Source organism: Mycolicibacterium psychrotolerans, from assembly GCF_010729305.1.
Taxonomy (GTDB): domain Bacteria; phylum Actinomycetota; class Actinomycetes; order Mycobacteriales; family Mycobacteriaceae; genus Mycobacterium; species Mycobacterium psychrotolerans.
In genome coordinates, this window is the sequence record NZ_AP022574.1 from 505,684 (window position 1) to 561,923 (window position 56,240).

Below are 56,240 nucleotides of genomic sequence, written 5' to 3' on the forward strand. Positions count from 1 at the left end.
GGCGTCGCCGCGCTGTTTCTCCGCGACGAAGGTGCGCTCAACCACAGCGCGGAAGCGGCCGGGTTCTCAGGGGTACTGCCGAAGGACTTCGTCCTGACAGGACATTCCGCCGGCGGCGGCTTGGCCGCCGCAGCCGGCGGTTACTACGCGGTCGACCCGGGCACCGGCGGCAACCTGCGCGGCGTGGTGATGTTCGACGGCTTCACCTTCGGCGGCGTCGTGCCCGACGCTCTGGACCGGCTCGACAAGCCCTACATCCCCGTCTACCAGATCGCTGCGCCTCCCCAGCTGGGGAACTTCTTCGGGGCCACCACCAGCGAGCTGGTCAGGGAACGCCCGAACCGGTTCGTCGGGGTGACGCTGGCCAACGGTTCGCATGTCGACTCGCTGATCGGCGGCAACTTCCTCGTCGACTTCTTCTCGCAGCTGGTGACGCGGCGATCCCCGCCCGGCAACACCGAAGCGGTCTACACGCTGGCCGACGGCTGGATCAACGACCTGTTCGCCGGGCGGGGCCCGGTCGACGGCACCGGCATCTACGGCGCCCCCGACCAGTACATCGTCATGGGCGACACCGCCGCCGTCGTACTGTCGCCCGCGCCCGTCGTCGACCTGGACTCGTACCTCGGCACCTGGTTCGAGGTGGGAAGCGTCAAGCAGTTCTTCTCGATCGGGCTGGTCAACACGAAGGCCGTCTACAGCCCCAATCTCGACGGATCGATCAAAGTGGAGAACTCCGGCAACTATTTCTTCGACAACGGACCGGAATCGACCATCGAGGGGGCGGCGCTGCCCGTCGATCCGTCGAACAACAAACTGAACGTCACGTTCTTCGGCAAGCCGAAGGCCAACCCGCCGGGCAACTACTGGATCGTCGACCTCGATCCGAACTACCAGTGGGCGATCGTCAGCGACCGCAGCGGGCTGACCGGCTTCCTGCTCACCCGCGAGCAGACCGTGAGCGACGCGTTCTATCAGGAGCTGCTCGACCGCGCGTCGGTCTACGGAGTGCGGGGCCGGATCACCCCGACCCGTCAGCCGAGCGCGGAGTAGACCACGGTCTGAAGCGTTTGAAGTAGCGCACCAGGCGGTACGGCGGCACCCGGCTAGGCCAGTCGTCGGAGCGGAAGTACGCGTCCGTTCCGCCGTCGACGACCATGACACTGCCGCAGAGGAATTCTGCCGCATCGGAGAGCATGAAGACGGCCCAGTCCGCGAGCTGTCCTGCGGCGCCGAACCCGCCGGTCGGGACGGGGAACGACCGCACGTACTTCGCCCGGTCCGGCGACGACAGCTGTTCCTCCAGTAGTGGGGTCATGATCGCTCCCGGCGCCAACACGTTCATCCGGACACCAGCGCCGGCCCAATCCGCGGTCACCGCGTGCCGTCGCACCCAGCGGCTCACGGCGATCTTCGACGCGGCGTACAGCAGCACCGAGGCGTTCCGCCCGAAGACGCGGACCGACCGGATCGCCTTGTCGGGCTCGGAGGCGAGCAGTGCCCGCACCGTGCGGGCCGGGACCAGCGGTGTGGTGGTTGCCGAATTGCTGCCGAAGACAACGACTTTCGCATGGCCGGCCGCGGCCAGTGCGGGGCGCCAGGCGTCGAGCAGGTCGACGACGCCGAAGACGTTGACCTCCGTGATCGACCTCAGCCGGGCGGGTCCCGGGCCGGGTCCGACGCCGGCGGCCAGCACGGCGCCGGTCAACCGACCGCCGCTCGCAGCGAGGACACCGTCGGCGGCCGCCTGGCGGCCCGCAGCGGTCGACAGGTCGGCCACGATGTCGGCGTCATGGAGGTCCACTCCGATCACGGTGTGGCCGGCGGCGCGCAGCCTGACGGCAGTCTCGAGGCCCATCCCCGAGGCCGAACCGGTGATGGCGTAGACACCCATTCACGTCTCCTCTGCAGTTGTGCCCAGCGCCGTCTCCAACTCAGCGAGAGCTTGTTCGGTCAGCGGGATCAGCGACCCCACATCCGGTATCACACGACGACCCGAGACGTAGCCGAACGTCACCCGATCGGCGTAGGAACACATGGTCACGTTCAGTGCCTGACCGTTGATCGCCGTCGACACCGGATAGATCTCCTCGAGAATCGCTCCGTTCCAGTACAACTGACTCCGCGGACCGGGAACGTGGGAGATGGACACGTTGTACCCGCGACGCACCCGCGGCGCGAAGGGCATGATCGGCGGCAGCACCGTGGCCGCGATGCTGGGTGCCGCCAGCAGCATGGTAGCGGCGGGACCGCCCTGCGCGACCTGGCGCTTGGCTCGCGCCATCGCGCGATGAACGTGGGTCAGCCGCTCGGCAGGATCAGCAAGGTCGGTGCCCAGTGGGCACAACTGCAGACCGAACAGGTTCGCCTGCCGGTCCTCATCGGTCACGTGGTCACGAGCCCGGACGGTCACCGGGCAGATCGCCACCAGCGTGTCGGCGGGCAGTTCGCCGCGCGCGGCCAGCCACTCACGGAGCACACCGGCCACCACGGCCATCAGCACGTCGTTGTCCGTCACGTCGGCCGTATGGGCGAGGGCGCGGATCCGGGATTTCGGGAAGTCGACTCCGGCGAATGTGCGGTGTCGGCCGAGACGTCCGTTGAACCGGGTGTAGGGGGCGTCGAGCGGCAGCGCCGCGGTGCCGTCGGCGAAGTGCCCGACCGTCATGGCCAGACCGCCGAGAGCGACCCGGCGCGCCAAGCCCACGCCCGATGTGACGCCGGTGAGCGACGCGCGCACCAGCGACGGCGGGCGGCGGGCGGAGGGCACGGCGGCCGGCTGGGCAGCCGGGGACGTGGTCGCGAAGAGGGACCGGACCGACCGGTTCGCGGGATCAGTGGTGAGCGCATCGGCGATCATCTTCAACCCTGCGACACCGTCGACCACGGTGTGGTGCACCTTGATGTAGAAAGCGAACCTGCCGTCGGTCAGTCCGTCGATCACATACGCCATCCACATCGGCCGCGACCGGTCCAGCGGTTCGCTGTGCAGCGAGCTGACCAGTTCCCACAACGCCTTCCGGTCTGCGGGCGGTGGGAGCGTCGTGCGTCGAACATGCTCGCGCATGTCGACGGTGTCGTCGTGCCGCCACATCCACAACCCCGCGGTGTCCACGCCGATGTGTGGGTGCCGCCGGAAGCGCCGGTCCAGCTCTGCCGTCGCGGTCACCGCATCCCGATAGAGCGCGTCGACGAAATCCGGGCCGGCCTCCTCGGGCGGCGACAAGATCAGCAGCGCGGCGGTGTGCAGCGGGTCGGAGAGCAACTCCGCGGTCATCATCGCCGCATCCAAGGGCGCCAACGGATCCATCTGCCGAACCCCACTCCCCGGTCGGTTTCCCCCATCGTCGCCGGGGGCCCGGTGCCGTGGCCAGTGCCCTGCAGACGTTTCGGGGAGGACCTAAGGCCTCAGAGCCGGCCCTTGAGGATGCGGTGCCAGTACAGCGCGGGCAGTGCGTAGCGGTCGAACGCCCACGCCGAGCGACGCGGCTTGGTGGTGTCGACGAAAGACGGCAGAGAGGACGTGATCGCACCCGTACGGTCGAATTCGCCGGCGATCAGCAGATGCCTCTCGGTGGCGATCGGCGCGACGGTGTATCCGTCGTAGGCCGTCATCGGGGCGCCGCGGCGCGCCGCGGCGAGGTTGTCGACCAGGATCGCGATCTGGCGGCGCAACGCCCCGCCGGACGGGTCCGTGTCGACGGCGGCGCCGTCGCCGGCGGCCCAGATGTTCGGATGCTCGCGGTGGGCGAAGGTCGCGGGATCGATGTCGACAAGACCGTGCGGCTGGCCGCCGGTCAGACCCGAGGCCTGCAGCCACCGCGGACCCCGGTACGGCGGAACCAGGTGCAGCAGGTCGTAGCTCAGCTTCTCGCCGGTCCCGACGGTGATCGACCGTGACTCCGGCTCCAGGGACGTCACCCGAGTGCCGTGCAGAACACGAACGTCCAGCTCCTGCAGACATTCTGAGAGGCGAGCATCGATGTCGGGCACACCGAGCAGGTGCGGCCGGTCGACGACGAGGGTGATGCTCACCCCGGGCAGCAGGCCGGCGCGCCGCCAATGGCCGGCGGCCAGGAACAGCGGTTTGATCGTGGTGCCGGTACAGCTCACCGGCGGGCGGGGCACCGTGAAGACGGCGTGTCCGCCCGGCCGCATCGAACTGATTAGATCCCAGGTCTTCTCGGCGTGGTCGAGGTAGTTGCTCGCCACCGCCGGCGTCCGCAGCGCCGCGTCGATGCCGGGCAGTTCGTCGTCGTCGGGGACCAGACCCGTACCGATCACGAGGTCGTCGTAGCCGTACCGGCGCCCGGAGGCGCACTCCACCGTGGCCGCCGCCGCGTCGACGGCGACCACCGTGTCACGGATCCATGTGCAGCCGCGCGGGGTCACCGACCGTTGCGTCCGTTCCGCATCACGCAGGCTCGCCTCGCCGCCCCCGACATAGGACAGCAGCGGACGGTAGGTGTGCACCGTCTGCGGTTCGATGACCGCGACGCGTCCGAATCCCTTGCGGAGCAGCCGGGCCGCGGCGCTCAGCCCGGCGTTACCGCCGCCGATGACGAGGACGTCGAAGTGCTGGTCCCCGTCGCGGCTCATCCCCGCGTCGTACCCCGGTTCCGCAGCCGGAAACCCGGGTATGCGTGCACTCGTGTCGGTCATCACGGACTGGTTCCTCACCGGACAGGAGCGCGGCAACGCCGCGTCGTCGATCGCCGACTGGCGCGACGGCAACCGGGTGGAGCCGCTGATTCACGGCGCCACCTACTTCGACCGGCTCGCCACCGAGGTGGACAGCCTCGGCCCCGGCGACCACCTGTTCTTCACCGACTGGCGCGGCGACCCGGACGAGCGGGTGCGCGACGGCGGCCCCACGATCGCCGAACTGTTCTGCCGCGCCGCCGAGCGCGGCGTCGTGGTGAAGGGACTGGTGTGGCGCTCGCACCTGGACAAGTTCGCCTACAGCGAGGAGGAGAACCGGCACCTCGGTGAGGCCATCGAAGCGGCAGGCGGGGAGGTGCTGCTCGATCAGCGGGTTCGGTTCGGCGGCTCCCACCACCAGAAGCTGGTGGTGCTGCGGCGGCCCGGTCAGCCTGAGCGCGACGTCGCGTTCGCCGGCGGCATCGATCTCTGCCACTCCCGCCGCGACGACGCCGACCACGACGGCGATCCACAGGCGGTGCAGATGGCCCGCCAGTACGGCGACCGACCACCCTGGCACGACGTGCAGCTTCGAATCCAGGGTCCGATCGTCGGCGCGCTGGATCACGCGTTCCGGGAACGGTGGACCGATCCCGCGCCGCTGGACATGCTCAACCCGGTCGCGTGGGTGGTCGACAAGCTGCGCCGGGCGGACCTGAGCGCCGGCGAGTTACCGCCGCAGCCGCCCGATCCGCCGCCGTGCGGTCCGCACGCCGTGCAGGTGCTGCGCACCTACCCCGACGCCCACTTCTCCTACGCGTTCGCGCCGCAGGGCGAGCGCAGCATCGCGCGCGGCTACACCAAGGCGATCCGACGGGCGCGGCGGCTGATCTATCTGGAAGACCAGTACCTGTGGTCCAAGCAGGTCTCGCATCTGCTCGCCGAAGCGCTGGCGGCCAACCCCGAGCTGCACCTGATCGCCGTGGTTCCACGGCATCCCGACGTCGACGGTCGGCTGTCGCTGCCGCCCAACCAGGTCGGTCGCCAGCAGGCCATCGAGACGTGCCGAAGCGCCGACCCGAGCCGGGTGCACATCTTCGATCTCGAAAACCGCACTGGCACGCCGGTGTACGTGCACGCCAAGGTGTGCGTCATCGACGACGTCTGGGCGTGTGTGGGCAGCGACAACTTCAACCGACGGTCGTGGACGCACGACAGCGAGCTGTCCTGCGCCGTGCTCGACGACACCCGCGACGACCGCGAGCCGCACGATCCGGCCGGCCGCGGCGACGGGGCCCGGGTGTACGCCCGCGACCTCCGATTGCGTTTGCTGCGTGAACATCTCGACCGTGCCGCCGACGGAAGCGAGGACGACGGGCTGCTCGACCCGGCGGCGGCGGTGGACGCGGTCACGGCGTCGGCGAAGGCCCTGCAGGCGTGGCACGACGGGGGCCGGCGTGGTGCGCGGCCACCGGGCAGGCTGCGGCCACACGAACCCGAGCGGCTCGGCAGGCTGACGCGGCTGTGGGCCGAACCGTTGTACCGCGCCGTCTACGATCCGGACGGCCGGTCCTACCGCGACCGCCTGCGCCGGCGGTGGTGACCAGTGCTTGAGGCGGCACACCTGCGGGTACCGTGCCCGCATGGCCGACATCATCGATCTCATCTACGCCGACCACGACTGGCTGCGCCGCCAGTTCTTCCGGCTCGACGACGCCAGGAACCCTGACGAGCTCGCGGCGATCTGGAAGGTGCTCGGCACCCGGCTCGACGCGCACGCCGACGCCGAGGAGACGGTGTTCTATCCGGCGCTGCTGGCCCACGGCGGCCACGACGATCCCGGCAATCCCGAGGGCGACCCCGAAGACGAGACCGAGGACGCGATCACCGACCACAACGCGATCCGCGACGCGGTGCGGCAGTCGCGCCTGCACGAGCCGGGCAGCGAGGAGTGGTTCGAGGCGGTGAACACGGCGCGCAAGGAAAACGGTTCGCACCTCGACGAGGAGGAGCGCGAGGCGATGCCGGACTTCATCAAGAGCGCCACCCACGAGTTACGCCACGAACTGGGGGTGAAGTGGCTGCAGTTCTATGCCGAGCGGGAGTCCGTCACGGATATCGACACGTCCGACAAGGACGCCGACGAGTACATCGAGGAACACACCTAGGCCGCTACCGCTGATCCGATCCGTAGTATCCGCGTCGCAGCAGTTCGGTGATCTCGCTGACCAGCGGCATCCGCGGGTTGGTCCGGTTGCTCAGGTCCTCGAACGCCGTCATCGCCAATGCCGGTAGCGCCGCGAGGAATTCGTCCTCGTCGACCCCGGCGACCTTCAGCGATCGCGGCATCTGGACCCGGCGCAGTAGATCCTCGACACCGGCGAGCAGTCGGGCCCGGCTGTCGTCGGGTTCGTGGCCGCCGAAGATGAGCCGGCCGATCTGGGCGTACTTGTCGGGCGCGATGTAGGCCGAATACCCCGGGGCGGGCATGAACTTGCTCGGCAGTTCGGCGTTGTAGCGCAGCACATGCGGCAGGAAGATCGCGTTCGCCCTGCCGTGGGCGATGCCGAACCGGGCGCCGACGGCGTGCGCGAGCGCGTGATTGGTCCCGACGAACGCGTTCGAGAAGGCGAGCCCGGCCAGCGTCGCCGCATTCGACATGTCGGTGCGCGCCTCCAGATCGTCGGGATCGCGATAGGCCCGCGGCAGCGCCTCGAAGATCAGTCGTGCCGCCTGCGCGCACAACGCGTCGGTGTACGGCGACGCGAAGATCGACACGGCCGCCTCCAGCGCGTGGGTGAGCGCATCGATGCCGGTGTCTGCGGTCAGCACCGACGGCATCGACGACGTCAGCACGGGATCGACGATGGCGAGGTCGGGCACCAGGCTGTAGTCGACCAGCGTCTCCTTCTTGCCGTGCACGGTCAGCACCGCGGCCGGCGACACCTCCGAACCGGTCCCCGACGTCGTCGGGACGGCCACCAATTGCAGCCGATGCCGGTCCGTCGGATAGTCGGCCACCCGCTTGCGGGGGTCGAGGAACGGCATGGTGAGCTCGTCGAGCGACTTCTCGGGATGCTCGTAGAACAGCCGCATCGCCTTGCCGGCGTCGAGCACCGACCCGCCCCCGACCGCGATCAGCGCGTCGGGCTGCACGCGCTGCAGCAGCTCGACACCGCGGCGGATGGTCTCCTCGTCCGGCTCCGGCGTCACCTCGCTGAACACCTGCACGTGCCGGGCCCGCAGCTTGCCGCGGACGAGGTCGACCACGCCGCGCGCGTCGGTCAGCGCGTCCGTGACCACCACCACGGTCCCGCAGTCGAGGTCGCGCAGATTCTCCAGCGCGCCCGCGTTGAAATAGGTGTTGGCCGGAACGCGGAACCACTGCGGCGGGGTGCGCCGCTGCGCCACGGTCTTGATGTTCAGGAGCTGGCGGTAGTTGACGTTCTCGGTCGTGCTCGACCCGCCCCAGGTACCGCAGCCCAGCGAGAACGTGGGCGTCAGATTGTTGTAGACACCGCCGAGCGCGCCGACGGCGGTCGGCGCGTTGACGAGGATGCGTCCGGTGCGCACCGCGGCGCTGTACGCGTCGACCACAGCCTGGTCATGGGCGTACACCGCCGACGTGTGGCCCAGCCCGCCGTGCTCGGTGACCAGCACGGCGACGTCGATCGCGTGGCGGACATCGCGGGCGCGCACCACCCCCAGGACGGGCATCAGCTTCTCGGCGACCAGCGGGTGCGCGGCCAGCTCGTCCAGATCCGCAGGCAGCGCAGCCAGCAACACCTTGACCGTCGGCGGTATCGAGAAACCGGCTCGCGCAGCGAGTTCCGGCGCCTTCTGGCCGAGGGCGTCGAGAGAGATCTTGTCGCCGCAGCCGAATGCGAACTGGGTGATCGCCGCGGCTTCGTCGTCGGTGAGCAGCCGGGCACCCATCCGCTCGAATTCGGCGATCATGGCGTCGTAGATCTCGTCGTCGATCACGCAGGTCTGCTCGGCGGGGCAGATCACCGACGAGTCGAAGGTCTTGGAGATCAGGATGTCGACCACCGCGCCCTTGATGTCGGCGGTCTTGTGGATGTAGATCGGCGCGTTCCCCGGCCCGACGCACAGCCCCGGCTTGCCCGAGGCGCTCGCCAGCGCCACGATCTTCGGTCCGCCCGTCACCCAGATGAAGTCGACCCCGGGATGCCTGAACAGATAGTGGGTGACCTCGTGGGCCTCGTCGGGAATCACCTGCAGCGCCCCGGCGGGCATGCCTGCCGCCTCGGCGGCGGCACGCAGGATCTCGACGCTGCGCTGACAGGATCGCACCGCATACGGCGAAGGTCGGAACACGATGGCGTTGCGGGTCTTCGCCGCGACGATGGCCTTGAAGAGCACCGTCGAGGTCGGATTGGTGACCGGGGTGATGGCCAGCACCACGCCGATCGGTTCGGCGACGTGGACGATGTTGTGCTCGACGTCGGTGTCGATGACGCCGACCGACTTCTTGTCGCGGAGGTAGTCGTGCAGGAACTCGGTGGCGACGTAGTTCTTGACCACCTTGTCCTCGAAGACCCCGAATCCGGTCTCCTCGATCGCCACACCGGCGAGTTCGGCGGCGGCCCGCACCCCCGCGCGGACCATCGCCTCGACGATCCGGTCGACCTGCTCCTGATCGAGGGTGCGGAACTCGGCCGCGGCGGTCGCCGCGGTGGCCACCACCGCATCGATCTCGGCGGTGCGGGAACCGTCGATCTCCAGCTCGTGGACAGCGGTGCTCGGCGGCATCGGCGGACCTCCTCGGTGCGGGGCGCGCGCAGCTCAGTGCGCCGGTGTCATCGTCGGCCGCCCGCGGGGCGGGTGACTAGAGGCTTAAGTCCGTGCCGTAGGGCCCGGTGTGGTTTGGGTCACGCAATGTCGGGTAGAGGTCCGGTCATGCTGCAGAAACACTGGACGCTTGCCCCCGCCGTCGCCGCCTGCACCGCGGCAGCGGCACTCGCTCTGGCCCCGCTCGCAGCCGCTGGCGGTCCGGCCGGGTGCGTCGACCCCTACGGCACGGGCTGTGCTGCCCCTCCGCCGCCGCCTCCTGCACCCGGCTACTGGGCGCCGCCTCCGCCGCCGGTCGGGTATGCGCCGGGCTACGGCGTGGCTGGACCGGGCGGCGCCGCGGGCGCCATCCCCGGCGGACCCGGTGGCGTGGCCGGACCGGGCGGCGCCGCGGGCGCCATCCCCGGCGGACCCGGTGGCGTGGCCGGACCGGCCGGTGCGGCCGGCGTGATCCCGGGTGGACCGGGCGGCGTGGCCGGACCGGGCGGCGCCTCGGGCGCCATCCCGGGCGGCCCGAGCGGTACAGCGGGACCGGGCGGCGCCGCGGGATGCATCCCGGGCGTCGGCTGCGGCAGCGTCCCCGCGCCGTAGTCGTTCACGGCTCGTGTGATTGAGCCTCGTGTGATTGAGCGGGGTGCACTGGCGGCCCGCTGATCGCACAGTGCCGGCATTCGCCGATCCGGATCCGGTCGTCGTCATCGACCGGATCCGGGCGCCGGCGCATCCCGGTCGCCGCGATCACCGCGGCGACCACCATCAGTGCCGCCGCGATGGTGACGGCCAACCGGAATCCCCTGTCGAACGCGACCGGGTCGGCGTAGTCCGCGCCGCTGATCCCCGCGATGCCCGGAAGGACGGCCACCGCCAACAGGCCGCCGATCCGGGCCACGGCGTTGTTCACTCCCGAGGCCGATCCCGCCATGCTCTGCGGTGCGGAGTCGAGCACAGCGGTGGTCAGCGGCGCGACCACCAGCACCATGCCCGCGCCGAACACGAGCGCGGCGGGCAGTACGTCGGTCAGCCAGGAGGCACCGGGGCCGATGCGGCTCATCAGCAGCAGCCCTGCCCCGGCGATCAGCGGTCCCAGCGTCATCGGCACCCGCGGTCCGACCCGCGCAGACCATGCACCGGCCCGCGCCGAGAACACCAGCATCACCAGCGTGAACGGCAGGAGGGCCGTGCCCGCAGCCACCGGGCTGAAACCGGCGACGGTCTGGAGCTGGAGCACCAGTAGCAGAAACGCCGCGCCGAGAGCCCCGTAGATCAGCAGCGTGATGATGTTCGCGATCCGAAACGTGTTGTGCGAGAACAGTCGCGGCGGGATCAGCGGGTGTGGGGAACGTCGTTCGACGACGACGAAGGCCGACAGTGCCAGCACTCCCGCGCACACGGCCACCGCGGTGACCGTGTCCGCACCGTCGTTGCCCCACCGGGTCAATCCGTAGGTGAGCGTTCCGAGTCCGGCGGCGGTCAGCACCGCCCCGGTCACGTCCAGACCCGGTGGCGAGTCGTCGTCGCGGCTTTCCGGGACGTGCAGAACGGTCACCGCGATCACCACCGCCGCCAGCGGCACGTTGATGAGAAATACTGCGCGCCAGCTCCATTCGACGAGAAAGCCGCCGACGAACGGTCCGATCGCGCCCGCGATCCCGCCCAGCCCGGACCACGCACCGATCGCGGCGGCCCGGTCGGCGCCGCGGAAGGACGCCGAGATCAACGCGAGACTGCCCGGGGTGAGCAGCGCACCGCCGACGCCCTGCAGGGCGCGGGACGCGATCAGCGCCTCGGTGCTCGGGGCGAGTCCGCACGCCACTGATGCGACCGCGAACCACACCACCCCGATGAGGAAGACCCGGCGCCGGCCGAAGTGGTCACCGAACGAACCGCCGAGCAGGATGAGCGACGCCAGCGACAGGGTGTAGGCGTTGATGGTCCACTGCAGGCCGGCGAAACCGGACCCGAGGTCGGCCCCGATGTGGGGAAGCGCGACGTTGACCACCGTGCCGTCGATCATCACCATCGCCGACCCCAGCACCGTGGCCAGCAGCACCCAGCGGCCGGAGACGGGACCGCTGCGGGGCACGTCTCAGGACAGTACGCGGCGCAGCGCCCCCTTGGCGACCTCCTCGGGCCGGTACTGCTCGCTGGCGTAAGCGCCGATCAGAACCAGCGCGCCGGTGGTGGCCGGCACCACCCACTGCAGCACCGTCAGCTGTTTCTGCGCCGACGCGACGTCCGGGGGTGTCGCCGGCGTCGGCGTCGTGGCATCAGCGGCCGGGACGGCATGGTGCTGCGAGACCTTGGCACCCAGGGCGCGACTGTAGGCGGTGACGCCGAGCGCCAGGGCGGTCAGCCCCGTCTTCACCAAAGCCATGGAAGGCACCCCCTTTTGGGCCTTCATCCGGCCGGCGTCGTGCTTGACCAGACCTACCGCGCCGATCAGATGCGCCCCGATGGCGGCGGCGTTGACCGGGGTCCAGCGGTCCCAGCCCTCGTTGGCGACGGCACCGACGTTTCGGGCCGAGCCGGCAGAGGACGACGCGGGGTTCAGCGTGACGGCGTTGGCGAGCGTGCCGCCGAACCATGCGGCAAGACCGACATCGTGAAGTTGGTGGAACAGTGTTGCGCGAGCCATGATCTCTCCTTCGACTGTGGGCGGTCGTCGGCCGTCGTACCCCGCGGAAGTCGCGGTAAACACGCACCACGGGCGCGGCGGAATGTGTCGTATCCGTAAGAATTTCGCTGCCTGCGTGCGTGTTTCAGACCCTCACCACGGTGTATGCCCCGCCCATGGACGAGCGGCGGCGCATCCTCATCACCGGGGCCTCCGGCAATGTCGGCGCGGGCGTACTGCGCGAACTCGCGCGCCAGGAGCCGGACGCCGACCTCATCGGCGTCTGCCGCCGACCGCCTACGCACGGGCGGATCTACGAGGCGGTGCAGTGGTGCCCGGTGGACCTGTCGGCACCCGACGCGGCCACCCGGTTGACCGCGGCCATGCGCGGCGTCGACGTCGTCATCCATCTCGCACTGGCCGTCCAGCCCGTCGACGACGAGGACTATCTCTACCGGGCGAATGTCGTTGGGACGCAGGCCGTTCTGGAAGCGATGGCGGTCACCGGGGTGCGCCATCTGGTGTACGCGTCGAGCCTGGGCATCTATGCGCCGAGCGGATCGGCCGTGCCGGTGCCCGAGTCGTGGTCGACGTCCGGGCAGTCCACGTCGACCTACAGCAGGCACAAGGTCATCGTCGAGGCGTTGCTCGACGCGTTCGAACGCGACCAACCCGACACGGTGGTCTCCCGTTTCCGCCCGACGGTGGTGGTCCAGCGGCACGCCGCCTTCGAGATTCGCGCCCTCTACCTCGGCCCGCTCATCCCGCGCGCCGCGCTGGAGCTGCTGCGCCGACGGGCGTTGCCGCTCCTCCCCCTGCCGGACGGCCTGGCCCTGCAGTTCGTCCACGCCGACGACGTCGGCGACGCGGTGGTCCGGCTGATGCGTCGACGTGCGCGGGGCTCCTTCAACATCGCCGCCGACGCGCTGCACGGCGCGGCGCTGGCCGGGCTCGTCGGGGCGCGCCCGGTCCGGGTGGCGCCCCGCCGGATGAGGTCGGCCGTCGTGGCGCTGCACCGGCTGCGCGTCGTGGCGGTGACGCCCGGCTGGTACGACGTCGCCACCCGCTCACCGGTGATGGACACGTCGAAGGCGCGCGACGAGCTGGGCTGGCAGCCGGGACGGACCTCGACCGATGCCGCACGCGAACTCATCGAGGGTCTCGCCGACGGCGCGACAGGCACCAGCCCGGCACTCGGCGCGTCCGACGGCGCGCCGTCCGGCGGCCGGACACCGGTGGAGAGAGTGCACGACACGTCCCTGCTCCTGTGGTGCGTGATGGCCGCGGCCGCCGCGCGGCGCCGGCGGCGTCCCGGTCTGCTGTACGGCAGCGTCGTTGCCGCCAACCTCGTTTCGGGGACTCCGGCAGCCCTCGAGCGGGTGCGTGAGCGCCGCCGCGACCCCGTCGCCGTGCTCGCCCCCCTCGCCGTCGGCGCCGCGGTGCTGTCCAGCGCACGCGGCGGCTGGCCATCGGCGGCGGCCGCCGCCGTTCTCGGTGCCCTCGGGGTGGCCGAGCGCAGACGGACCACGGGAAGGTTGCGGTCATGACAGACATCGACAGCAGGAACGACGCACGGGTGGTGGCGATCACCGGCGCCTCCAGCGGCATCGGCCGGGAAACGGCACTGCGCTACAGCGCCCGGCGCGCGCGCCTGGTGCTCGCGGCCCGTTCCGAGGGAGCGCTGCGTGACGTCGCCGACGAGTGCCGCGCGGCGGGCGCCGATGCCGTCGTGGTGGCACCGACCGACATCAGCGACGCCGCGCAGGTCCGTGACATGTTCGACCTGGCGATCGAGATGTTCGGCCACGTCGACGTGGCAGCACAGTGCGCGGCGATCACGGCGTTCGGCCGCTTCGAGGATGTGCCGCCCGAGGTCTTCGACGCGATCATCGCCACCAATCTTCTCGGCGCGGCCAATGTCGCGCGCACAGCGCTCCAGCATTTCCAGGAACGCGGTGCCGGGCAGCTGGTCCTCGTCGGCTCTCTGCTCGGCGTCACCGCGGTTCCCTATCAATCCGCCTATGTGGCAAGCAAATTCGCGATCTGCGGACTGGTTCGGGCGCTACGCCAGGAGAATCGGCACCTGCCCGGGGTCCGCGTGCACGGCATCTATCCGGGCCCCGTCGACACGCCCGTCTACGCCTCGGCCGGCAATTACCTCGACCAGCAGACGCCGCGGGTGCCACCGACCTCGGAGTCCCCCGGCGCCATCGCCGCGGCGATCGTGCGCGCCGCCGAGAAGACCAGGTCGACCGAGCGTCAGGTCGGTTGGGTCAACCTGCCGGCGATCGCCACCTACCGCCTCGTTCCGGCGGTGTTCGACGCTGTGATCGGGCCGCTGATCCGGCGCGTGATGTTCACCTCCGAGTCGAGCGCCGACTCGGCGGGAAACGTTTTCGAGCCGCCCGCGGCTCGTCGCGTCTGAATCAGCGAACTCCGGCCCGTCGCCAGAGTCGGATAACCGACCGCCAGCGAAAGAACGCTAACCATTCTCATCTTTGACTGATCAAGATCAAATCCGCTCGCAGGTGGAGAGTCTGGCGGGCGGATGCCCTCGCGCGCAAGATATGGCCATCCAGTTCAGCCAAGTGCTAGGAGCAATCATGAAATATGCCATGACCTGGACGTCCCGTCTCGGCGCATCAGGAAAAGACAACGAGGAATCCCTGCGTCGGTCCCTCGCGCTCTTCTCGAAGTGGCAGCCGCCCGCAGGCACCACGTTCCATCAGTTCGTCGGCCGGGTGGACGCCGGCGGCGGGTACGCCATCGTGGAAACCGACGACCCGGCGGAACTGCTGAACGGCACCGCAAAGTTCGCGCCGTTCAACGAGTTCCAGATCCATCCGGTCGTCGACATGGCCGAGTGGGCGCAGGCGGGCCAGGAGGGGATCGACTTCCGGGACTCGGTCAGCTGACACGCGGCCACGAAAGTGCACGGTCACTGACCGTGCTCACAACTAAATTCGTACTTGAACTGCGCTTCGGCAACGAGATTCCTAGGATGCCTGCATGCCATCCGGAACGGCCGTGTCGACGCGAGGCGCGGGCGCAGACGACGACGCCGCCGTTGCGCAGATCGAACTGATCGGCGTCCGGAAAGAGTTCGGCGATTCCCGGCACCCCGTGGTGGCGGTCGAGGGCGCCGACCTGGCGATCGCCGACGGTGAGTTGTTCGCGATCCTGGGTCCGTCCGGATCGGGCAAGACCACCCTGCTGCGGATGATCGCCGGATTCGAGCAGCCCACCGCCGGCACCATCAAGTTGGCAGGCCGCGACGTCACCGCTCTGCCGCCCGCCCGCCGCGACACCAACACGGTGTTCCAGCAGTACGCACTGTTTCCCCACATGACCGTCGCGCAGAACGTCGAGTACGGGTTGCGGGTGCGCGGCGTCGGCAAGGCGGAACGGCGCCACCGCGCCGGCGAAGCCCTGGAGATGGTCCGGCTCACCGGGCACGCGGGCCGCAAGCCCGCCGAACTGTCGGGTGGCCAGCAGCAGCGCGTCGCGCTGGCGCGCGCGCTGGTCGGGCGTCCCCGGGTGCTGCTGCTGGACGAACCGTTGGGAGCGCTGGACCTGAAACTTCGCGAGCAGATGCAGGTCGAACTCAAGGCCATCCAGCGCGAGGTCGGCATCACGTTCGTGATCGTCACCCATGATCAGGACGAAGCGCTGACCCTGTGTGACCGGCTGGTCGTGCTCAACGAGGGACGCATCGAGCAGATCGGCGGGGCCCGCGAGGTCTACGAGCATCCGGCGAACCGGTTCGTCGCGGACTTCGTCGGCACCTCCAACGTGCTCGACGGCGACAGTGCGCAGGCCGTTCTCGGCAGGCAGGGCACCTTCGCGATCCGGCCCGAGCGCATCACGGTGCTCGACTCCGCCGCCCCGCCTCCCGCCGGTCAGCGCACCGTCACCGCCGAGGTGGCCGAGGTGGTCTACGCCGGGCCGATCACCCGTGTCGCCGCGACGGTCACCGACCCCGACGGCCGTCCCGGTCCTGTCAGGCTGACCGCGACCCTGCTCTCCGCGGAAGCGTCCACCGCTCTGACCCACGGCACCCGCGTCGTCCTGGCGTGGCCCGACACCGCCGTCCGCGATCTGACCGACCTGTCGACCGACAACGAGGAGAACTGATGAAGGATCCGATCCGCCGCCTGGGCGCCGTGCTGGCCACCGGCGCCCTGTTGCTCGCCGGGTGTTCGAGTTCGAGCGACTCCGGCGGATCGTCGGAGGGGCCTCCCTCGATGGAGCCCGCGAGCGCGGTCGGTGACGGCGAAGGTCAGCTCAACCTGATCGCGTGGCCGGGCTACGCGGAGAACGGCTCCAACGACCCGGCGGTCAACTGGGTGACGCCGTTCGAACAGCAGACCGGCTGCAAGGTCAACGTGAAGATCGGCAACACCTCCGACGAGATGGTGCAGCTGATGCGCACGGGTCAGTACGACGGGGTGTCGGCCTCGGGCGACGCCACGCTGCGGCTGATCTACGCGGGCGACGTGGCCCCGGTCAACACGGATCTGGTGCCCAACTACGCGACCGTGGTGCCGTTCCTCAAGGACAAACCATGGAACTCGGTGAACGGGCAGATGTACGGCATTCCCCACGGCTGGGGAGCGAATCTGCTGATGTACAACACCGACATCGTGAAGGACGCGCCGGACAGCTGGGGCGCGGTGTTCCCCGGCGCACCGGAGCTCAAAGGCAAGGTCACCGCCTACGACTCGCCGATCTACATCGCCGACGCGGCGCTGTACCTGTCGAAGACCAAACCCGATCTGGGCATCAAGGACCCGTACGCGCTGACCAGCGAACAACTCGACGCCGCAGTCGATCTGCTCAAGCAGCAGAAGGAGAACATCGGCGAGTACTGGTCGGATTACACCAAGGAGGTGCAGGGCTTCGAGTCCGGCACCACGGCGATCGGCACCAGCTGGCAGGTCATCGCGAACACGATCCAGGCCGACAACAAGGTGCCGATCGCGACCGTCCTGCCGAAGGAGGGCGCCACCGGCTGGTCGGACACGTGGATGCTCGCGGCCAAGGCCGCTCATCCGAACTGCATGTACAAGTGGATGGACTACATCGTCTCGCCCGAAGCCAACGCCCAGGTCGCCGAGTACTTCGGCGAGGCGCCCGCCCAGACGAAGTCGTGTGACCTGACCTCCGACAAGGCGCACTGCGCGACGTACCACGCGACCGACGAGCAGTACGCCGCCCAGATCCACTACTGGACCACCCCGCAGACCAAGTGTGTCGACGGCAGCGGCGACAACTGCACCAGCTACGACCAGTGGGTCGACAAGTGGCAGGAGATCAAAGGCTGATGCCCGCTGCGCCGCGTCTGCGGCACCGGGTGACGCTGGCCTTCCTGCTGGTTCCGCCACTGGCGTGGCTGATCGTCGCCTATCTGGGATCCCTTGCGGTCCTGATGGTCTCGGCGTTCTGGAGCAGGAGCAGCTTCACCGGCGCGGTGGTGCGCACCTTCACCACAGACAACCTGGTCCGGGTGGTCACCGAGGAGGTGTTCCGCACCACCACGCTGCGCACCGTGGGGGTGGCGCTGACGGTCACCGTGATGTGCGCGGTGTTGGCCGTACCGCTGGCGCTCTACATGGCCAAGATGGCGTCGCCGGCGGTGCGCATCGCGCTGGTGGTCGCGGTGACGACGCCGCTGTGGGCGAGCTACCTGGTGAAGGCGTACGCGTGGCGGATGCTGCTGTCGCCCGAGGGTCCGATGCATTGGGCGATCGGGTATTCACCGGGCTACGGGCTGACGGCGACGGTGATCACGCTGACCTATCTGTGGTTGCCGTACATGGTGATTCCGGTGTTCGCGGCGTTCCAGCGGGTGCCCGACTCCCTGGTGGACGCCAGCTCGGATCTGGGCGCCTCGGATCTGACGACGCTGCGGCTGGTGGTGGCGCCGATGGTGTTCCCCGGCGTGGCGGCCGGGTCGATCTTCACGTTCTCCCTGTCGCTCGGTGACTACATCGCGGTGACGATCGTCGGCGGCAAGACGCAGTTGCTGGGCAACATCATCTACGGCCAGCTCGTCACGGCGAACAATCAGCCGATGGCCGCGGCGCTGTCGCTGATCCCGTTGACGGCGATCCTGCTGTATCTGTTCGCGATGCGGCGCACCGGAGCATTGGAGAACGTGTAGATGCTCTCGTCACGGATGCGCGGAACCGCCCGGGTGTGGACGGTGCTGGTGCTGATCTTCATCTATGCGCCGCTGACCCTGGTGGTGGTGAACGCGTTCAACGCGTCGAAGACCTTCGCGTTCCCGCCCAGCGGGTTCACGCTGCAGTGGTGGCGCACCGCGTGGGCCAGCGAAGGCATGTGGACATCGTTGGGCAACTCGGTGGTGGTGGGGCTGGCCGCCACGGCCGTCGCGCTGGTCCTGGGAACCATGGCCGCGTTCGCGGTGCAACGCTACGAGTTCTTCGGCAAGCAGACCGTCAATCTGCTTGTGGTGCTTCCGATCACGCTGCCCGGCATCGTCACCGGTATCGCGTTGAACGCGACGTTCACCTCCGCGCTCGGCGTCACGCTCGGGTTGGCGACCGTGATCGTCGGGCATGCCACCTTCTGTATCGTCATCGTGTTCAACAACACTCAGGCGCGATTGCGGCGTCTGGGAACCAGCATGGAGGACGCCTCGGCCGATCTGGGGGCCTCGGCGTGGCAGACGTTCCGGTTCGTGACGCTGCCGATGATGCGCGGCGCGCTGGTCGCCGGCGCCATCCTGGCGTTCGCGCTGAGCTTCGACGAGGTCGTGGTCACGACGTTCACCGCGGGCCCCACCGTGCAGACGCTGCCGATCTGGATCTTCGGCAATCTGTTCCGGCCCAACCAGGCTCCGGTGATCAACGTGGTCGCCGCCGCGCTGACCCTGATCGCGATCGTGCCGGTGTGGCTCACCCAGCGGATCGGCGGCGACCCTGCGGGGACGCGGATCTGAGCCCTCCGGCGCTCACCACGTTAGGTCGCACGGTGACCCCCAACCCTTTCGATCTCACCGGTCATGTCAGCGTCGTCACCGGCGGCGGCTCGGGCATCGGACTTGGGATCGCCCACGGCCTTGCCCGCGCCGGCGCGTCGGTGGCGATCCTCGGCCGCAGCCCCGAACGCCTCGAGACGGCCGCGGCCTCGCTGCGCGCGCGGGGCCGGCCGGTGCTCGCGATCCCGTGCGACGTCACCGACGAGCCGACCGTGACGGCGACCATGGCACGCATTCGCGACGATTGGGGTTCGCTCGATTCGTGTTTCGCGAACGCCGGGGTGCGAGGCACCTTCACCCCGACGCTGGACACCTCGCTGGCCGAGTTCCGGTCGGTCACCGCGGTCGACCTCGACGGCGTGTTCGTCACGCTGCGCGAGGCGGCGCGGCAGATGATCGCCGGCGGACGGGGCGGCAGCCTGGTCGGGGTCTCGAGTCTCGGCGCCTTCCAGGGCATGCCCCGCCAACCGGCGTACGCCGCCTCGAAGGCGGGCGTCACCGCGCTGATGGACAGCCTGGCCGTCGAACTGGCCCGGCACGGCATCCGCGCGAACACCGTCGCTCCCGGGTGGTTCGACACCGAGATGACCTCGGAGGGCCTGGCCGACGAGCGCTTCCGGTCCCGCGTGCTGCCCCGCGTTCCCGCGCGTCGTTGGGGTAGCGGCGACGACGTCGCCGGTGTGGCGGTGTACCTGGCCGGCCCTGCGAGCAGCTACCACACGGCCGACGTGCTGCGCATCGACGGCGGCTACCTGAAGTTCTGACAACTGCCGACCGGGCCGTGGTGAAGCGCCTACCCTGACGCCATGAGCGAGCGGACCAGCTGCGCGGTCGTCGGCGGCGGGCCGGCCGGGATGGTGCTCGGCCTGCTGCTCGCCCGCGCCGGGGTGGAGGTCACCGTCTTCGAGAAGCACGGCGACTTCTTGCGTGACTTCCGCGGCGACACAGTGCATCCCGCCACACTGCGGCTCCTCGACGAGCTCGGGTTGTGGCCGGCGTTCGACGCGCTGCCGCAGAGCCGGCTGCGGCAGTTCACCATCGACGCGGCTCCGGGGCACCCCGTCACGATGGTCGACTTCGAACGCTTACGTCTGCCCCATCGGTACGTGGCGATGGTGCCGCAATGGGATCTGCTCAACCTGCTGGCCGAGGCCGGCGCCGCCGAGCCCACGTTCACACTGCGGCTGGACACCGAGGTCACCGGACTGCTGCGCGAGCAGGGCCGTATCACCGGTGTGCGATATCGAAATGCGCTCGGCGACGGCGAACTTCGCGCCGACGTGACCGTCGGGTGCGACGGCCGCGGGTCGCTGGTCCGGCACGCCGCGGGGCTCTCGGTGCGGGAGTTCCCGGTGAGCTTCGACGCGTGGTGGTTCCGGTTGCCGCGGAACTCCGACGAGGCCGGCTTCAGCCTGTTCCCCCGCATCGCCCCCGGCAAGGCCATGGTCGTCATTCCGCGGGAGGGTTACCTGCAGATCGCGCTGCTGATCCCGAAGGGGTCCGATGCCCGGCTGCGGGCGCGCGGGCTGGCCGCCTTCCGTGCCGACGTGCTCGAGCTGCTGCCCGAAGCCGGTAACACCGTCGAGTCGATCACCACCCTCGACGACGTCAAGCACCTCGACGTGAAGCTGAACCGCCTGCGCCGCTGGCACACTGACGGACTCCTGTGCATCGGCGACGCGGCCCACGCGATGTCACCCGCCGGCGGGGTCGGCATCAACGTCGCCGTGCAGGACGGCGTGGCGACGGCGCGGCTGCTCGCCGACAAGCTGCGCCGCGGGTCGGTGGCGAGCCGGGACCTCGCCGCGGTGCGCCGGCGGCGCATCGTGGCGACCGTGCTGACCCAAGCCCTGCAGCGGCAACTGGACGCCCGCCTGCTCGGTCCCGTCGTCCGCGGCGAGGATGTGACGGGACCGCCGGCAGGGCTGATCCGGCTCATGGAACGGGTGCCGTGGCTGTCGGCGATACCGGCCTATCTGGTCGGGGTGGGGATACGCCCCGAACGCGCACCGCAGTTCGCGCGGCGCACAGCACGTCAGCGGTAGTACACCTCGCCGCCGGTGGGATAGCCGCCGCCCTTGGTGGTGATGTGCACGTGGTCGTAGTGTCCGTAGCCCCCGCCGTGCGCGCCGCCGGGCGTGTAGTAGACGCCGCGCCAGATGCAGTCCTGCAGCCCGAACCGCTCGGCGTTCTTCAGCGCGAACGCGACGATCTGGTTACCCAGCGCAATGCCCTCGGCAGTGCCGGGATTCGGGATCATCACGTCGATCGCCAGCCCGTCGGGGTGCCAGCGCAGCGCATCGGGGCGCATGCCGCCGATGCTGCGGATCTCCGGGAAGATCGCGCTCACTGCACGGGCGACGAGAATCGTCTTCACCTGCAGGCCCCGCTCGGGTGCGACGCCTGCGGGCAACGCCCGCACTTCGCGGACCGACCCGCGGGAGCTCGCCACCCATTGGACGCGACCGCCGGCGGCATCGCCGGACGAGACGGCAACGGGTGCGGGGGCCACCAGCTCCATGCAGCAGGGCGGCGCCTCGGCCACCACGGTCGCGGCCGGCATCTCGACGGGACGCTGAGCGTCCGCACCGGCGACCAGCAACACCGCCGCGGGCACACCCACGGCGGTCAGCACGACTGACGGCGATCGCCGCCGTCGAACCTGTGAGTGCCTGCCCACGCACAGCACCCTACGAGGACACATCACGAAATCACACCCGGACGGGAAACTTTCGGCAACAAATCGCACCACTGGCCCCAGCAGTCTCAGGGGTTACACGCCAAGCGTCGCCTGCACCTCGCGAAGCGTCGCGGCCGACCTCTGCAGGCCCAGCAGTTCCGTCACCGCCAGCGGCACCTCGAGGACCTGCCCGGCCCCGTGCGCGGAGACCACCGTGGGCAGCGACAGCGCCACGCCCTCGATGCCGTATGCGCCGCGCTGCACCGTCGACACCGGCAGGACGCGGTGCTGGTCGCCGAGCACCGCCTCGACGATGCGCGCGGTGGACAACCCGATCGCTAGGTTGGTCGCACCCTTGCCCGCGATGATCTCGTACGCGGCGTTGATCACCTCCGAGGAGATGCTTCCGCGCGTCCGCTCGTCGAACACCGCCACGCCGTCACGGCGGAACTGCTCGGCCGGCACTCCCCCGACGGACACGCTCGACCACAGCGAAATCTCGGAGTCCCCGTGCTCGCCGATGATGAGCCCGTGCACGTTGCCCACCGCCAGGTCGGCCTGTTCGGCGATCAGATACCGAAACCGGCTGGAGTCCAACACCGTTCCCGATCCGAAGACATGTCCCGGTGCGGCGGCCACCGCCTTCGTCGCCGCGAAGGTGACGATGTCGACCGGGTTCGTCACGAACAGGATGACCGCGTCCGGCGAATGCTCGAGCAGCTGCGGCGTGAGACTCTGTGCCATCGCGACATTCGCGGCCGCCAGATCAAGGCGGCTCTGGCCCGGCTTCTGCTTCGCCCCCGCGGTGACGATGACGACCGCCGATCCGGCGGTCACCGCGATGTCGTCGGAGCCCGAGATCCTGCAGTGCGGGACGAACTGGCTGCCATGGTTGAGGTCGAGCACCTCGGCGCGGACCTTGGCGGCGTTGACGTCGAACAGCGCCAGAGCGCCGGCGGATCCGCGGATCAGGCACGCGTACGCGATCGCCGTTCCGACGCTGCCCATCCCGACGATTGCGACTTTCGTGTTCCGTTCGACTGGCACCGCACTATTGTGACTCCAGCACCACGGTCGGCATAGTTTCTGTGAACCCGAGTTGCCGAACGGAAAAATTTCTGAAAAATGCTTTGGGGCCCGGACAAAGTGCATCGCCGTGTGGGCCTCGCCGTCCGATCACAGTAGAGGGGAACATCGTGGGCACCCTGCGCACGGCTCGACACACACTCGCGATCGTCTGCATCACCGCGCTGGCCGCCTTCGGGCTGGCAGCGTGCGGCAAGGACAGCGGATCCGGCGGCTCGAGCGGAGGCGGAGGCGGCGGCGGTGACATCACCGTGGCGGCGACGTCGTTCCCCGACTACGTCGACCCGCAGCTCTCCTACACGGTGGAGGGCTGGGAGGTGCTGTGGAACGTGTACACCCCGCTGCTGACTTACAAGCACGCGAAGGGCAAGGACGGCACCGAGGTGGTGCCGGGTCTCGCCGAGGCGATGCCCGAGATCTCCCCGGACGGGCTGACCTACAAGCTCAAGCTGCGGCCCGACATGAAGTACTCCGACGGCACCCCGATCAAGGCGTCCGACTTCACGTACGCGATCCAGCGGCTGTTCAAGACCGACTCCGGCGGTTCGGTCTTCTATGACGTCATCGTCGGCGCAAAGGAGTACGCCGACGGCAAGGCCGACACGATCACCGGCATCACGACCGACGACAGCACTGGTGACATCACCATCCGATTGACCGGACCCAACGGGACTTTCGAGAACCTGCTCGCTCTGATGTTCGCCGCTCCCGTGCCCCCGACCACGAAGCTGGACGGCGACGTCACCAACAACCCGCCGCCGGCCAGCGGACCGTTCATGATCAGCAGCGTCGACGCACCCCGCACGCTGACGATGGAGCGCAACCCGCAGTTCCAGACCGTCAAGGACGCCGGAGCCGACGAAGTGGCCGACGCCAGCGTGGACAAGATCACCGTGGTGGAGAACAAGAACCAGAGCGCGCAGGTCACCGACATCGCGCAGAACAAGGTCGATTTCATGATGGACCCGGTGCCGTCCGACCGCCTGCAGGAGGTCAAGCAGCGCTACGCCGATCGCTTCCGCATGGAGGACTCGATCAACACCTACTACTTCTTCATGAACACCGAGAAGGCGCCGTTCAACGACCTCAAGGTCCGCCAGGCGATCAACTACGCGATCGATCCGGAAGCGCTCAACCGGATCTTCGGCGGCCGGATGCACCCCAGCCAGCAGATCCTGCCGCCGGGCATGCCGGGCTACCAGGAGTACAAGCTCTACCCCGGCCCGGACATGAACAAAGCCAAACAGCTGATCGCCGAGGCCAATCCCGCTGATCGCGACATCACGGTGTGGACCGACGACGAGCCGGACCGCAAGCGCATCGGTGAGTACTACCACGATCTGCTCACCCAGCTCGGCTTCAACGCCACGCTCAAGGTGATTGCCGGCGACGTGTACTGGACGACGGTGGGCAACCAGTCCACGCCGGACATCGATACCGGATTCGCCGACTGGTTCCAGGACTTCCCGCACCCGGACGACTTCTTCCGTCCGCTGCTCAACGGGCAGAGCATCCTGCCGACCAACGGCAACAACCTGTCCCGCGCCAACATCCCCGAGAACGACGCGAAGATGGACGAACTGCTGACCAAGCAGATCACCGAGCAGGGCGTCGAACAGCAGTACGCGGACCTGGACAAGGCGTACATGGAGCAGGCGGTGTGGGCGCCCTACGGCAACGAGCAGTTCACCACGTTCCTGTCCGAACGGATGGACTTCGACAAGTCCTATCACCATCTACTGTTCAAGCAGGACTTCACCTCGTTCGCGGTCAAGTAGCCGCACTGATGGTCGCACCTCTCGACGAGATCGAAGTTCCCGACGAGCCACCGCTGCCCGTCGGGGTGCCCCGAGAGAGCATCCAGGGCCGCAACCCGTGGTATCTGGCGTGGCTTCGCCTGCGCCGCAACAAGGTTGCGCTCGGCTGTGGAGTCGTGTTCGTCGTGATCGTGCTGTGCTGCCTGGCGGCGCCGCTGTGGGCGCAGTACGTCGCGCAGACCGGGCCCAACGACAACCACATCACCGACACCGTGATGATCGGCGGCGTCGAGACCGACGTCGTCGCGCCCGACGGCACCCCGCTGGGGCCCGGGCTGCACGGGCGCTACCTGCTCGGAGCCGATCAGAACGGCCGTGACGTCATGGTGCGTCTGCTGTACGGCGGACGCACCTCGATCTACATCGGGGTGGCCGCCGCGGTGGTCACCACCGTGCTGGCGGTGATCGTCGCGCTGCTGGCCGGCTACTACCGCGGCTGGATCGACGCGGTGCTGTCGCGGATCCTCGATGTCATCTGGGCGTTCCCGGTGCTGCTGCTCGGCATCGCGCTGGGCACCGCGCTGGCCGTCGGCGGCCTCGAGCTGGGTTTGTTCACGATCGCCGGGGATTCGATCTGGATCCCGATCCTGATCATCGGTCTGGTGTACGTGCCCTACATGGCCAGACCGTTGCGTGGGGAGATCCTCGCACTGCGGGAGAAGGAGTTCGTCGAGGCCGCGGTGGCGCAGGGCATGGGGTCGTTGCGGATCATGGTCGGCGAGCTGCTGCCGAACATCATCTCGACGATCATCGTGTTCTTCACGCTCAACATCGCCAACAACATGCTGCTGGAGTCGGCGCTGTCCTTCCTCGGCGCCGGGGTGCGGCCGCCGAACGCGTCGTGGGGCACCATGATCGCCGACGGCTACCAGTTGATCTACACCGCACCGCATCTGACCATCGTGCCGGGTCTGTTGATCGTGATGACCGTGCTGGCGCTCAACGTGTTCGGGGACGGGCTGCGCGACGCGCTGGATCCGAAGGCTCGAATCCGGTTGGAGCACTGAGCCTGTGGCGAAACGAGGATACTGATGGCGCGGTTCATCGCCCGGCGGCTGCTCGGGATGGTCGCGGTGCTGTTCGCGATCTCGGTCATCGTGTTCCTGATCTTCAACGTGGTGCCGAACTCCGACCCGGCGGCCCGCATCGCCGGCAAGAACGCCGATCCGGATCTCATCGCCCGGGTGAACGCCGACCTGGGTCTGGACCGCCCGCTGCCGGTGCAGTACGTGACGATGATGAAGGAGATCTTCACCGGTCAGCTCACCTCGTATGCGAGCAATCGCAATGTGGGCGAACAGATCTGGGAAGGTCTGCCCGCCACGTTCTCGCTGTGCATCGGCGCCGCGGTGATCTGGATGAGTCTGGCGGTGCTGTTCGGCTACCTGAGCGCGGTGCACGCGGGCCGGTTCGGCGACCGCGCGCTGAGCGTGCTGTCCCTCGTCGGAATCTCGATGCCGGTGTTCTGGCTCGCGGCCATCCTGCTGTACTTCTTCACGTTCAAGATCCAGTTGTTCCCGACCGGCAGCTATGTGCCGCTCACCGAGGACCCCCTGGACTGGGCGTATCACCTTGTGCTGCCGTGGTTCACGCTCGCGGTGCTGTTCATCGGCTTCTACAGTCGGGTGCTGCGGTCGAACATGCTCGACGCGATGAACGAGGACTACGTCCGCACCGCGCGGGCCAAGGGTCTCAGTGAACGTCAGGTCAGGGTCCGGCATGTGCTGCGCAACTCGATGATTCCGGTCATCACGCTGTTCGGCCTGGACTTCGGGATGGTGGTGGGCGGTGGCGCCATCCTGACCGAGACGGTGTACAACCTCGACGGGGTTGGGCTCTACGCCGGGGAGGCGATCCGCAGTCTCGACCTGCCACCGCTGATGGCGGTCACCATGTTCGGGGCCTTCTTCATCGTGCTGTTCAACACGCTCGTCGACATCGCCTATGCGGTGCTGGATCCGAGGATCAGGCTGGGAGAGGCGGCACCAGCATGAGCGACGCTTGCGAGCGAATCGAGGGCACATGAGCGAAGCGCTACTGCGCGTCGACGATCTCCGCGTCAGTTTCGCCACCGAGGACGGCGTCGTCCAGGCGGTCGACGGGGTGTCGTTCTCGTTGGCGCCCGGTGAGATCCTGGCCATCGTCGGGGAATCCGGGTGCGGCAAGAGCGTGACCGCGCAGACCCTGACCGGGTTGACCCGGTCGGCCAACAGCAGGATCACCGGCTCGGTGACCTACCGCGGACAGGAACTCATCGGCCTCGACGACGACGGATTGCGCGACATCCGCGGCGAGGAGATCGCCATGGTGTTCCAGGATCCGATGTCCTCGCTCAACCCGGTGTACCGCGTCGGCGATCAGATCACCGAGATGATCCGCGCGCACCGCGACGTCTCGAAACACGAGGCGCGGCAGCGGGCCGTGGAACTGCTGGGGTCGGTGGGCATCCCCAACCCCCAGGAGCGGGTGCGCAGCTATCCGCACGAGTTCTCCGGCGGCATGCGCCAGCGGGTGATGATCGCGATGGCGCTGGCCCTCGAGCCGGCGGTGCTGATCGCCGACGAGCCGACGACCGCGCTGGACGTCACGGTGCAGGCCCAGATCCTGCGGCTCATCGCCGATCTCAACGCGGAGCGGGACCTGGCGGTCGTGCTGATCACCCACGACCTCGGCGTCGTCGCCGAGGTGGCCGACCGGGTTGCGGTGATGTACGCGGGTCAGATCGTCGAGGACGGCAGCCTCGACGACATCTTCTACACCCCGCAACACCCCTACACCTGGGGACTGCTCGGCTCCTTGGCACGGCTGGACCGCCCCCGCGGCGAGCGGCTCACGCAGATTCCCGGTCAGCCGCCGTCGCTGCTCGATCCGCCGTCGGGATGCCGGTTCGCCCCCCGGTGTGCGTTCGAGTTCGACCGGTGCGCTCAGCCACCCGATCTGGCGCCGACCGAATCGGCAGGTCACCTGGACCGGTGCTGGCTGGACCTCGACGAGAAAGTGCGGGTGCGCTCATGAACGAACCGCTGCTCGAGGTCACCGACGTGGTCAAGCACTTCCCGATCCGCTCGGGCATCGTCGTCGAGCGCGAGGTGGGCCGGGTGCGCGCCGTCGACGGCGTGAGTCTGACGCTGAACGAGGGCGAGACGCTTGGCCTGGTGGGTGAGTCCGGGTGCGGCAAATCCACGCTGTGCCGGGCCATTCTGCAGCTGACCCCGCCCACGTCGGGATCGGTGCGGTTCCTCGGCCGTGAACTCGTCGGGCTGTCGCGGCGCGAGCTGCGGCCGCTGCGGCGCCAGATGCAGATGATCTTCCAGGACCCCTACGCGTCGTTGAACCCCCGCAAGCGGATCGGGCAGATCGTCGGCGACCCGATGCACCTGCACGGCCTGGCCAGCGGCGCCGAGCTCAAGCGCCGTGTACAGGACCTGCTGGATCGTGTCGGTCTGCGACCCGAGCACTACAACCGCTTCCCGCACGAGTTCTCCGGAGGGCAGCGCCAGCGCATCGGTATCGCGCGGGCACTGGCGCTGCAGCCCAAACTCATCGTCGCCGACGAGCCGGTGTCCGCGCTCGACGTGTCGGTGCAGGCGCAGATCGTCAATCTGCTCAAGGACTTACAGGTCGAGTTCGGTCTGTCCTATCTGTTCGTCGCCCACGACCTCGGGGTGGTGCGGCATGTCTCGGACCGCGTCGCGGTGATGTATCTGGGCAAGGTGGTCGAGAGTTCGGGCACCGACGACCTGTACGAGCGACCCGTCCACCCGTATTCGAACGCCTTGCTCTCCGCGGTCCCCATCCCGGACCCGCGCCGTAACGAGGCGCGCGAGCGGGTGGTGCTGGAGGGTGACGTGCCCAGTCCGTCGAATCCGCCGTCCGGGTGCCGGTTCCACACCCGCTGCCCCTGGGGTACGGAGATCTGCGCGACCGACGAGCCGGCGATGGTGTCCTACGCGACGGGCCATGCCGCGGCCTGCCATCATCCGCGCAACGTCGACCGCGTGCCGGCGTGAGGGACGGCCCGATCGGCTGTCCCCTCCGCAGCCGATCGAGCCGGTGCTTCTGAAGATAGGCGGAGCCGACCCCCCGAGGAATCGGGGAAACCCCTCGATCTCGTCGGTCAGGGCGCTACGGGCACCTGAATGGGGATCGGCACCGGGACGAAAGGAACGGTGAGGTAGCTCGTCGTCGTGCGCACGGTCGGCGGTGTGGTCGGTGGTGTGGTGACGGCGGTGGTGGTCGGCGCCGTCGTCGTGGGCGGCGTCGTCGTCGGTGGCGTCGTCGTGGGTGCCGTGGTCGTGGTGGTCGTCGTCGTCGTGGTCGTGGTCGTCGTCGTCGTAGTGGTCGTCGTCGTAGTGGTCGTCGTGGGCGCCGTCGTGGTGGTCGTCGGCACCGTCGTGGTGACGACGGGACTCGGCGGCGGAGCGGCACTGGTGGTGACGGGCGGCGGCGGCACGTTCTGCTGCTGGGACACCGTGACCGTCTGGCCTTCGACGCTCGGCGGAGTGAATTCCCGGCTCAGCGGCGCGGTGCCAGGCCGCGGCTGCTCCGGATCGGGGCTGTCGACGCTGGTCAGGGCGATGGCGACACCGCCGACCGCGATCAGCGCGATGGCAGCGACCAGGCCGAGTACCGAAAGCGGCAACCGCTGCCAGGGCTTGACGTCGTCCTCGGCGACGGTCTCCGGCGGCGTGCTGAGCCGGTAGGGGTTGACGGGTTCGGTCTCGATGTCCGGACCTGTGTAGAGGACGACGTCTTCGCCCGCCGGGTCGTCCTGGGACCAGGCCAGCGCATACGTCGAGGAGTCGGTGGCCGGCGGTGACGGCGCCACGGCGGGGGCCATCCACGTGGCGGTGTCCGCGGAGCGGCCGTAGGCGGCGAACAGCGCCGCGCCGACGGCGGCGTCCAGCGCAGGGCGCGGCGTCACCACCACCCGGCCCGGGAGCGCCGAAAACCGCTGCGCGAGTGCCGGTATCGCGGCTCCCCCACCGACGAGCACGATGGTGGAGACCCTGTCGACACCGATGTCGTTGCGCGCCAATGTCGTTTCGAAGACGCCGACCAGTCCGTCGAGCGGACGGGCGATCAGGGCTTCCAGCTCGGCGCGGGTCACCACGATGTCGCCGTGATACCCCGGCACGTCGACGTCGACGCGGGCCTCGGGATGCAGTGAGAGTCTTTCCTTGGCGGTCCGGCAGTCCTCGCGAAGACGCGCCAGCGAGCCGACCGCAGCGGTCGCTCCGGTGTCGGCTGGACTGCCGGGGATCCGCTCCAGCACGTGGGTGAGCAACGCCTGGTCGATCTGGTCGCCGGCGAACTCGGCGAACCGCTCGGTGGGCCCGATCAGATCGAACGCCGCGGCGGCGTCGGCGAGGCTGACGCTCGTGCCGCTGCCGCCGACGTCGAGGACGGCCACCACGCCGCTGCGTTCGAGGCCGGGGTCGGCGTTGACCGCCGTGAGCGCCGCCACAGCGTCCGGGAGGAGCCGCGGCGGCGACCCGGCCGGGGTGAGCGGGCCGCCGGCCGTCAGCGCATCGCGCAGGGCGCCCAGGGCGGTCGGACCCCAGTGCGACGGCACGGCGACCGCCACATCGTCCGGGGACACCGCACCGGCCAGCCCGGCCATCGCCTCCAGCGCCTCGACGACGAGCTGCTCCGCCGGAAACCTCGAGCCGTCGGCGGCGACCAGCGGCACCGGGTCTCCGACGCGATCGACGAATCCGGACAACATCACACCGCCGGCGCGCCCGGCCGGAAACCCGACCTCCGGAGCGGCGTGACCGAAGACGGTCAGCACCGACCGCCGGAGCACCGGTGGACGTCCGACCCCTGCCGCGGCGAGGTTGGTGGTGCCGATCGACAACCCCAGCGCATCGCTCATGACAGCGCACACCTTAAACCGAGGCGCCGGTCGAGCGCATCAGACACTCTGCGGTACCGAAATGTGCTGCAATGACGGCCATGGGTGACATCGACGACATCAAAGCGGTCAAATACCGGTACCTTCGGGCGCTCGACACCAAGCACTGGGACGAGTTCGCCGACACCCTCACCGAGGACGTGGTGGGCCGCTACGGCGAATCGGTCGGCGAGGAGCACCACTTCAGCACCCGCGACGAACTGGTCGGGTTCATGCGCAACTCGCTGGGACCGGAGATCCTGACCGAGCACCGCGTCAACCACCCCGAGATCACCGTGGACGGCGACGAGGCCACGGCCACGTGGTACCTGCAGGATCGTGTGATCGCACCCGACTTCAACTTCATGCTGATCGGCGCGGGTTTCTATCACGACCGCTACCGCCGTACCGAGAACGGCTGGAAGATCAGCGAGACCGGCTACGACCGCACCTACGACGCCTCGATGTCGTTGGAGGCGTTGAACTTCAAGGTGAAGCCGGGCCGCGCGATCAATCTGTAGCGGAGGTGACGGCGATCATCGCGCCGGGTCGCAGCCACCGCATGATCGTCACCAACGTCGCGTCATCGATCGCGACGCAGCCCGCGGTGGGTCCGCCGTCGGTGCTGTGCACGAAGAACGCGCCGCCCTTCCCGGGGATCCGTTCCTTGTTCACGCCCATCACCACCGCATGCGCGTACTGCGGGATGTCGAGATTCTCGGTGCCCGAACTCGGCGAGGTGTTGAAGCGGCAGTTGTCCCTGTCGCACACCTGCATGGTGTTGTACGTCGGGCTCTTCATGTCGCCGTCCCACCAGTGGTTGGGCCCGACCCGGATGTAGCGCAGACCCCCGCCGGGGTCGGGCTGGGTGCCGAAGGAGAAGTCGAGGGTGTAGACACCTTTCGGCGTCATCATCGAACCGTCGAAGTGGTTGGCCGACATGCCTTTCGCACCGATCTTGGCCGGGATGCCCACTCCGCCGGAGACGGGTTGCCAGCCGGTCGCGGTGCGCTGCCAGACGTCGAGTTTGGCCTCGGATCCCCCGGTGCCCGTCACCGAGAGCACCTGAGTGGCGGAACCGACGGAACCGGCGAACCACGGATTGAACGCGGCGTAGCCCACGGGCGCTGTCGCACACGTCAGCACCAGGGTGATCGCCGACGCGCACAGCACGGTGAACAGTCGGCGCATGGCCCTCATCGTCGCTGTCGAAGGACATATTCCGAATCAAGATTGGGACACGATCGGGTCGCGGTCCGCGAGGTTTGCCCTCGGGTCCTCTCGGCTACGTTGGCGTGATGGACCTACTGCCCATGCGAGCGCGACGCCGCGGAATCCGCCAGATCGGCCAAGGGCTGGGCACGCTGGACCGGGAGGTCTTCGAGGCCGTCGCGGAGTCGCCGAGTCCGCTGATCGACGCCGTCATGCCGCGGCTCACCAAGGCCGCCGACCATTCCAAGCTGTGGTTCGCGATCGCGGCCGGCCTGGCGGTGTTCGGCAATCCCTCCGTCAAACGCGGCGCGATGCGGGGGGTGCTGACGCTGGGCGTGACGAGCCTGGTCACCAATCAGGGCGCCAAGCGGGTCTGGCGGCGGGAACGGCCCAGCAGGTTGCTCGTACCGCTGGCACGCCAGACGCGGCGCGCACCGACGTCGAACTCGCTGCCGTCCGGGCATTCGGCCAGCGCGGCGGCGTTCGCGGTCGGGGTCGGGCTGGAGAACGCGCCGGTGGGGCTGGGATTGGCGCTGCTGGCCGGCCTGGTCGGCATGTCGCGGGTGGCGGTCGGGGCGCACTACCCGGGTGACGTGCTGGCCGGCTTCGGGCTCGGCGCGGGCATCGCGGTGCTGGGTGCGCGGGTGGTGCCGCCGATCGTCGAAGAACGACTTCCCGGCGCGGCCGCGCTGCGGATGGACGCCCCGGAGCGGCCGCGCGGCGCCGGCGTCACGGTGGTCGTGAACCCCGCGTCGGGCAGTGGCACCGGCGCACGGGTGCTCGACGAGGTCCGCGAGGCGCTTCCGGACGCCGAGATCGTGGAGTTGGGTGAGGACGACGACGTGGCGGCCGTCTTCCGGTCGGCCGCCCAGCGAGCCGAGGTGCTGGCCGTCGGCGGCGGCGACGGCACCGTTGCGGTGGCAGCGAGCATCGCGCTCGAGGAGGACGTGCCGCTCGCGGTGTTCCCCGCGGGGACGTTCAACCACTTCGCCAAGGACATCGGCTGCGACACCACCGCCAAGACGGTGGCCGCGATCCAGCAGGGCACCGTGTCGTGCGTCGACGTGGTCCGCCTGAACGAGAAGCAGATGGTCGTCAACACGGCGAGTATCGGCGCCTACCCGCAGTTCGTGCAGACCCGGGAGAAGCTGGAACACCGGATCGGCAAGCCGCTGGCCGGCATCTACGCGATGTTCCACACGCTGCGCCGCGATCAGCCGGTACGCATCAGCTACGACAACCAGACGCTGCAAACGTCGCTGTTCTTCCTCGGCAACTCGATCTACCTGCCGTCGGGATTCGCGCCGTCGCGGCGCACCCGGATGGACGACGGTTTGATCGACATCCGGATCCTGGACACCGGCCGGCCGCTGGCCAAGCTGCGGATCATCGCAGCGCTGATGTTCGGCCGTCTGACGCGCAGCCCGCTCTACCGCGAACTGCGGGTGCCCGAATTCGCGTTCCGCTCGGTGGACGGCCCGACGGTCCTGGCCCTCGACGGGGAGGTCGGCACCGAGGTGACCGAGGCCAGCTTCAGCGTGCGCTACCGGGCACTGCCGGTGTTTCGTCCGGAACCGTGATGGGCCGCACGGGACGGACGAGCAGGAAACACGCCACGACGTAGGCGTAGCCCAGCGCCCATCCGGCGATCACGTCGGAGGGGTGGTGCACGTTGAGGACGACACGGCCGGCACCGATCGTCACGATCACCGTCACACCGAGCGCGACCAGCCAGCCGCGCTTACCCGGGTCGACCAAGGGCAGCGCGACCGTCAGCAACGCGCAGACGGCGACCATGACGCCCAGCGCATGACCGGACGGGAACGACGACGACGCGGCGTGCACAAGCGCGCCTGCCGGCCGCGGACGGTCGACGAGGTTCTTGGCGATCTCTGTGACCAGCCCGCTGAGCTCGACACTGACGATCAGGAACATCGCGGTGCGGACGTTGCGCCGGGCGAACGCGATCACGATGACGACGACGGTCACCAGCCGGAAGACCGTCGGGCCGAGCACCGTGCAATAGATGTCCCACGCGGTCACCCAGCCCGGGTGCGCCTCGCCGAAGCGCAGCATCGGCTCCAGCGCCCCGTCGTCGAGGCGCGCCAGCGGCGTCCAGCCGGCGAGGTAACCGGCGAGCATCGCCGCGAAGATGCCGACCGCCACCACGGCCGATCCGGCCAGCAGGCCCCTGCGTGCATCCATCCGACCACGTGTACCACGGCTGGTCGACCGGCCGGCCCAGCCGCTGGGTTACCGTGCCTGCATGGCCGTGTTTGTCCGGAAGCTCCTGCGGATCGGCAAGCTGCCCTCCGAGCTGCGCGCCGAGGTCGAGGCCGAGGGAATCCTGCTCATCGCCGAGTACGTTCCCGTCACCCGCCGGTTCCGCGGTGCGGTGCCCGGACTTCGGTCCGCCGGCAGCATCGCCAGCTACGTGGGCTCGTTGGTGCTGACCCGTCAGCGGGTGCTGGCGACGCTGTCGACGGTGCCGAAGCTGGCCGGGCGCACCGTCGATCTGCGCTGGGACGCGCCGCAGTCCGGCGCGGTGACCGGGACGCTCGACGCGACCGGGCTGACGCTCGAGGTCGACGTCGCCGCCGTCGACCCGCGCTGCTCGGGTGAGCTGTCACTGCACTACAAGGAACTCATCCCGGCCGACCTCCTGGCCCGACTGCCCCGCACCTCGCTGGCCTTCGACGTCCCGCCCGAATTCGTGTTACGCGCCGTCGGCGTGCCGTACCACCCGTAGGAGGCCGCGCTCAGTCGGCGAGGTGCACAGGCGGATCGGAGAACGCGGCATCCCCGCCGACGCGGCCGGGCCCCATCACCCCGCACTGTTTGACCGGGACCAGATGGGTGCCGAAACCGCTGGGGACGACGCCCGGAATGCCCACGCACCGCTCCCAGCTGCCGTCGGGTTGCACGGGTCCGTCGCACTTGCTGATGAAGGCGCCGCCGTACACGCAGCCCGCGCCGGCCGGCGCGGAAGTCATCAGCCCCGCCGCGATCAACAGGCCGGCCGATGCGCCGACGATGTAGCGCTTCATGCTCGCTCCCCTCGCTGCGCTCCCGACGCTACCGGGTGTGCACATGCTTCTCGACGATTTGCCGATAACGTTGCCGGGCAACCGGCAGTAACCGACACCGAAAGGACGACCTGTGGGCCAACGGCAGCGGGACAACGTTCTGCTCGTGCACTGGCACGACCTCGGTCGCTACCTCGGCGTCTACGGCCACCCGGACGTGTCCAGTCCCCGGCTCGACGCGCTGGCCGCCGAGGGCATCCTGTTCACCGACGCCCACGCGACCGCCCCGCTGTGCTCGCCGTCGCGGGGGTCGCTGTTCACCGGCCGCTATCCGCAGAGCAACGGCCTGATCGGGCTGGCCCACCACGGCTGGGAGTACCGCGCCGGGGTGCGGACCCTACCGCATATTCTTTCCGAGAAGGGTTGGCACACTGCTCTTTTCGGAATGCAGCATGAGACGTCGTTCCCGTCGAGGCTCGGCTTCGACGAATTCGACGTGTCGAACTCGTACTGCGAGTACGTGGTGGAGCGGGCCACGAGCTGGCTCACCGATCCGCCGGACAAGCCGTTCCTGCTCACCACCGGCTTCTTCGAGACCCACCGGCCCTACCCGCACGACCGCTACGACCCGGCCGATCCCGCCGGCGTGGACCTGCCCGGGTTCCTGCCCGACACCGGACCGGTGCGTCAGGATCTCGCGGACTTCTACGGATCGATCGCGGTCGCCGACGCCGCCGTCGGCCAACTGCTCGACACGCTGGCCGAGACCGGACTCGTCCGCAACACCTGGGTGGTGTTCGTCACCGACCACGGCCCGGCGCTGCCCCGCGCCAAATCGACGCTCTACGGCGCGGGCACGGGCATCGCGATGATCATCCGGCCGCCCCGCGACGCCGCGGTGGCGCCGAAGGTCTACGACGACCTGTTCAGCGGGGTCGATCTGCTGCCCACGCTGCTGGACCTGCTCGGTGTCGACGTGCCGGCCGAAATCGAAGGACTCTCGCACGCAAGGCATCTGGTCGCGGACGGAACACACATCGACCCGGTCCGCACCGCGGTGTACACCACGAAGACCTACCACGACTCGTTCGACCCGATCCGCGCGATCCGGACCAAGGAGTTCAGCTACATCGAGAACTACGCCGCCGACCGGCCGATGCTGGACCTGCCGTGGGACATCGCCGACAGTGCCCCGGGCCGCGCGGTCGAACCGCTGGTGCAGACTCCGCGGCCGGAGCGCGAGCTCTACGACCTCGCCGCCGATCCGACGGAGTCACACAACCTGCTCGCACCGCAGCCGCCCGACAAAGCAGAGGCCATCGGCAAAGCGGAGGCCATCGGGAGCGATCTGGCGCTGATGCTCAACGACTGGCGGCAGAAGACCGGCGACGTCATCCCGTCGGACTTCGCAGGCACCCGGATCGCCGCCCGCTACACCGAGACCTACCTACTGGTCCGCGATCTCGAAATCCCAAGCCGCAGAGCCAATGCCGCCGAACGCGGGATCGTCGACCAACCTCGATCGGGACAAGAGTTTCCCTCAGCGTGATCGGAAAACCCGATGGTGCGGATGGCTGAAACCTCAGGCTAAGCTCATGCGAATGTCAGCCTCGTCGGCATATCTGGTGCTCGCCTCCCAGCGCAGCGGCAGCACCCTGCTCGTCGAGTCGCTGCGCGCCACCGGCGTGGCCGGCGAGCCGGGCGAGTTCTTCCAGTACCTGCCGACCACCAGTCAGTCGCCGCAGCCACGGCAGTGGTTCGAGGGGGTGGCCGACGAGTCGATTCTGCGGCTGCTCGATCCGCTCGACGAAGGCAGACCGGATCTCGCCCCACCGGAGATCTGGCGCGACTACATCCGCACCGTCGGGCGCACACCGAACGGCGTCTGGGGCGGCAAGCTGATGTGGAACCAGACGCCGCTGCTGCTGCAGCGCGCCGAAGGACTGCACGACCGGTCGGGCACCGGGCTGCTCGCCGCCATCCGCGACGTCATCGGCAGCGATCCTGTCCTCATTCATGTCTACCGCCCCGACGTTGTGTCCCAGGCGGTTTCGTTCTGGCGCGCCGTGCAGACCCGGGTGTGGCGCGGGCGGCCCGACCCGGTGCGCGACGCCCGCGCCGAGTACCACTCCGGCGCCATCGCGCATGTGGTCACGATGCTGCGCGCCCAGGAGGAGGGCTGGCGCACCTGGTTCGCCGAGGAGAACGTCGAGCCGATGGACGTGCCCTACCCGGTGCTGTGGCGCAACCTCACCGAGGTGGTGGCCTCGGTGCTGGAAGCCGTCGGACAGGATCCGCGGCTCGCCCCGCGGCCGGTGCTCGAACGTCAGGCGGATCAGCGCTCCGACGAGTGGGTGGACCGGTACCGCGCCGACGCGGATAAGGAAGGTCTGCCCACCTGAGCACCGAATTCCGCGACCGGCGTCGCTGAGTCACCTCACCTGCGCCACGACGAAGATCCGGCGGAACGGGAAGAAGGTCGTGCCGTCGGCCCGACGCGGATAGGCCGCGGCCAGCATCGGTATCAATTCGTCCCGGAATCGGCGCCACTGCTCATCGGAGAGGCGGGCCCGCACCGGACGCAGCGAGGTGCCGTGAATCCACTCGAGCACCGGATGATCGCCGGTCAACTCGTGCACATAGGTGGTCTCCCAGACGTCCACCGCGCACCCCGCATCGCTGAGCAGGCCCGCGTAGCCGACCGGCGTCCGCACCACCTCGGGCGCGTCGAAAGGCAAGTCGCGCAGCAGTTCTGCCCAATGTGCGCTGTGGGCGAGGTCCCGCACCGCCGTGTGGGACGGGGCCCCGAAGTTGCCCGGGACCTGGACGGCGATCCACGAGCCCGAACCCAGTTGTCCGGCCCACCGGACCAGCAGCTCCGGGTGCTCGGGCACCCAGTGCAGCGTCGCGTTGCTGATGACGACGTCGGTGTCAGGTGTGGGAGCCCAATCCCGGACGTCCCCCACGCGGGCGTCCACCCCGCGATTGCGCGCCGCCTCCACCATCTCGGCCGAGGAGTCCCAGGCCTCGATCACCGCCTCCGGCCAGCGCGTCGTCAGATCGGCGGTCAGATTGCCGGGTCCGCAGCCCAGGTCGACGATGCGCCGGGGTGCGTCGGCTGCCACGCGGGCGAGCAGGTCGTAGAACGGTCGGCCCCGATGGTCGGCGTAAGCGAGGTAGACGGCGGGATTCCACATCGTGCCAGTGTGGCAGCGCCGGTGTCGGCGCGATTAGCATGCAGGACGTGGACTCCACCGTCGCGTCCCCGCAGGAACCCGACGATCTGCCCCTCCCGGTGCCCGATGTCCCCGGGGAGGACGCGACCCGGCGCGGATTGCCCCGCAGGGTCGATCTCACGCTGCGGCAGCGGCTGATCGTCGACTCCTCCGCGCTCGCCGACGTGGCGCTGCGCACCTCGATCGCATCGCTGCTCAGCGTCACGATGGCGCCGTCGGTGGCCGGCGCCCTGCGCCGCTCGCAGTCCGCCGCCGAGCGCGACCACCTCGCGTTCTACGCCGAACTGGCCGCGGCCAAAATCCCTGAGCTGGCGTTCCCGGCTCCGACGTCGCTGCCGCGGGTGGCGTCACGACCCGCCAATCCGGTGGCCGAGTGGGTGGCGCGCGGCAATGTCCGCAACATCCGGTTCGACAGCAGTTTCACCGCCGTGAACCCCGCGCTGCGCGAGCAGTGCGCAGGGTTCGTCCGCAACAACGTCGTGCACGCGCAACACTGGCGGCACGAGGACGGCCCCCGGCCCACGCTGTGCCTGATCCACGGGTTCATGGGCTCGGCCTATCTGTTCAACGGCCTGTTCTTCTCGCTGCCGTGGTTCTACCGCTCGGGCTACGACGTGATGCTCTACACGCTGCCGTTCCACGGCCGCCGCGCCGAGCAGTACTCGCCGTTCAGCGGGCACGGCTACTTCGCGCACGGGTTCGCCGGGTTCTGCGAGGCGATGGCGCAGGCCGTGCACGACTTCCGGTCCGCGCTGGACTATCTCGAGCACACCGGAGTGGACCGCATCGCCCTGACCGGCATGTCGCTTGGCGGATACACCGCGGCGCTGCTCGCCAGCGTCGACAACCGCATCCAGGCGGTGATCCCGAACGTCCCCGTCGTGACCCCCGACCGCACCGTCGACGAGTGGTTCCCGGCGAACAAGGTCGTGGCGCTGCGGAACTGGTTGGCCGGTACCGACTCTTCGCTCACCGAGGCAGCGCAGATGTACTCCTCACCGCTGAACTACCGGCCGCTGCCCGCCAAGGAGCGCCGGCTCATCATCGCCGGTCTCGGCGACCGGTTGGCGCCGCCCGAGCAGGCCGAGATCCTGTGGAAGCACTGGGACCGCTGCGCCTTTCACTGGTTCCCGGGCAACCACGTGCTGCACGTCAGCCAGCCCGACTACCTGCGCCGGATGACACGCTTCCTCGGTCCGTTGATGTTCGACTGAGCGCCGGCACTCAGACCAGAGGGCGGCCGGTGCGGATCCGCCGATCGACGTCCTTCAGTAGCAGGTTGAACGGAAACTCCCGCACGATACGCGGCGAGAAGGCGGTCACCGTGCGCAGCACTGCAACCAATCGATCAAACCTCCTCTGACGCTTGGCATCCCAGGGCAGCCGCATCTCGTCACGGAAGCGTTGCGGCAGGAAGCCGGTGGTGATCAGCAACGCCGCGCTCTCCGACCATCGCTGCAGCGGCCCGGGCATCCGCACCCCGCTTACGCGCGACGCCGCGATGGGATACAGGTACTCGCGCACGGTGTCGTCGATGTGCACCTTCTCCAGCGACTCCTGCCAGTAGCGGTCGAACGCGGCCCGGTCGGCCGGCCACATGTCCTCCGGTACCTGCAGCATGGTGCCCAACTTGCGGCCCTGCACGAACAGCCGCTCGGCGGTCTCCTCGTCCAGCTCGCCCACGAAGAGCCGGTGCACGTCGACGACTCCCTTGTACAGGCACGCCCCGACCCACATCTGTAGGTCCTTGTCGAAGGCGTGGTACTCGACGGGGCTGGAGTCGAGCGAATACACCTGCGCGTGCGCCCGGTTGACGGCACGCCGGAACGCGGCTTTCTGGGCCTCGGTGCCGTTGGTCGAGACAGCCAGGTAGGTGAAGGTGGTCCGCGCCCTCTTGATCGGGTGCAGGTCGACCCGGCCGCTCTCGACGCGACTCTCGAGGACGCCGTAGCCGACGCCGGGCTGTGCGAGCTGCATGATCACGTTCGCGGGGCCGGCCAGCAGCCCGAGGCCGAGCATCCCGTCGCCGGTCGTCGTCGCGGCCGTCATCGACTCGTCCACGGTCACCGACAGGTCCTCTCGTCCGCCGCCAAAACTGCTCACGTACGTTTCCTGATTCTGGTCGCGACGGCGGGCGGGTGTCAAGATGGGGTATGGCCCAGCTCCGCCCCTACCGCGGCGTCGATGCTCAGCAGCGGATGGCGCAGCGTCGGCGGCGACTGCTCGAGGCCGGCCTCGATCTGCTCGGCGGCGGACCCGCCCCCGCGGAACTCACGGTGCGCGCGATCTGTGCGCAGTCCGGCCTGGCTGCGCGCTACTTCTACGAGAGTTTCACCGACAAGGACGCCTTCGTCGCCGCCGTGTTCGACCGCGTGGTGGCCGACATCGCGAGCACCACCCAGGCCGCGATGGCCGCCGCGCCGGCGGCAGAACAGAACCACGCGGCCATGGCCAACGTCGTGCGCACCATCTCCGACGATCCGCGGGTGGGCCGACTGCTGTTCAGCGCGCACCTGGCCAACCCCGTGGTGGTCCGCAAGCGGGCCGAGTCCGGCGCATTGTTCGCGCTGCTGTCCGGTCAGCACGCCAGTGCCGGCCTCGAGATCGAAGCCAACGAGCGGATCGCGGCCGCCGCACACTTCGTCGTCGGCGGGGTCGCGCAGACGCTGAGCGCGTGGCTGGTCGACGATCTACGAGTCACGCCCGCCCAGTTGGCGATTCAGCTCGGCACGCTGATCGATCAGCTCGCCGACCCGCGCCTCTACCGCGACGACGCCTGAGCGCTGACCGGTGTCAGCCGGCGGGTCGCACCACGTGATTGCGCATGTGCTCGAAGACGACCTCGGTGCGCACGCCGGCGACCTCGCGGCGTTTGGTCAGGGAGTCGAGGACGAAGTCGCGCAGCGCCTCGGTGGAGGCCACGGCGACGTGAACCAGAAGATCCTCGGTGCCCGTGGTGACGAACAGCTGCAGAGTCTCGGGCAGTTGCCGGACGAAATCACGGAAGCCGTGGATCACCTGACGTGACTGCGGACGCAGGCGCACGGTGATCATCGCCTGCACCGGGCGGCCGAGGGCGGCCGGATCGACCGAGTAATGGACGCCCCCGAGGACTCCGCGATCGCGCAGTGCGCGGACCCGTTCCAGCGTGGTGGACGGGGACACCCCGAGCGCGGCAGCGAGGTCGCGGTTGCTGCGCCGACCATCTGCCTGCAGAGCCGCGACGATCGCCGAATCCCATTCGTCCATGCCGCGAGTCTGACATGCGCAGCCGAATCTTGTTCGGCATCTCCGGGCTACTGCCCGTATAACCGTTACGGTCGGCAGCCATGACCGAATCAGTGATGGGCACGGCGGTGATCAGCCGACCACTTCATTCGACGAAAATCGCCGTCGTGCTGCTCGACACGCTGCCGACTTGGCAGAAGCTCAACGTGACCGCGTTTCTGGCCAGCGGCATCGCGGCGAGCGCGGGAGACTCCATCGGGTCGCCGTATGCAGACGCCGACGGCACGCCCTACGCCGCGATGTTCGGGCAGCCGGTCCTGGTGTTCGAGGCCGGCGCGGCACGGCTCACCCGCACGTTCGACCGCGCGCACCGCCGCGGTGTTGTCCCGGCCATCTTCACCGCGGCACTGTTCGGCACCGGGAACGACGAGGACAACCGGGCCGAGGTGGCCGCCCGCAGCCGCGGCGACCTCGACCTCGTCGGCCTCGCGGTACGGGCCGAGCGCAAGACCGTGGACAAGATCGTCGACGGGCTGACGCTGCACCGCTGACCGGCCATGCTTCGTGATCGAAGCAATAGGATGACGGGATGGCGGAGTCCCTGAATCCGGTGCAGATGCACACCTACTTCGCGTTGACCGAGACGGTCAGTCTGCTGCAGTACGCGGTGCGCCAGCAGTTGCAGGCCGAAGGTGGGCTCAGCTACGTGCAATTCGAGATTCTCGCCAAACTCGCGACAGCCGAGGGCCGGGCGATGACCATGACCGATCTGGCCGACGGTGTGGTGTACAGCCGCTCCGGCTTGACCCATCAAGCCGGGCTCCTGGAACGCGACGGGCTCATCACCCGGCGCGCCAGTCCCGACGATCAGCGCGCCACGGTCGTCGACATCACCGAAGCCGGCCGAAAGCGCGTCGCCGCGGTTCTTCCCGGCCACATCGCCCTGGTGCGCGAGTTGCTGTTCGAGCCGCTCTCGGATCGCGATGTGCGCACGCTGGGCACGCTGATGACGCGCGCCCGGGACCACATGCGGTCCCGCCCCCCACGCTCGGCGGCGCCACGCCGGTCGAGACGCGCCGGCTGATCTCAGGGCTGCGCAGCGGCGGGCACCCGGCGATCGGCCGCGGTCTTCGGTGTGGCCGCGGCGTCGCCCGAGGTGAATTCCTTGGTCCAGCAGGCGAATTCCAGCGTGATGCCGTCGGGGTCGAGGAAGTAGAACGAGCGCACGTAGACACCCGGGTGCAGCGTCGCCGACACCTGCGCCGGGCTCTCGTCGTGATTGAGCACCGGACCGACCCGCACACCCTTGTCCTTGAGCTTCTGCCGGTAGGCATCGAACTGCTCGGCCGGTACGTGGAATGCCAGATGGTTCATCGTGCTCACGGCGCTGACGATGTCACCGATGCCCGGGATCGCCTCGGGCGAGGAGATGCCCGGCACCCGGTCGGGCGCGTCGGCGAACCAGAAGAACGCCACACAGTCACCGTTGCCGGCGTCGAAGAAGAAGTGCTGACCCATGCCGCCGGGCAGGTCGAGCGATTTGATCAGCGGCATGCCCAGCACGTTGCTGTAGAAGTCGACGGTCCTGGCCATGTCCGAACACACCAGCGCGACGTGGTTGATGCCGCCGAGCTGGAACTCGGCGTTGGTGTTCTGCGGCTTGATCACGATCACGCCTCCCTCGATCCGCATCGAATCTAACATCGGCGGGGACAGCAGACCGACGAGAAATCGCGCAGAAGGCCGGAGATCGATGAGCGACACCACCCGCGAGTTCGTCGGACTGGACTCGACCACCGCGCACCGCGCGGGCTCCGGCGGGCATCCGTGCCAGGGCCTCTACCACCGCAGCCCGGGGTCGCGCCCCACGGTGGCGGTGATCGCCACGCACTATCAGATCGACTTCTCGGAGCACTACCTCGCCGAGCATCTGGCGGCCCGGGGCATCGGCTTCCTGGGCTGGAACACCCGCTTCCGCGGTTTCGAGAGCAGCTTCCTGCTCGACCACGCGCTGGTGGACATCGGCGTCGGGGTGCGGTGGCTTCGGGAGGCGCAGGGCATCGAAACCGTGATCCTGCTGGGTAATTCGGGTGGCGGTTCGCTGATGGCCGCCTACCAGGCCAACGCCGTGCACCGGCACGTCGCCCCGCTGGCGGGCATGCGGCCCGCCGCCGGACTCGACGATCTGCCCGCCGCCGACGGCTATGTGGCCAGCGCCGCGCACCCGGGCCGCCCGGACGTCCTGACCGCCTGGATGGACGCCTCCGTGGTCGACGAGAACGACGCCGTCACAACCGATCCCGACCTCGACCTGTTCGACGACCGCAACGGCCCGCCCTACTCCGCGGAATTCGTGGCGCGCTACCGCGCCGCCCAGATCGCCCGTAACGACGCGATCACCGACTGGGCGGAAGCCGAACTGACCCGGGTGCGGGCCGCGGGATTCTCCGATCGCCCCTTCACCGTGATGCGGACGTGGGCTGACCCCCGGATGGTCGACCCCAGCATCGAACCCACCGGGCGGGAGCCCAACTCGTGCTATGCGGGCATGCCCGTCAAGGCCAACCGGTCCACCCACGGGATCGCCGCGGCCACCACCCTGCGCAACTGGCTCGGCATGTGGAGCCTGCGCCACGCGCAGACCCGGGCCGAACCGCACCTGAACCGCATCGACTGCCCGGCGCTGGTGATCAACGCCGGGCGCGACACCGGCGTCTACCCGTCGGACGCGGCGAGGATCTTCGACGCGCTCGCGTCGGCGGACAAGACGCGGTGCTCGATCGACACCGACCACTACTTCACGACGCCGGGGGCGCGCGAGGACAAGGCCGATACCATCGCCACGTGGATCGCACGCCGCTGGTGAGAGTTCTGGCCCACTTCGTTCCCGGCGACAGGGTGTCGGCTTTCCTTGCACCGCATACGGATTGGCTCGATATCCGGTACTGCGCCGAGGACGACGACGCGACCTTCTACCGGGAGCTGCCCGAGGCCGACGTGCTGTGGCACGTGCTGCGCCCGTTGTCGGCGGAGGACATCGCCCAAGGCGCCCGGCTGCGCCTGGTGCACAAGCTCGGCGCCGGCGTCAACACGATCGCTGTCGATGCAGCCACCGAACGCGGGATCGCGGTGGCGAACATGCCGGGCGCCAACGCACCCTCGGTCGCCGAGGGCACCGTGCTGCTGATGCTCGCCGCGCTGCGTCGTCTGCCCGCGCTCGACGCGGCCACCCGCGCAGGCACCGGGTGGCCGTCCGACCCCACCCTCGGGGAGACCGTCCGCGACATCGGCGGCTGCACCGTCGGGCTGGTCGGCTACGGCAACGTTGCCACGCGCGTCGAACGGATCGTGACCGCGATGGACGCCCGGGTGGTCCACACCAGCACCCGCGACGACGGCACCCCCGGCTGGCGCAGCCTGCCGGACCTGCTGGCCGAGAGCGACATCGTCTCGTTGCACCTGCCGCTCACCGACGTCACCCGGGGCCTGCTCGGACGAGAGGCATTGGCCTCGATGAAGCCGGATGCAGTCCTGGTCAACACCTCCCGCGGACCCATCATCGACGAGGACGCGCTGGCCGGGGCCCTGCGCACCGGCTCACTGGCCGCAGCCGGGCTGGACGTGTTCGCGGTCGAGCCGGTGCCGGCGGACAACCCGCTGCTCACTCTCGACAACGTCGTGCTCACCCCGCACGTGACCTGGTACACCGCCGACACGATGCGGCGGTACCTGGAGGTCGCCGTCGACAACTGCGAACGACTCCGTGACGGACGGGACCTCGCCAACCTGGTGAACCAGGTGGCGAGGTAACCTCGGACCAACCAACCGGTTAGCCAGCAGCCCAACGGAGGGTCCGCCATGCCCATCGCCATCCTCGAAGAGCACAACGACCTCGCCGATTCGGTGCGGTCGTTCGTCGCGCGCGTCGCGCCGTCCGAGGTCCTGCACGAAGCACTCGAGAACCCCGTCCCCAATCCGCCGCCGTATTGGAAGGCCGCTGCCGAGCAGGGGCTGCAGGGTGTCCATCTCTCCGAGGACGTCGGCGGTCAGGGTTTCGGCATCCTCGAGCTGGGGATCGTCGCCGCCGAGTTCGGCTACGGTGCGGTCCCCGGCCCCTTCGTACCGTCGGCCATCGCCAGCGCGCTGATCGCCGCGCACGACCCGAAGGCCGAGGTGCTCACCGGCCTGGCCTCGGGCGAGGTCATCGCCGCCTACGCCATCGATTCGGGCCTGACCGCGACGCGGCACGGCACCGGGCTGGTGATCCGCGGTGAGGTCCGCGCGGTGCCCGCGGCCGCGCAGGCGTCGGTGCTGGTGCTGCCGGTGGCCATCGAATCCGGTGAGGAGTGGGTGGTTCTCGACGCGGAGGCGCTCGAGATCGAGCCGGTGCCCAGCGTCGATCCGCTGCGTCCGGTGGCGCACGTGCGCGCCAACGCCGTCGAGGTCGGCGACGAGCGGGTGCTGAGCGGCGTCAGCCGCGACCTCGCCCGCGCGCTCATCACCACCCTGCTGTCGGCGGAGTGCATCGGTGTGGCCCGGTGGGCCACCGACACCGCGTCGGAGTACGCCAAGATCCGCGAGCAGTTCGGCAGGCCGATCGGGCAGTTCCAGGCCATCAAGCACAAGTGCGCCGGGATGATCGCCGAGACCGAGCGCGCCACCAGCGCCGTGTGGGACGCCGCCCGCGCGATCGACGAAGAGCTGCAGGGGAGTTCGGAGAAGGCTTCCTCCTTCCAATTCGCCGCAGCCGTCGCCGCGACCCTGGCACCCGTGGCCGCGCAGCACTGCGCGCAGGACTGCATCCAGGTACACGGCGGCATCGGCTTCACCTGGGAGCACGACACCAACGTGTACTACCGGCGCGCGATCGTGCTGGCGGCCGCTTTCGGCCGGCACGCCGACTACCCGCAGCAGGTGGTCGACACCGCGACGACGACGGGCATGCGCTCGATCGACATCGACCTGGATCCCGACACCCTCAAGCTGCGGGAGGAGATCCGCGCCGAAGTCGCTGCGCTGAAGGCGATCCCGAAGGAGGAGCGCAACACCGCGATCGCCGAGGGCGGCTGGGTACAGCCGCACCTGCCCAAGCCGTGGGGACGGGCGTCGGGCCCGATCGAGCAGATCATCATCGCCCAGGAGTTCTCGTCCGGCCGGGTCAAGCGGCCGCAGATGGGCATCGCCGCGTGGATCATCCCGTCGATCGTCGCCTACGGAACCGAGGCCCAGCAGCAGCGGTTCCTGCCCCCCACCTTCCGCGGCGAGATGATCTGGTGCCAGCTGTTCAGTGAGCCCGGCGCCGGCTCCGACCTGGCGAGCCTGACCACCAAGGCCACCAAGGTCGACGGCGGCTGGCGCATCACCGGCCAGAAGATCTGGACCACCGGCGCGCAGTTCTCGGCGTGGGGTGCGCTTCTGGCGAGAACTGAACCAAGCGCTCCAAAACACAATGGCATCACGTACTTCCTGCTCGACATGAAGGCAGAGGGCGTCGAGGTCAAGCCGCTGCGCGAGCTGACCGGCAACGCGATGTTCAACACGGTGTTCATCGACGATGTGTTCGTGCCCGACGACATGGTGCTCGGCGAGGTGAACCGCGGCTGGGAGGTCAGCCGCAACACGCTGACCAACGAGCGCGTCTCGATCGGCAGCAGCGAGCCGCCGTTCCTGGCCAGCCTCGAGCAGTTCGTCGAGTTCGTCCGCGACGGGCACTTCGACCAGATCGAGCAGAACGAGGCGGGCCGGCTGATCGCCGAGGGGCACGCCGCCAAGCTGCTGAACATGCGCTCGACGCTGCTGACGCTGGCCGGCGGGGATCCGATGCCCGCGGCCGCGATCTCCAAGCTGCTGTCCATGAAGACCGGGCAGGGCTACGCGGAGTTCGGGGTGTCCTCGTTCGGCACCGACGCGGCCGTCGGCGACCACGGCCAGGCGTCGGGCAAGTGGGCCGAGTACCTGCTGGCCGGGCGTGCCACGACGATCTACGGCGGCACCTCGGAGGTGCAGCTCAACATCATCGCCGAGCGCCTGCTCGGGCTGCCGCGCGACCCGTAACCCGGGCGTGAACGAGCGTGCGTTCTCGGCGGTTCGGCACGATGTTTTCCGCCGTGAGCGCACGCTCGGCGCACGTTTCCGCGCGGGCCGGCCGGGAACCCCGCAGTCATGACCAACGACCGTGACTTCACCGAGAAACGGTTCGCCAGCCCGGGCACGACGCGCGCGGCCGTCACCTACACCGCCGTCGTCGTCGCCCTGGCCGCGCTGGCGTTCGCGTTCTTCGCGTTCGGCGCCCGCGACTCCGTGTACGCCGCCTCCCTCGTACCGGCGTTCCTGTTCCTGGGCGGGCTCGGCGCGTTCGTGCGGACCTACCGCGAGTGGAAGGCCGAACGCGGCTGGGCGGCGTGGCAGGGTGCCGGCTGGTTTCTGATGCTCCTGATGCTCGTCACCCTCGCCGTGCCGGGCTCGGCGATCATGGCCGGCGCCGTCAAATGAGCGCCGGCTATTCCACGTCCATCTCGCGCAGCTCCCGCTTGAGGATCTTGCCCGTCGGGTTACGGGGCAGCTCGTCGAGGAAGACGACCTCGCGGGGCACCTTGTAGCGGGCCAGATTCTCCTTCACGTAGGCCTTGATCGCGTCCTCGTCGATCGAGGCGCCCTCGGCCTTGACGACGAAGCACCGCAACCGGTGGCCCCACTCCTTGTCCTCGACACCCAGCGCGGTGGCCTCGACGACCTCGGGGTGCCCGCTGACGAGGTCCTCGATCTCGGCGGGGAACACGTTCTCGCCTCCGGAGACGATCATCTCGTCGTCGCGGCCGCTGACGTAGAGCAGACCGTTCTCGTCGAAATAGCCGACGTCGCCCGACGACAGCAGGCCGTCGATGATCTGCTTGCCGCCCCCGCCGGTGTAGCCCTCGAACGGGAAGAAGCTGCCGACGAAGATCCTGCCGACCTCGCCGTGGGGCACCTCGTTGCCGTTGTCGTCGAAGATCTTGACCTTCATCCCCTTGACCACCGGGCCGACGGTCGCCGGGTTGATCGAAAGATGTTGCGGCCCAGCGATGGTCGCGAAGGATACCTCGGTCGACCCGTACAGGTTGTAGATGACCGGGCCGAGCTCCTTCAGCGCCCTGGTGGCGAGCTCGGCGCCGAGTTGGGAGCCGGAGACGAACACGATGCGCAGCGACGACAGATCCGGCTTGGGTGAGGTCTTGTCGAGCTCGTCGAGCATTCGCGAGAGCATCACCGGCACCACCACGATCGCGGTGGCCCTGTGCTTCTCGATGTCGGCGAGCACGGTGGCCGGCTTGAAGCGCCTGCGCAGCACCAGTGTCGAGCCGAGCATCATGGCGACCGTCGCGTGCAGGAAGCCCAGCGCGTGGAACATCGGCGCGGGCAGCGAGGTCACCTCGCCACCCTTGAACGGCACCGAGGACAGCACACCGCCGATCGGCGCCAGTGACGGCGGGGCACTGCGGTTGGCGCCCTTCGGCGTCCCGGTGGTGCCGCTGGTCAGGATGATGATCGAGGAGTTCCGCGACACCTTGGGCGGCGGATTCGCCGTGGTCCTGGCGATCAGCTCCTCGAGGGTCTCGCAGGTGCTTGCCGACGGCTCGTCGGGCTTGTCGGGGTTGATCCCCAGCGCCCGCAGCTTGCCCAGCTCGGGCTCGGCCTGCGCGACCGCGGCGGTGTACTCGTCGTCGTAGATGATCAGCTTGGCGCCCTCGCGCTCCGACACCTCCTTGATCTGTGGACCGGAGAACTCGCTGTTGAGCAGGATGATGCGCGCGCCGGTCTTGGCCACGCCGAACCACGACACCAGGAACCACCGGTGGTTGCGCGCCAGGATCGCCACGCCGTCGCCGCCCTTGACCCCCTTGGCGAGCAGCGCGTTGGCCACCGCGTTGGCGGCGTCGTCGAGCTCCTTGAACGTCATCTCACCGAAGTCGTCGATGACCGCGGGCCGGTGCGGGGTGCGGCGGGCGTTGAGCGCGGGGATCATGCCGATCTCGCCCCAGCGTCGGATGTCGGCGACGAACGCGGCGATGTCCTGCGGCGGCTCCAGTTTCAGCGCGCCTGCCTCGAACATCTTGCGGGCATAGTGCAGTTCGGCCGTACCCCGGTCCCAGTACTTTCCGACCGACTGGTGAACCTTGTCGAACGCCTGCGACGGCAGGTCGGTGAGCTTGGACATGGGTCAACTTTATGTGACGACCGTCGCAGGGTGGCCTGGAACCTACGATGAAGGAATGGCCGCCCGGGAGTCTTTCGAGATCGGCGGGCAGCGGGTGCCGATCACCAATCCGGACAAGATCGTCTTCGGCGACCTCGGGGTGACCAAGGGCGACCTGATGGACTACTACAGCGCGGTCGCCGAGGGTGCGCTTCGTGGCGTGGCCGACCGCCCGATGATCCTCAAGCGGTTCGTCAAGGGCATCGCCGAGGAGGCGGTGTTCCAGAAGAGGGCCCCGGAGAAGCGGCCCGATTTCGTCGACGTCGCGGAGCTCAAGTACGCGTCGGGCACGTCGGCCAAGGAGGCGGTGCTGCACAGCCCGGCCGGGCTGATCTGGGCGGTCAACCTCGGGTGCGTGGACCTCAATCCCCACCCGGTGCGCGCCGACGACCTGGACCATCCCGACGAACTGCGCGTCGACCTGGACCCGATGCCCGGGGTGGGATGGCGGCAGATCCTCGACGTCGCCTTCGTCGCGCGGGAGGTGCTCGAGGACCACGGCCTGGTGGCGTGGCCGAAGACGTCGGGCTCGCGCGGGTTCCACATCTATGCCCGCATCCATCGCCGGTGGCCGTTCAAGCTCGTTCGGCTGGCCGCTGAGGCCGTCGCCCGGGAGGTCGAACACCGCGCCCCCGAATCCGCCACCGCGCGATGGTGGAAAGAGGAGCGCCACGGCGTCTTCGTCGACTTCAACCAGAACGCGAAGGACCGGACCGTGGCGTCGGCCTACTCCGTGCGCGCCACGCCGGACGCGCGGGTGTCGACGCCGCTGTTCTGGGACGAGGTCGCCGGATGCCGTCCCGAGGAGTTCACGATCTCGACCGTGCCCCGTCGCTTCGCCGAGCACGGCGACCCGTGGGAGGGCATGGACGACACGGCCGGCGGGCTCGAGTCGCTGCTCGAACTGGCCGAGCGGCTGGGCCCGGCCGAGAAGGCGCCCCGGGGCGCGCACCGGTCGACGGACGGCAGGCGCCGATCGACCAAACCGCTGATCGAGGTGGCGCGCACCAAGACCAAGGACGAGGCGATGGCCGCCCTCGCGCAGTGGCGGGAGAGGCATCCGGAGGTCGCCGAAAAGCTCGAGCCGACAGACATTCTCGTCGACGGTATGCGCGGCCCCAGCTCCGTCTGGTACCGCATCCGCATCAACCTCGAGCACGTCGCCGAGGCGAAGCGGCCACCCCAGGAGGATCTGCTGGCCGACTACAACCCCTGGGTCGGCTACACCGGCTCCCAGCAGCAACGCCGCGGATGAAAGTTACCGGCGAGTTTGCTGGCGGCCGGGAAAGCAGTTCTTAGCGAAGTATTAGTCGCTACTCCCCACGGCCTTAAATTGGCTCACTACCTTCAGTCATGTCAGGCCCGACGACGGGCTTGGATCAGCACTTGATCGAGGGAGGCGGCGATGTACGGCAATCCGACTTTTGATTGCGGTGGCGCCGACATTCGCGCGCATTGCCGCCAATTGGCCACCGTGGTCACGATCAGGGGCGCGCTCAGCGATGCCAACATCGCCCGCGCCACCGAGTACACGCGCCGCTTCGTGCTTGCGGAAAAGCCGTTCGTGCTCGACCTCAGCGAGATCACTTCGTTTGATACCGAAGCGATTTCGCTCCTGTTCACCGTGGACGACGCATGCTGCGCCGCCGGGGTCGAGTGGTCGATGGTGGCCAGCCGTCCGGTCGAGCAGACACTGCGTGCGCACGGCATCGACTTCGATGCCGCCGGCTCGGTCCCCGAGGCCCTCAATCACTTCGCCGACGCGATGGTCGCCCGGCGTCAACTGCTTCCTCTCCTCACCAAGACCGCGTAAAGGATCACTGTGTTACTTGATGTTCGGTGGCTCCGGTACCTCCTCCAGCGTCGCCACAGGTTCGAGGCCCAGCGCTTCGCGCTGACTGCCGGCTAGACGTTCGACCCGGGATGGCTAAGGTGCTCTCATGGGCACTGCCGTCGATGCTGACCGGGTAGCCGAAGCCGCGCACCGGGTGGTCGCGGAGCACGACCCGCGCACGGTGCCGATCCCTGAATTCCTCGGCGCGTGCTTCGACGCCGGCCTGTCCTGGGTGCACTTCCCCGAGGGTCTCGGCGGGCTCGGCGTCTCCCGCGGCCTGCAGGCCGTGGCCGACCGCATCCTCCAGGGCGCCGGCGGACCCGTGCCGCTGGGTCTGAACCCGATGGGCTACGGCATGGCCGCGCCGACCGTGCGCGAACACGCCCAGACCGACGACGTCCGCCGCCAGCTGCTGCGGCCCCTGGCCACCACCGAGGACATCTGGTGCCAGTTGTTCTCCGAGCCGGGCGCCGGGTCCGATCTGGCCGGGCTGGCCACGTCCGCGGTGCCCGACGGGGACAGCTGGATCGTCAACGGTCAGAAGGTCTGGACCAGCCTGGCGCACCGGGCGCGGTGGGGCCTGCTGCTCGCCCGTACCGATCCCGACGCGCCCAAGCACAAGGGGCTCACCTACTTCGTGCTCGACATGCACGCACCCGGCGTCGAAACCCGCCCGCTGCGGCAGATGACCGGGCATGCCGAGTTCAACGAGGTCTACATCAGCGACGTCCGCATCCCGGACACCCATCGACTCGGCGGCGTCGGTGACGGCTGGCGCGTCGCGATGACCACGCTGATGAACGAACGCAGCGCGCTCGGCGCGAGCGGCAGCAGGCGCGGCGCAGGCACCATCTCCGACGCGGTGACGCTGTGGGCGTCGCGTCCGGACCTGCACACCCCGGTGCTGCGCGACCGGCTGACCAGCCTGTGGCTGCGCGCCGAGGCCCAGCGACTCACCTCCGAGCGGTCCCGCGCCTCGGCGACGATCGGCGGACCTGGCCCGGAGGGCTCGATCGGCAAGCTCGTCGGCGCCGAACTCAACCAGCACATCTACGAGTTCTGCATGGACCTGCTGGGTCCCGAGGGCGTGCTCTACGACGGCTACGGGATGAGTGACGGCGACCCCGACGACTACCGGGGACCGATCCAGCAGCGGTTCCTGCGCAGCAGGGCCAACACCATCGAGGGCGGGACGTCAGAGGTGATGCGCAACATCCTCGGCGAGCGGGTGCTCGGACTGCCGGGCGATCTGCGGGCCGATGCGGGGATGGCGTGGAAGGAGATCCCGCGTGGCTGAGGAGCTTGCGGATCAGCCCAAGGGCGCAGCTGAGGAGCTTGCGGATCAGCCCAAGGGCGCAGCTGAGCGTGAGGAGCTGGCGGGGGACGAGTTCGTGTTCACCGACGAGCACAACCAGCTTCGGGCGGCGGTGCGCGGCTTCTGCGCCGAACACGCCGGCGAGCGGGCGATCCGCTCGGCGATGGAATCCGATCCGCCGTGGGACGCCAAGGTCTGGTCGCGGCTGGGTTCGGAGCTCGGCGTGCTGGGCCTGGCCGTCCCCGAATCGGCCGGCGGTGCCGGCGGCACCCTGATCGACCAGGCGGTGGCCGTCGAGGAACTCGGCGCCGCGCTGGCGCCCGGACCGCTGTTCGGCACGGTCTACCTGGCCATCCCCGCGCTCGTCGCGGCCTCGAAGACCTCGGATCTGCTGGGTCCGCTGGTCGACGGGACCCGTACCGCCGCATTCGCCATCGGTGACGTCACCGCCGCACGCGACGGCGACGGATGGACACTCACCGGCACCGTCGAGCGGGTCGTCGACGCCGGAGCCGCCGACGTGGTGTTGGTGGCCGCCGACGCACCGGACGGCACAGCGCTGTTCGCCGTGGACACCGATCACACTGCGGTGCAACGGATCCCATTGATGACGTTGGATCCGACGCGTCCGCAGGCGACGGTCGGCCTGGTTGACGCGCCCGGACGGCTGATCGCCGGCCCCGAGGAGGCGGACCGGGTGATCGCCCACGCGCTGCATGTCGGCTCCGCGCTGCTGGCCGTCGAACAGGTGGGCGCCGCGCAGCACCTGCTCGACCTGACCGTCGACTACGCCAAGAAACGGCTGCAGTTCGGCCGCCCGATCGGCTCGTTCCAGGCGGTCAAGCACCGCCTCGCCGACGCCCTCGTCGCGGTCGAGCATGCGCGATCGACCGCCTACCACGCGATCTGGGCGCTGACCGACGGCTCCGACGATCCCGCGCTGGCCGTCAGCATCGCCCAGGCGCTGTGCTCGGCCGCCTTCACCCGGGTGGCCAACGACACCATCCAGGTGCACGGCGGTATCGGCTTCACCTGGGAACACCAGGCCCATCTGTACTACAAGCGGGCCTACACCGATGCCGCGCTGCTCGGCAGCGCGGAGGAACACCGGGCCCGGGTCGCGGAGTTGGTGCTCGACGTCGCGCCCGACAAGGCAGCGCCGCGCGTCGCCACCGGAATGCCACGTTGAGAGGGGACGGGAAGTGACTGCGACACAACGACTTCTGGGAATGGTGGCGGTCGCCGCAGCGGCAGCGGCCGTTCCGCTGACGATGCTCGCCGGCCCCGCACCGCAGACCGCCACCGCACAGCCGCCGGGATCGTGCCCGCCCGGGCAGACCGGCGTCATCTACGGCTGCACTCCGTTCTGCCTGCCGGGCAAGGCCTTGGACCTGCAGACCGGCCTGTGCCTACCGGTGCAACCGCCTCCACCGCCTGCTCCGCGGTACTGAGCCGCGCATGAACCGAGTGGACCGCTTCTTCGAGATCACGGCCCGCCAGTCCACCGTGGGCACCGAGATCCGCGGTGGGCTGGTCACGTTCATCGCGATGGCCTACATCATCGTGCTGAACCCGATCATCCTGTCCAGCCCGAAGGACGTCACGGGCCAGTCGCTGAACTTCGCGCAGGTGTCGGCCACCACCGCGCTGGCGGCCGGCACGATGACGATCCTGTTCGGGCTGATCGCGCGGCTGCCGTTCGCGTTCGCCGCGGGCCTGGGCATCAACTCGTTCCTGGCCACCACGGTCATCGGCGAACTGACGTGGGCCGAGGCCATGGGCCTGGTCGTGATCAACGGCGTGATCATCGTGCTGCTGGCCGTCACCGGCCTGCGCCGGCTCATCTTCGACGCGGTGCCCATGCAGCTCAAGCTCGCGATCACCGCAGGCATCGGCCTGTTCATCTTGTTCATCGGGCTGGTCGACGCGGGCTTCATCGCCTCGACCGGATTGGCCTCGCCACCGGTCGGGCTGGGTGCGGGCGGCCTCGGCTCGCTCACCACGGTGCCGACGCTGGTGTTCGTCCTCACGCTGCTGCTCACCGGCATCCTGGTGTCCCGGCGGGTACGGGGCGGCATCCTCATCGGTCTGGTGGCCGGCACCGTCGTCGCCGTCGTCATCGAGGCGATCTGGCACCTGGGTTCGGGGACCGAGAAGCCGGGCGGGTGGGCGCTGTCGGTGCCGACGCTGTCCGGGTCGCCGTTCGCGCTGCCGGATCTCGGGCTGGTGGGAGAGTTCAGCCTGAACAGCTTCAGCCGTATCGGCGTCATCGCCGCGGTGATCCTGATCTTCACGCTGGTGTTCGCGAACTTCTTCGACGCGATGGGCACGATGACGGGGCTGTCCCGCGAAGCCGGACTCTCCGACGCCCAGGGCACGTTCCCCCGGCTGAAGTCTGCGCTGATCGTCGAGGGTGCCGGTGCGGTCGTCGGCGGTGCGACCTCGTCGTCGTCGAACACGGTGTTCATCGAGTCCGGCGCGGGCATCGAGGAGGGCGCCCGGACCGGGCTCGCGAACCTGGTGACCGGCGTGCTGTTCCTGGCGGCGATGTTCGTATCGCCGCTGGCCTCGATCGTGCCCACCGAGGTGGCGGCCGCGGCGCTGGTGATCGTCGGCGCGATGATGGTGTCGCACCTGCGGCACATCGAGCTGTCGGAGTTCTCTGTCGCCCTGCCGGTGGTGCTCACCGTGGCGGTGATGCCGTTCAGCTACTCGATCGCCAACGGCATCGGGGTCGGCTTCATCTCCTGGGTGGTGATGCGGTCCGCTGCGGGCAAGGTGCGTGAGATCAGCCCGTTGCTGTGGGTGGTGGCCGTCGGCTTCGCGATCTACTTCGCCCGCACGCCGCTGGAGTCGCTGATCGGGGTGTGATCCGCGGCCCGTTCGGCCGCGACGCCGATGATCACCGCCCGGATCTGGCGCGCGATGTCGTCGCGGCTCATCTCATCCGGTGAATCGTTGGCGAACCCGAACACCAGGCCGCCGAGGTAGGCCAGCAGCACCGTGGTCTGTTCGTCGCAGAGGGACCGGTCGACGGGGGTTCCGTTGCCGGTCTGGATCGCGACCACCAGGCGCTCGGCCAGCGCCCGGTAGCTGTCGGCCATCTGCTGGAACTCGGACGCAATACCGGTGTCGCGGTGTTTCGACATCGTCAGCTCGAGCCGGGCGCGGGTGCGGGAGCGTTGCGGTTCCTCGCGGATCGACAGGATCTGCCCGGCCAGCACGCCGGCGATGACGGTTCCGCTGCTGTCGGGTGCGTCCTTGAACGCCTCGGTGAACGCCTCGGCGTCGTAGCGCACCAGCTGGTCGGCGACTCCGTGCAGCAGTGCCGCGCGGGTTCGGTAGTAGAAGGACGTGGTGCCGTCGGGCAGTCCGGCGTGCCGGTCGACCTTGAGGTGGCTCAGACCGCGCGGCCCCTCGTCGGCGAGCAGCTCGATCGCGGCGTCGCACAGCAGGCGACGCCGCTCGGCGGCGTTGTGCTTCCGTTTGCTCTCAACACTGGCGATCCTACGTCCGGCGTGCCGAAACTGTGTCCCACGCGGTGTTTTCCGGCGATCTGGCGCGTCGAATACAGCTTCGGCAGATCAGCGGTACTTGGCGACGTATT

At 69.1% G+C, this 56,240-nt stretch carries 56 protein-coding genes (2 of these 56 only partly in view); 37 read left to right on the top strand and 19 right to left on the bottom strand.

Annotation, left to right across the window (positions count from 1 at the left end; all coding sequences use genetic code 11):
* A protein-coding gene (locus G6N45_RS02530) for a lipocalin family protein (RefSeq protein ID WP_163720275.1) crosses the window boundary here: on the top strand, positions 1-1,053 show its 3' portion. It extends 783 nt beyond the left edge of the window; the window shows 1,053 of its 1,836 coding nt (coding positions 784-1,836); the start codon falls outside the window, past its left edge; the stop codon is at positions 1,051-1,053.
* Here the strand turns inward: G6N45_RS02530 and G6N45_RS02535 are convergent.
* The 3 genes from G6N45_RS02535 to G6N45_RS02545 all read right to left on the bottom strand — a co-directional run bounded on the left by G6N45_RS02535 (position 1,022) and on the right by G6N45_RS02545 (position 4,599).
* Positions 1,022-1,894, bottom strand: coding sequence for an SDR family oxidoreductase (locus G6N45_RS02535; RefSeq protein WP_163720276.1), 873 nt, complete (start codon positions 1,892-1,894; stop codon positions 1,022-1,024). The genes G6N45_RS02530 and G6N45_RS02535 overlap by 32 nt on opposite strands.
* Positions 1,895-3,310 (bottom strand): wax ester/triacylglycerol synthase family O-acyltransferase, encoded by a 1,416-nt coding sequence (locus G6N45_RS02540; RefSeq protein WP_163720277.1) that lies wholly within the window; start codon positions 3,308-3,310, stop codon positions 1,895-1,897. It lies immediately after the preceding gene.
* A gap of 98 nt (positions 3,311-3,408) precedes the next feature.
* Positions 3,409-4,599, bottom strand: a complete 1,191-nt coding sequence (locus G6N45_RS02545) for an NAD(P)/FAD-dependent oxidoreductase (protein WP_163727648.1) — start codon at positions 4,597-4,599, stop codon at positions 3,409-3,411.
* Between the two features lie 40 nt (positions 4,600-4,639).
* Between G6N45_RS02545 and G6N45_RS02550 the strand changes: the two genes are divergently transcribed.
* Entirely contained in the window at positions 4,640-6,244 is a 1,605-nt protein-coding gene (locus tag G6N45_RS02550) for a phospholipase D family protein (protein ID WP_163720278.1), read from the top strand.
* 40 nt (positions 6,245-6,284) lie between these two features.
* Complete coding sequence (locus G6N45_RS02555; RefSeq protein WP_163720279.1) at positions 6,285-6,809, top strand: hemerythrin domain-containing protein; 525 nt, start codon at positions 6,285-6,287, stop codon at positions 6,807-6,809.
* A gap of 4 nt (positions 6,810-6,813) precedes the next feature.
* Here G6N45_RS02555 and adhE read toward each other — a convergent pair whose 3' ends face one another.
* Positions 6,814-9,414: a bifunctional acetaldehyde-CoA/alcohol dehydrogenase gene (gene adhE, locus G6N45_RS02560; protein WP_163720280.1), complete on the bottom strand. Its 2,601-nt coding sequence runs from the start codon at positions 9,412-9,414 to the stop codon at positions 6,814-6,816.
* A gap of 147 nt (positions 9,415-9,561) precedes the next feature.
* Between adhE and G6N45_RS02565 the strand changes: the two genes are divergently transcribed.
* Positions 9,562-10,044 (top strand): hypothetical protein, encoded by a 483-nt coding sequence (locus tag G6N45_RS02565; RefSeq protein WP_163720281.1) that lies wholly within the window; start codon positions 9,562-9,564, stop codon positions 10,042-10,044.
* A gap of 4 nt (positions 10,045-10,048) precedes the next feature.
* Here the strand turns inward: G6N45_RS02565 and G6N45_RS02570 are convergent, their stop codons facing one another.
* Positions 10,049-11,536, bottom strand: a complete 1,488-nt coding sequence (locus G6N45_RS02570; RefSeq protein ID WP_264060278.1) for an MFS transporter — start codon at positions 11,534-11,536, stop codon at positions 10,049-10,051.
* Between the two features lie 3 nt (positions 11,537-11,539).
* On the bottom strand, positions 11,540-12,088 hold the full coding sequence (locus G6N45_RS02575; RefSeq protein ID WP_163720282.1) for a hypothetical protein: 549 nt from the start codon (positions 12,086-12,088) through the stop codon (positions 11,540-11,542).
* A 119-nt stretch (positions 12,089-12,207) separates the two neighbouring features.
* On the opposite strand from G6N45_RS02575, the gene G6N45_RS02580 reads away from it, so the two are divergent.
* From G6N45_RS02580 to G6N45_RS02620, 9 genes are all read left to right on the top strand, one after another.
* Entirely contained in the window at positions 12,208-13,614 is a 1,407-nt protein-coding gene (locus tag G6N45_RS02580) for an NAD-dependent epimerase/dehydratase family protein (protein WP_246228853.1), read from the top strand.
* The gene (locus tag G6N45_RS02585) at positions 13,611-14,492 is read left to right on the top strand and encodes an SDR family NAD(P)-dependent oxidoreductase (protein ID WP_163720283.1); all 882 of its coding nucleotides are present in this window, start codon (positions 13,611-13,613) and stop codon (positions 14,490-14,492) included. The genes G6N45_RS02580 and G6N45_RS02585 overlap by 4 nt, the downstream gene beginning before the upstream one ends.
* Positions 14,493-14,670: 178 nt before the next feature.
* Positions 14,671-14,982: a DUF3303 domain-containing protein gene (locus tag G6N45_RS02590; protein WP_163720284.1), complete on the top strand. Its 312-nt coding sequence runs from the start codon at positions 14,671-14,673 to the stop codon at positions 14,980-14,982.
* Between the two features lie 94 nt (positions 14,983-15,076).
* Positions 15,077-16,201, top strand: coding sequence for an ABC transporter ATP-binding protein (locus G6N45_RS02595; RefSeq protein ID WP_163720285.1), 1,125 nt, complete (start codon positions 15,077-15,079; stop codon positions 16,199-16,201).
* Positions 16,201-17,391, top strand: a complete 1,191-nt coding sequence (locus G6N45_RS02600; protein WP_163720286.1) for an ABC transporter substrate-binding protein — start codon at positions 16,201-16,203, stop codon at positions 17,389-17,391. The genes G6N45_RS02595 and G6N45_RS02600 overlap by 1 nt, the downstream gene beginning before the upstream one ends.
* Complete coding sequence (locus tag G6N45_RS02605) at positions 17,391-18,230, top strand: ABC transporter permease (RefSeq protein WP_163720287.1); 840 nt, start codon at positions 17,391-17,393, stop codon at positions 18,228-18,230. The genes G6N45_RS02600 and G6N45_RS02605 overlap by 1 nt, the downstream gene beginning before the upstream one ends.
* Positions 18,231-19,031 carry an ABC transporter permease gene (locus G6N45_RS02610; RefSeq protein WP_163720288.1) on the top strand — a complete coding sequence of 267 codons (801 nt, stop codon included), beginning with the start codon at positions 18,231-18,233 and terminating at the stop codon, positions 19,029-19,031.
* Positions 19,032-19,063: 32 nt separating this feature from the next.
* Positions 19,064-19,834: an SDR family NAD(P)-dependent oxidoreductase gene (locus G6N45_RS02615; protein ID WP_163720289.1), complete on the top strand. Its 771-nt coding sequence runs from the start codon at positions 19,064-19,066 to the stop codon at positions 19,832-19,834.
* Between the two features lie 42 nt (positions 19,835-19,876).
* Entirely contained in the window at positions 19,877-21,115 is a 1,239-nt protein-coding gene (locus tag G6N45_RS02620; RefSeq protein ID WP_163720290.1) for an FAD-dependent oxidoreductase, read from the top strand.
* On the opposite strand, the gene G6N45_RS02625 is transcribed toward G6N45_RS02620, so the two are convergent.
* Complete coding sequence (locus tag G6N45_RS02625; RefSeq protein ID WP_179965263.1) at positions 21,106-21,750, bottom strand: VldE C-terminal domain-containing protein; 645 nt, start codon at positions 21,748-21,750, stop codon at positions 21,106-21,108. The genes G6N45_RS02620 and G6N45_RS02625 overlap by 10 nt on opposite strands.
* A 93-nt stretch (positions 21,751-21,843) precedes the next feature.
* Positions 21,844-22,797, bottom strand: coding sequence for an L-lactate dehydrogenase (locus G6N45_RS02630; RefSeq protein ID WP_264060852.1), 954 nt, complete (start codon positions 22,795-22,797; stop codon positions 21,844-21,846).
* 158 nt (positions 22,798-22,955) lie between these two features.
* Here G6N45_RS02630 and G6N45_RS02635 point away from each other — a divergent pair, with 158 nt between their 5' ends.
* From G6N45_RS02635 to G6N45_RS02655, 5 genes are read left to right on the top strand one after another with little or no spacing between them, the layout of a single operon-like run.
* Positions 22,956-24,614 (top strand): ABC transporter substrate-binding protein, encoded by a 1,659-nt coding sequence (locus G6N45_RS02635; protein WP_163727660.1) that lies wholly within the window; start codon positions 22,956-22,958, stop codon positions 24,612-24,614.
* A gap of 8 nt (positions 24,615-24,622) precedes the next feature.
* Complete coding sequence (locus tag G6N45_RS02640; protein WP_179965264.1) at positions 24,623-25,660, top strand: ABC transporter permease; 1,038 nt, start codon at positions 24,623-24,625, stop codon at positions 25,658-25,660.
* 24 nt (positions 25,661-25,684) lie between these two features.
* Positions 25,685-26,647: an ABC transporter permease gene (locus tag G6N45_RS02645; RefSeq protein ID WP_163720293.1), complete on the top strand. Its 963-nt coding sequence runs from the start codon at positions 25,685-25,687 to the stop codon at positions 26,645-26,647.
* A gap of 28 nt (positions 26,648-26,675) precedes the next feature.
* Complete coding sequence (locus tag G6N45_RS02650; RefSeq protein WP_163720294.1) at positions 26,676-27,668, top strand: ABC transporter ATP-binding protein; 993 nt, start codon at positions 26,676-26,678, stop codon at positions 27,666-27,668.
* Positions 27,665-28,663, top strand: coding sequence for an ABC transporter ATP-binding protein (locus tag G6N45_RS02655; RefSeq protein ID WP_163720295.1), 999 nt, complete (start codon positions 27,665-27,667; stop codon positions 28,661-28,663). Before G6N45_RS02650 ends, G6N45_RS02655 begins: the two co-directional genes overlap by 4 nt.
* Positions 28,664-28,770: 107 nt before the next feature.
* On the opposite strand, the gene G6N45_RS02660 is transcribed toward G6N45_RS02655, so the two are convergent.
* Positions 28,771-30,531, bottom strand: a complete 1,761-nt coding sequence (locus G6N45_RS02660; RefSeq protein WP_163720296.1) for an Hsp70 family protein — start codon at positions 30,529-30,531, stop codon at positions 28,771-28,773.
* Positions 30,532-30,611: 80 nt separating this feature from the next.
* On the opposite strand from G6N45_RS02660, the gene G6N45_RS02665 reads away from it, so the two are divergent.
* Positions 30,612-31,070 (top strand): nuclear transport factor 2 family protein, encoded by a 459-nt coding sequence (locus G6N45_RS02665; protein WP_170312468.1) that lies wholly within the window; start codon positions 30,612-30,614, stop codon positions 31,068-31,070.
* On the opposite strand, the gene G6N45_RS02670 is transcribed toward G6N45_RS02665, so the two are convergent.
* Positions 31,060-31,740 carry a L,D-transpeptidase family protein gene (locus G6N45_RS02670; RefSeq protein ID WP_163720298.1) on the bottom strand — a complete coding sequence of 227 codons (681 nt, stop codon included), beginning with the start codon at positions 31,738-31,740 and terminating at the stop codon, positions 31,060-31,062. The genes G6N45_RS02665 and G6N45_RS02670 overlap by 11 nt on opposite strands.
* 107 nt (positions 31,741-31,847) lie before the next feature.
* Here G6N45_RS02670 and G6N45_RS02675 point away from each other — a divergent pair, with 107 nt between their 5' ends.
* Positions 31,848-33,341 (top strand): bifunctional phosphatase PAP2/diacylglycerol kinase family protein, encoded by a 1,494-nt coding sequence (locus tag G6N45_RS02675; protein WP_163720299.1) that lies wholly within the window; start codon positions 31,848-31,850, stop codon positions 33,339-33,341.
* Here G6N45_RS02675 and G6N45_RS02680 read toward each other — a convergent pair.
* On the bottom strand, positions 33,295-33,966 hold the full coding sequence (locus G6N45_RS02680) for a phosphatase PAP2 family protein (RefSeq protein WP_163720300.1): 672 nt from the start codon (positions 33,964-33,966) through the stop codon (positions 33,295-33,297). The genes G6N45_RS02675 and G6N45_RS02680 overlap by 47 nt on opposite strands.
* Before the next feature lie 61 nt (positions 33,967-34,027).
* On the opposite strand from G6N45_RS02680, the gene G6N45_RS02685 reads away from it, so the two are divergent.
* Entirely contained in the window at positions 34,028-34,510 is a 483-nt protein-coding gene (locus G6N45_RS02685; protein WP_163720301.1) for a hypothetical protein, read from the top strand.
* A 10-nt stretch (positions 34,511-34,520) separates the two neighbouring features.
* Here G6N45_RS02685 and G6N45_RS02690 read toward each other — a convergent pair whose 3' ends face one another.
* Complete coding sequence (locus G6N45_RS02690) at positions 34,521-34,808, bottom strand: CDGP domain-containing protein (protein ID WP_057150200.1); 288 nt, start codon at positions 34,806-34,808, stop codon at positions 34,521-34,523.
* 112 nt (positions 34,809-34,920) lie between these two features.
* Between G6N45_RS02690 and G6N45_RS02695 the strand changes: the two genes are divergently transcribed.
* A complete protein-coding gene (locus G6N45_RS02695; protein WP_163720302.1) occupies positions 34,921-36,336 on the top strand; it encodes a sulfatase family protein in 1,416 nt (471 codons plus the stop codon).
* 52 nt (positions 36,337-36,388) lie between these two features.
* Positions 36,389-37,189: a trehalose 2-sulfotransferase gene (gene stf0 / locus G6N45_RS02700; protein ID WP_163727666.1), complete on the top strand. Its 801-nt coding sequence runs from the start codon at positions 36,389-36,391 to the stop codon at positions 37,187-37,189.
* A 30-nt stretch (positions 37,190-37,219) separates the two neighbouring features.
* On the opposite strand, the gene G6N45_RS02705 is transcribed toward stf0, so the two are convergent.
* On the bottom strand, positions 37,220-37,984 hold the full coding sequence (locus tag G6N45_RS02705) for a trans-aconitate 2-methyltransferase (RefSeq protein ID WP_163720303.1): 765 nt from the start codon (positions 37,982-37,984) through the stop codon (positions 37,220-37,222).
* 47 nt (positions 37,985-38,031) lie between these two features.
* Here G6N45_RS02705 and G6N45_RS02710 point away from each other — a divergent pair, with 47 nt between their 5' ends.
* Positions 38,032-39,237, top strand: coding sequence for an alpha/beta hydrolase family protein (locus tag G6N45_RS02710; protein WP_407664271.1), 1,206 nt, complete (start codon positions 38,032-38,034; stop codon positions 39,235-39,237).
* A gap of 10 nt (positions 39,238-39,247) precedes the next feature.
* Here the strand turns inward: G6N45_RS02710 and G6N45_RS02715 are convergent, their stop codons facing one another.
* Complete coding sequence (locus G6N45_RS02715; protein ID WP_163727669.1) at positions 39,248-40,072, bottom strand: oxygenase MpaB family protein; 825 nt, start codon at positions 40,070-40,072, stop codon at positions 39,248-39,250.
* 104 nt (positions 40,073-40,176) lie between these two features.
* Here G6N45_RS02715 and G6N45_RS02720 point away from each other — a divergent pair, with 104 nt between their 5' ends.
* Positions 40,177-40,803 carry a TetR/AcrR family transcriptional regulator gene (locus G6N45_RS02720; protein ID WP_163720305.1) on the top strand — a complete coding sequence of 209 codons (627 nt, stop codon included), beginning with the start codon at positions 40,177-40,179 and terminating at the stop codon, positions 40,801-40,803.
* Between the two features lie 13 nt (positions 40,804-40,816).
* On the opposite strand, the gene G6N45_RS02725 is transcribed toward G6N45_RS02720, so the two are convergent.
* Positions 40,817-41,272 carry an Lrp/AsnC family transcriptional regulator gene (locus tag G6N45_RS02725; RefSeq protein WP_163720306.1) on the bottom strand — a complete coding sequence of 152 codons (456 nt, stop codon included), beginning with the start codon at positions 41,270-41,272 and terminating at the stop codon, positions 40,817-40,819.
* Between the two features lie 80 nt (positions 41,273-41,352).
* Here G6N45_RS02725 and G6N45_RS02730 point away from each other — a divergent pair, with 80 nt between their 5' ends.
* Positions 41,353-41,802, top strand: coding sequence for a PTH2-like family protein (locus G6N45_RS02730; protein ID WP_246228855.1), 450 nt, complete (start codon positions 41,353-41,355; stop codon positions 41,800-41,802).
* Positions 41,803-41,840: 38 nt separating this feature from the next.
* Entirely contained in the window at positions 41,841-42,335 is a 495-nt protein-coding gene (locus G6N45_RS02735) for a MarR family winged helix-turn-helix transcriptional regulator (protein WP_163720307.1), read from the top strand.
* A 2-nt stretch (positions 42,336-42,337) separates the two neighbouring features.
* On the opposite strand, the gene G6N45_RS02740 is transcribed toward G6N45_RS02735, so the two are convergent.
* Complete coding sequence (locus G6N45_RS02740; protein WP_163727676.1) at positions 42,338-42,919, bottom strand: VOC family protein; 582 nt, start codon at positions 42,917-42,919, stop codon at positions 42,338-42,340.
* 85 nt (positions 42,920-43,004) lie between these two features.
* Here G6N45_RS02740 and G6N45_RS02745 point away from each other — a divergent pair, with 85 nt between their 5' ends.
* The 4 genes from G6N45_RS02745 (at position 43,005) to G6N45_RS02760 (ending at position 47,743) form a co-directional block, all read left to right on the top strand.
* Complete coding sequence (locus tag G6N45_RS02745) at positions 43,005-44,117, top strand: alpha/beta fold hydrolase domain-containing protein (protein WP_163720308.1); 1,113 nt, start codon at positions 43,005-43,007, stop codon at positions 44,115-44,117.
* On the top strand, positions 44,114-45,061 hold the full coding sequence (locus tag G6N45_RS02750; RefSeq protein WP_163727679.1) for a 2-hydroxyacid dehydrogenase: 948 nt from the start codon (positions 44,114-44,116) through the stop codon (positions 45,059-45,061). Before G6N45_RS02745 ends, G6N45_RS02750 begins: the two co-directional genes overlap by 4 nt.
* A gap of 48 nt (positions 45,062-45,109) precedes the next feature.
* Complete coding sequence (locus tag G6N45_RS02755; protein WP_163720309.1) at positions 45,110-47,305, top strand: acyl-CoA dehydrogenase family protein; 2,196 nt, start codon at positions 45,110-45,112, stop codon at positions 47,303-47,305.
* A gap of 108 nt (positions 47,306-47,413) precedes the next feature.
* A complete protein-coding gene (locus G6N45_RS02760) occupies positions 47,414-47,743 on the top strand; it encodes a hypothetical protein (protein WP_163720310.1) in 330 nt (109 codons plus the stop codon).
* A gap of 7 nt (positions 47,744-47,750) precedes the next feature.
* Here the strand turns inward: G6N45_RS02760 and fadD2 are convergent, their stop codons facing one another.
* Positions 47,751-49,445 (bottom strand): long-chain-fatty-acid--CoA ligase FadD2, encoded by a 1,695-nt coding sequence (gene fadD2, locus G6N45_RS02765; RefSeq protein WP_163720311.1) that lies wholly within the window; start codon positions 49,443-49,445, stop codon positions 47,751-47,753.
* Positions 49,446-49,500: 55 nt separating this feature from the next.
* Here fadD2 and G6N45_RS02770 point away from each other — a divergent pair, with 55 nt between their 5' ends.
* From G6N45_RS02770 to G6N45_RS02795, 6 genes are all read left to right on the top strand, one after another.
* On the top strand, positions 49,501-50,739 hold the full coding sequence (locus tag G6N45_RS02770) for a DNA polymerase domain-containing protein (RefSeq protein ID WP_163720312.1): 1,239 nt from the start codon (positions 49,501-49,503) through the stop codon (positions 50,737-50,739).
* Between the two features lie 150 nt (positions 50,740-50,889).
* Positions 50,890-51,297 (top strand): STAS domain-containing protein, encoded by a 408-nt coding sequence (locus G6N45_RS02775; RefSeq protein WP_057150188.1) that lies wholly within the window; start codon positions 50,890-50,892, stop codon positions 51,295-51,297.
* A gap of 127 nt (positions 51,298-51,424) precedes the next feature.
* Complete coding sequence (locus G6N45_RS02780) at positions 51,425-52,615, top strand: acyl-CoA dehydrogenase family protein (RefSeq protein ID WP_163720313.1); 1,191 nt, start codon at positions 51,425-51,427, stop codon at positions 52,613-52,615.
* On the top strand, positions 52,608-53,822 hold the full coding sequence (locus G6N45_RS02785) for an acyl-CoA dehydrogenase family protein (RefSeq protein ID WP_246228856.1): 1,215 nt from the start codon (positions 52,608-52,610) through the stop codon (positions 53,820-53,822). Before G6N45_RS02780 ends, G6N45_RS02785 begins: the two co-directional genes overlap by 8 nt.
* 13 nt (positions 53,823-53,835) lie before the next feature.
* Positions 53,836-54,084 (top strand): hypothetical protein, encoded by a 249-nt coding sequence (locus G6N45_RS02790; protein WP_163720315.1) that lies wholly within the window; start codon positions 53,836-53,838, stop codon positions 54,082-54,084.
* 7 nt (positions 54,085-54,091) lie between these two features.
* Positions 54,092-55,504: an NCS2 family permease gene (locus G6N45_RS02795; protein ID WP_163720316.1), complete on the top strand. Its 1,413-nt coding sequence runs from the start codon at positions 54,092-54,094 to the stop codon at positions 55,502-55,504.
* Here the strand turns inward: G6N45_RS02795 and G6N45_RS02800 are convergent.
* A complete protein-coding gene (locus G6N45_RS02800) occupies positions 55,462-56,064 on the bottom strand; it encodes a TetR/AcrR family transcriptional regulator (RefSeq protein WP_163727682.1) in 603 nt (200 codons plus the stop codon). The genes G6N45_RS02795 and G6N45_RS02800 overlap by 43 nt on opposite strands.
* Positions 56,065-56,217: 153 nt before the next feature.
* Positions 56,218-56,240 carry the final stretch of a sugar phosphate isomerase/epimerase family protein gene (locus tag G6N45_RS02805; RefSeq protein WP_057150181.1) on the bottom strand. Its footprint extends 850 nt past the window's final position, so only the last 23 of its 873 coding nucleotides appear in the window; the start codon falls outside the window, past its right edge — the gene reads right to left on this strand; the stop codon is at positions 56,218-56,220.

Excerpts from the sequence above, each read along its gene's own strand:
- G6N45_RS02595 (WP_163720285.1), top strand. The coding sequence starts at position 15,077 with ATGCCATCCGGAACGGCCGTGTCGACGCGAGGCGCGGGCGCAGACGAC.
- G6N45_RS02775 (WP_057150188.1), top strand. The coding sequence starts at position 50,890 with ATGTACGGCAATCCGACTTTTGATTGCGGTGGCGCCGACATTCGCGCG.
- G6N45_RS02685 (WP_163720301.1), top strand. The coding sequence starts at position 34,028 with ATGGCCGTGTTTGTCCGGAAGCTCCTGCGGATCGGCAAGCTGCCCTCC.
- G6N45_RS02715 (WP_163727669.1), bottom strand. The coding sequence starts at position 40,072 with ATGACGGCCGCGACGACGACCGGCGACGGGATGCTCGGCCTCGGGCTG.
- G6N45_RS02720 (WP_163720305.1), top strand. The coding sequence starts at position 40,177 with ATGGCCCAGCTCCGCCCCTACCGCGGCGTCGATGCTCAGCAGCGGATG.
- G6N45_RS02645 (WP_163720293.1), top strand. The coding sequence starts at position 25,685 with ATGGCGCGGTTCATCGCCCGGCGGCTGCTCGGGATGGTCGCGGTGCTG.
- adhE (WP_163720280.1), bottom strand. The coding sequence starts at position 9,414 with ATGCCGCCGAGCACCGCTGTCCACGAGCTGGAGATCGACGGTTCCCGC.
- G6N45_RS02655 (WP_163720295.1), top strand. The coding sequence starts at position 27,665 with ATGAACGAACCGCTGCTCGAGGTCACCGACGTGGTCAAGCACTTCCCG.
- G6N45_RS02610 (WP_163720288.1), top strand. The coding sequence starts at position 18,231 with ATGCTCTCGTCACGGATGCGCGGAACCGCCCGGGTGTGGACGGTGCTG.
- G6N45_RS02665 (WP_170312468.1), top strand. The coding sequence starts at position 30,612 with ATGGGTGACATCGACGACATCAAAGCGGTCAAATACCGGTACCTTCGG.
- G6N45_RS02730 (WP_246228855.1), top strand. The coding sequence starts at position 41,353 with ATGACCGAATCAGTGATGGGCACGGCGGTGATCAGCCGACCACTTCAT.
- G6N45_RS02585 (WP_163720283.1), top strand. The coding sequence starts at position 13,611 with ATGACAGACATCGACAGCAGGAACGACGCACGGGTGGTGGCGATCACC.
- G6N45_RS02735 (WP_163720307.1), top strand. The coding sequence starts at position 41,841 with ATGGCGGAGTCCCTGAATCCGGTGCAGATGCACACCTACTTCGCGTTG.
- G6N45_RS02725 (WP_163720306.1), bottom strand. The coding sequence starts at position 41,272 with ATGGACGAATGGGATTCGGCGATCGTCGCGGCTCTGCAGGCAGATGGT.
- G6N45_RS02745 (WP_163720308.1), top strand. The coding sequence starts at position 43,005 with ATGAGCGACACCACCCGCGAGTTCGTCGGACTGGACTCGACCACCGCG.
- G6N45_RS02575 (WP_163720282.1), bottom strand. The coding sequence starts at position 12,088 with ATGGCTCGCGCAACACTGTTCCACCAACTTCACGATGTCGGTCTTGCC.
- G6N45_RS02600 (WP_163720286.1), top strand. The coding sequence starts at position 16,201 with ATGAAGGATCCGATCCGCCGCCTGGGCGCCGTGCTGGCCACCGGCGCC.
- G6N45_RS02605 (WP_163720287.1), top strand. The coding sequence starts at position 17,391 with ATGCCCGCTGCGCCGCGTCTGCGGCACCGGGTGACGCTGGCCTTCCTG.
- G6N45_RS02670 (WP_163720298.1), bottom strand. The coding sequence starts at position 31,740 with ATGCGCCGACTGTTCACCGTGCTGTGCGCGTCGGCGATCACCCTGGTG.
- fadD2 (WP_163720311.1), bottom strand. The coding sequence starts at position 49,445 with ATGTCCAAGCTCACCGACCTGCCGTCGCAGGCGTTCGACAAGGTTCAC.
- G6N45_RS02640 (WP_179965264.1), top strand. The coding sequence starts at position 24,623 with ATGGTCGCACCTCTCGACGAGATCGAAGTTCCCGACGAGCCACCGCTG.
- G6N45_RS02550 (WP_163720278.1), top strand. The coding sequence starts at position 4,640 with ATGCGTGCACTCGTGTCGGTCATCACGGACTGGTTCCTCACCGGACAG.
- G6N45_RS02795 (WP_163720316.1), top strand. The coding sequence starts at position 54,092 with ATGAACCGAGTGGACCGCTTCTTCGAGATCACGGCCCGCCAGTCCACC.
- G6N45_RS02675 (WP_163720299.1), top strand. The coding sequence starts at position 31,848 with ATGGACCTACTGCCCATGCGAGCGCGACGCCGCGGAATCCGCCAGATC.
- G6N45_RS02770 (WP_163720312.1), top strand. The coding sequence starts at position 49,501 with ATGGCCGCCCGGGAGTCTTTCGAGATCGGCGGGCAGCGGGTGCCGATC.
- G6N45_RS02680 (WP_163720300.1), bottom strand. The coding sequence starts at position 33,966 with ATGGATGCACGCAGGGGCCTGCTGGCCGGATCGGCCGTGGTGGCGGTC.
- stf0 (WP_163727666.1), top strand. The coding sequence starts at position 36,389 with ATGTCAGCCTCGTCGGCATATCTGGTGCTCGCCTCCCAGCGCAGCGGC.
- G6N45_RS02535 (WP_163720276.1), bottom strand. The coding sequence starts at position 1,894 with ATGGGTGTCTACGCCATCACCGGTTCGGCCTCGGGGATGGGCCTCGAG.
- G6N45_RS02780 (WP_163720313.1), top strand. The coding sequence starts at position 51,425 with ATGGGCACTGCCGTCGATGCTGACCGGGTAGCCGAAGCCGCGCACCGG.
- G6N45_RS02620 (WP_163720290.1), top strand. The coding sequence starts at position 19,877 with ATGAGCGAGCGGACCAGCTGCGCGGTCGTCGGCGGCGGGCCGGCCGGG.
- G6N45_RS02705 (WP_163720303.1), bottom strand. The coding sequence starts at position 37,984 with ATGTGGAATCCCGCCGTCTACCTCGCTTACGCCGACCATCGGGGCCGA.
- G6N45_RS02755 (WP_163720309.1), top strand. The coding sequence starts at position 45,110 with ATGCCCATCGCCATCCTCGAAGAGCACAACGACCTCGCCGATTCGGTG.
- G6N45_RS02690 (WP_057150200.1), bottom strand. The coding sequence starts at position 34,808 with ATGAAGCGCTACATCGTCGGCGCATCGGCCGGCCTGTTGATCGCGGCG.
- G6N45_RS02660 (WP_163720296.1), bottom strand. The coding sequence starts at position 30,531 with ATGAGCGATGCGCTGGGGTTGTCGATCGGCACCACCAACCTCGCCGCG.
- G6N45_RS02545 (WP_163727648.1), bottom strand. The coding sequence starts at position 4,599 with ATGAGCCGCGACGGGGACCAGCACTTCGACGTCCTCGTCATCGGCGGC.
- G6N45_RS02540 (WP_163720277.1), bottom strand. The coding sequence starts at position 3,310 with ATGGATCCGTTGGCGCCCTTGGATGCGGCGATGATGACCGCGGAGTTG.
- G6N45_RS02650 (WP_163720294.1), top strand. The coding sequence starts at position 26,676 with ATGAGCGAAGCGCTACTGCGCGTCGACGATCTCCGCGTCAGTTTCGCC.
- G6N45_RS02565 (WP_163720281.1), top strand. The coding sequence starts at position 9,562 with ATGCTGCAGAAACACTGGACGCTTGCCCCCGCCGTCGCCGCCTGCACC.
- G6N45_RS02555 (WP_163720279.1), top strand. The coding sequence starts at position 6,285 with ATGGCCGACATCATCGATCTCATCTACGCCGACCACGACTGGCTGCGC.
- G6N45_RS02590 (WP_163720284.1), top strand. The coding sequence starts at position 14,671 with ATGAAATATGCCATGACCTGGACGTCCCGTCTCGGCGCATCAGGAAAA.
- G6N45_RS02760 (WP_163720310.1), top strand. The coding sequence starts at position 47,414 with ATGACCAACGACCGTGACTTCACCGAGAAACGGTTCGCCAGCCCGGGC.